Raw genomic sequence first — 57,671 nt, forward strand, 5'->3', positions numbered from 1 at the left:
TCGAAATCAAAAAATTCTCCTACTTGCCTACCTCCAAGCATAGCGATTGGTGTTTCATTTTTCGAAGATGTATTTTTAGATACTAGATTTCCAAAGAAAAAGGGAATTAAAGTCACCATATTATTTTCCCAGCTAGGAGCTGAATCTACTTTTAATGTAAAAAATGCACTTGTCTCATCAAATACACCTTTTAGCTGAATTAAAGAGTCCCCCCACCAATTCGTATTAGTTCGATAATTCAACTTCCCTATGGAGGCAACTAGATCACCTGTATCTCCTTTTAATTGCATGGTAATAATCGGTGATTGTTTCATACTTTCATAGTATTCATCCTCACCGTAGTACTCTATATCCATGCTATCCCTAAATATATCCAAACCATGATTTTCACTCATGATAGTAACTGGAGCAAGTTCACCACTAGGTGATACATAATGCGTATATCCAGCATATGTGTCTAGTGTGTATGAATAAACAGTTGTATAGTCTACAGATTTTCTATAAAAATTAGAAATCCATTCTAAGAAACCTTCTTTTTCTCTAGGAATATCTTTAGTGTTAATTTTTACAGCCCCTGTTGACTGTGCGAATGCTAAATACTCATTATCCCACCTACGCATAATCATATGCCGAGTGATGCATAACATACCTTCTCGAGATTCAAAAGGGGGTAGATATCCCTTTTCTCCTTTTATAAATAACCCTTTTTCAAAAGTAATTTTATATAGATTTACTTTTGGAACTTGATTGTTAAAATTCTGCCACCAGTAATTACCTGATTTATCTTTAAATCTTCTAAATACTTTATCAAACATATCATCTAAAAAATTATCGTGTCTTAATGTTTCCTCTACCCAAGGCATTTATATCCACCTCTCTTATTTGTTGGGATTATCCCTTAAACATTGAAAGTTTATCCAAACATATTTCGATTGCCCACCTTTATTATCAAAGCGGAATGTAATTGGGGTACCTGCTTTTACTGTTTTCACAGCCATTAAATAAGCACCTTCTGGTAAATCCTTCGTATAAATTTCATCAAATACGTAGTTATTTTTATGATCATCTCCAATAAACAAACTCCAATTATCAAAGGAATGATATCTAGATGCTCCTACAGCTACGGAGACCAGCTCAATATCAAAATCAGGAATAAATTGAATATCAAAGTGCCCTAAAGTACCTAGTACCTCTAAAATTTTCCCCTTTATATAAGGCACTGTTTTGGTAGGCATAAATGGATAATCTAAACGTCCACCACCCAATCTACCTACTCTATCTATTTCCCCTCCAACTACTACATTTGCTCCAAAACTCATGTAGGACCTCCTCTCTAAATTTCATCTGTTATCTTTGGTCCGAGTTCCACATTAACATCTACAGGAGACGATGGATTATATCCATCAGACCAACCATCTGGAGAGATTTCAATTTCTTCATTAGATGCATATCCTATTTCTGCATAGTCTACATAATCCTCTACTATCACTTCTTCATAATTACTATATTTACCGTTATAAAAATCAGATGGATTTTCATATTTAGACGGCATAGAATCTTCTTCGATTTCGTCCTCACTCCAGCCCCATTCCGAGTCAAAATACGTGAGTTTAACCTTTTTAAAATTACCGTAATCATTTTCCCTTATAATCTTTGCAATAACTTCTTGGGATTTACCAAACCACTCTGTTTTTATAGAAACTTCTGTAATCATAATATTGTTGATGTACTCATAATCTTGAATTTCATCAGAAACAGATGGATTGAGCCCACGGACTAAAGAAATTTTATCTAATGCACCATTTCGATAAATAATTCGAATCTCTTTAATTACATGATTAGCTATTGAATTTTCTGTTTCCCTTATGACTTCAAATGACTCTATTTGCCATTGAGAAGAATTCAATGTTGTTACACCATTGTCGTTATCATCATTGAATAGCGGACTAGTAAAATGGTGTCTTGTTCCCTTTCCTTGATTAACTTTTCTATTGATCATATCAAGTATTGGATATACATCATTTACGTTCATATGACTCTTTTGCGCCATTTTCCCACCTCGCTTTCCATAGCATTATAAGAAAAAACAAGGAGATTCCTAACGTTCTGTAGGAATCTCCTTGTTTTTTTAGCTATAATAATTCTCTTTGTCATGCCAAGTAAATTCTAGGAAATTTAACATACCTTCCTTATTTCCAACAAGTCGGTTCCCTTTTATGACATAATACCCTGCATTAGAAGTATTACTATCATAAACATAACAACCATCTAATAACTCTATCATTGGATTTCCTTTAACAACGGCATTAAAAGTACGGGCTTGTCTTTTCATATCAAAAAATAATTTGTTCGAGATATCCTCTTTGGTTCCTCTTGCATTTGAACCAAATCGCTCATCAATCCAATCAGCAACAATCTTAGCCGTTCTCATATTACCCTTTGTAGATATAAGAAGATCTTTATCTACAAAATGCTCAATTTGCCCACCATTACCAACAATAATAAGATGATTACGTATACGAGAATGGTCAATAGAAGTGGAAAGAGAATATAAATTCTCACCATCTATAAATGACCATTTTGCCTCACTTGCATTAATTTTACGGATATTTTCCAATCTAAATGTTCCATAACGATCACAGTAAGAGCGATACATAATATCTCCAATCACTTCATGAACCGCATCAGATGCTCTTGTACCTTCTAAAAAATCTATCGCCTGTACATAAGGATTTTTATAACCTTGTGCATCTTGTACAGTTGCTATATCTTTTTCGACATATTGTTGACTTTTAGTATCCCAGACGACTGCCTTTTTTCCACCTCTATCGATATCAATATAATACGTTTCTTCAATAATCGCATCAGCATATCTCAAATCATCTTCATGGATTCTCCATCCAATCATTCCTGCCTCATTTACGATATTATGAATAATAGATGATTTAACCCACATGGTTACTGGTTGTTTTTCATCACCATGTATCTCGTCTCTTCGAGGAAAAGTTAGAACCCTATCAAAAACATGTTCTTCTAACATATCGTACATATCTACACAATTAATAGTAATTGTTTTTTCATCAGAATTTTGCTCAATCTCTCCTCTTATACGTCCTGTAAAAACCCTTACTAGGTTTTCACCATAGCCTGCATAAATACGTACTGGGGTAGCTTCACTTAACACATGTCTGATTGCACCATTCTCATAATATGACATCTCTGCTTCTCTTAAATTCTCAGGGAAGATATTGGCTCGTTCATATGTAGGAGAATAAATACCATGTTTATTGTCTAAAGTAATTCTTGCAGTTGCGACTCTGGCGTCAAAATGGCTATTTATCTCCCACTGTAATACATCTTGGTCTACTGTAAAGGTTTTATCGTATACAAATGCCCCTGTATCAACCCATACATCACGTTTACGAGCCTTAATTCTTTCATCAACATATTGTGCACCGTATTGAGTTTCAATTTCCACTACCTTAAAGCATTTTAATCCAAATACAGCCTCACCACTTACATTATTTAAGGAGAAATCTAATATATGTGAATTGGTCCCTTGTATATCACTTGCAACCCATTTTGCATAAACTGGAGGTTCATATGTAGGTTGTGTTGTATTGTTCTCTTTTGTATATCGTTTTACAATCATTCCGTCATATGTAACCGTTACGGAATCTCCTTCTTTAAGATCTGCATAGAAAGCATATTCATAAAATCCGTCTGAAGAGAAGTTATGTTTATATCCAAAATCTTCAACTGCTCCTTTGGCAATATTCTCATTAAAACCTAAATACTTTTCACCTGTTGACCAAGCTGTAAAATGGGTTATGTTCTCTTGTCCATGCCAATTCCCATCCAGATTTGCATCCTTATCAAAGCACTTATTAAACTTAATATTTTGGGTTATGGTCATTTGGGGTGGTGGTTGACTAACACCACTTCCATTTCCTGTACTATTATCATTTCCGCCCGTATTACCGCCTCCATTATTACCTTTACCGCTTGGTGCTACTCCTAATTTTTGAGCACCTGTTAAAACAGGATATGGATCAATATGATTATTTCCACCATAAATCCATTCACCTTTCCAAATTTCAAAGTGTAAATGGGCGCCATAAGATTGACCTGTATTTCCGACTTTCCCTAAACGTGTTCCTGGAGTAACTAAATCACCTTTTCGAACCTGTAAAGAATTATTTTGCATGTGGGCATAAACTGTCATATATCCATTATCATGTTGAATCATTACACAATTACCATAAGATGTACTTTTATAAGCCTTATGTACATGTCCAGCCCAAGCCGCTACTACCCACATACCATTAATTTTACCTTGGGATGTATGTATAATATCAGTACCCTTATGCCCTGAACGTGCACCCCCACCCTTATGTTTCATATGGTGTGAAGATACTTTCGCACCATTTCCAAATGAAATTCCTTCAACAGGAAAAGTAGCACCGGATAACGCACTAGAGCTTGCATTATGAACTTCTTTCCTTTGTTCCTCAATTGTATAAGTCTCAGCTTTCTCACAACCACAGTCTTCTTCCTTCTTGGAAACATTTAGATTTGTAGAATGCTTTGGAAACAGATTTTTATTAATAATAGAACCAGATTCTTTACAATGCCATTTTTTTTGACTAGATTCACCAATAATTCTATCAAAATAGCTTTTCACAAGTTTTTTCCAGTTAGGTCCATCTGCTGACCATTTCCACTTTTTATATCCTTTATCTCCACCTTCATGGAAATAATCAACATCACTAGCATCCATATATCCATTGGAAATTTTTGCGTATCTGCTCCTCATTGCTTCGGAAAAACGTTTTGCAGCATACTTCGCTTGGGTATCTATCCCTTTATATTGAGGATCGCATGAACCCGGGCAACCATATCCTACTATATAACTTCCTTTTTCAGGTTTCCCTTGTCCCAATGTTCCAAATCCTGTTTCATGCTTTGCTACAGCTAATAGAAAGAAATAAGCAACATTGGGACACTTATAATGTTTTACCCATTTATTTAAGGCACATTTAATATACTCAAATCTATCCCCTGATTCTCCACCTTTTGTAACAGAGCTTGGCTCAGCACCGGCTACTGGTGTTGTTAAAGTTGCCTCTGCTGCCTGATGCACAATAGATGCTTCTCGAATTCTGTCCCAAACTTCAAACTTATTTTTCATTCCTGGTACATAGGCCATTTTGTCAAATTCAATAATAACCCTAGGTTCATGACCTAAAGCATTAACTTTTCTCATTACGTCATTTAACAACTGAGGCGCAGGAGTTCTATGATCAAATACGTTCGGCATACCTTATTCCCCCCTATCTAAATCTTTCTAGTGCCCATTCTGTAAATCTATGTAAATATACAATTGCTTCAGCTCTAGTTACACATACCTCAGGTTGAAAGGAATCATCTGCGTAAAGTGGAAATACATAACAACCATCATTAAATTTTTCATCTAATATATTTAAGACTGATTCGGCATACCATTTTCCTACAATCTTATCTTTATCTTTAATGTATCTCTCCGTTTGCTGAATTGTATTATTCACATATCCTCTATCTGTATATCGATTATAAATATTCATTCTTAAACGTTGTAACAAAGTAAAAAACTCTCCTCTATATATCGTTATATCAGGAAAGAATCTGTCATTATAGAGTGCGCAACTTGACATAGGGACAACTTTTTCTCCCTGCCTATTTTTGATTTGAGCACCCTTTTGATAGTTGTAATTCACATAAATAGGAAACTGATTTAAATTATAAGATACATAAAGATATCCATTAATTATAGTAAAACAGTCTCGTTTAAATCCTAAGGTTCTTGTAAGTGCATCTTGTATGGATTCGTCTTCATTTACATCTACATGTATTCTCTTTAACTTCTTGTTCATGCAAACTGCTATTTCATTTAAAGAGTAAGTGATATCAAATACGTAATTATTTGCTTTTTCTAACTTTTTTGCCGGATATGCCAAAGAGCATCCGCTCATCAAAGGATAAATCTGACAGTTTTCAGGTGTATGATCTCCTTCATGCATTTCCACTACCCCAGATAAAAGAATACTAACTTCTCTTCCATTGGTTAACGGGTAACCAATATGTATAAAATTATCCTCAAGTTTAGATGGGAGTGTAGGCACCCCATCAATATAAACAAACACCATTTCCCTAGAATCAGGTTTATATCCGCTTACTTCAAACTTGGTTTGTCCCTCTGTTGAAGTAAAATTATGAACCTGACGTGACTTGCCACCAATAAATTGGTTATAGGTTTTTCCACTAAATAAGGTTTCTTCTTTTTTTGCATCAATAAACATATTATCTGTTTCTAATACTGCACGATAAAACCAATCCTTTGGACCCACATCTAACCATCTCTTTGGCATTTTTAATACCCCCTCAATATCTTTTCGATGTATTTAAAAGTCCTTGTCATATAGGATGCCGTTTGAGCCCTTGTAATCCAAACTTCAGGTTGAAAATATTGTACAGGTGTTCCATCACTAGCATAAGTAGTGATAAGGCCCCTTTTTTGCATTTCATCTATATACGTTTGCGCCCAATGATTTTCAATATCTATAAAAGGATATTGATGACGATATTCGAAATCTTGTTTTCGAATTAACATAAGGTTTACAGTAATGATATATTTCGTCTCAAATTCTGCTGTTTTAATATCTAAATCACCATTAACAATCCCTAAATAAATCGTGCCTTTTTCATCATAGTATTTGTGTTCTGCACCAATAAACTGCAGCCAATCTGCAAATTCCTCTTTGCTCGCAAATAAAAATTGAATGGTAGTAGAATAATGAGAAGTCCCTTTCCCTACCAATCCTGCAGAAGATTGAATGTTTTCGTTTATATGGGATTTTAATACTGGCGTTGGTGGCTTATAATCGCCAGTCATACGCCCCCTTACTTGTACAAAACGAATCCCGTTATCATAAAATAATTTACGTTTAAATACATCATCATTAGATTTACTTGGTTTTTGTTGTGCCATTTAATCACCCCTTAGTATTATAAGAAACCCCACCTAATAATTAGATGGGGTTTTGTAATTAGAATGTTGGATATCCCCAAGGGGCTGAATTTAACTGATTTCGTAGTGGTGTTGTTCTACCTTGTGCTAACCCTTTTCCTAAATTCATTCCAAGATTCGCTAACTGTTGACTAGAAGTTTGTCCGGTTACATTAGGTAACGTAATATTGACATACATATCTCCTGATTGAACACTAAAGTTTGAATGTGTACCTTTACTTGTTAGATAATCATACTGAGACATAACCTGTACGCCTTCAGGAAGATTAAATGTTCCACCCATTTGTGCTCTTAACTCTTGGTGGATACCAATCTGTGCCTGTAAAGATTGCTTTGTCAATTCTCGAATATCTTTCATGATTTGTTCGTATTCAGATGAACCTTCTTCAAACTTACCACTATTTCGCTCTGCAATTCTTACCGCTAAGGTCTTATCTATAAGTGATTTACGATCTTGTAATTCTCTTACTCTTAAATCACGTGCTAAGAAACTATCATCTCCTATACTTGGTCCAAAGTTTACACGTTCCTGCATGTACTTAATTTCCAAATCATCCATATTATTACCGAAATCATGTCTCCAAGCTGTAAGCCTTTGTATCCTTAAATTTTTAACTTCTAATTCAGCACTTGCGATTTGTTGACTCAATCCTTGAATAGTATCTTGTAACTGACCATCTGGATCTGCTAACTGTTGGGATTGCAGATTTGCCAGTTTACTTTTCATTTCTCCAATCATAGATTGGCTTGAAACAATCTGTGAATCAATATAAGTAGGACTCTCTGTGTTCATGCTAATAGCATTTAATGTATCCTTATACTGTTTCTTAGCCTGTGCTCTAGAAAATCCTTTCTGAGTGTCGTTAATATAAAATTCTGTTTTAATACGTTGTGCTTCAATTTGTTTTTTCTTATCTTCTAATTCAAATTCTTTTCTTAATTTATCTTCTTTATCCTTGTTACTTTCCACAGATTCTTTAACCTTTTGATATCCGAGTGTTTCAATTTTTTCACCAGTTTCAGGATCAGTGGTATAACGTTTTCCCGACTTATCCAATTGCTCCAATTCTTTCTCTCGTTCTCGGATAAATTTATGAAGCTCTTCCATTTCATTTTTATATGCTTCGCGCTCTTGTTTAATACCCTGTATACGAAGTTGCATATAATTTAACGAATCTGTTTTACCACCATTTTGAAGAAAATCATTTAACTTTAACTCATTTTTGCTACTAACGGATTTCTGTCCATCCTGAATTCTATTTTTTATATCTTCAAAAGCAAAATAGTCATATTGACCATCTGCTATCATTTTATTTTCCCATGCTTTACGTGCTTTTTCAGCTGCCGCCCTACGCATGTTTTCTTCTGATTCTGATATAGCATCATTTTTATACCTTTCAATGAATTCTTCTTTTTGTGCTTTCTGTACTTTTGCATACTCACCTGATTCATCAAGATATTTTCTAGTCAATCCTTTTTTATCTATTTTTTCATATATCCCATTATAACCTTTATCTTTTGCTTCTTTTTCACGTTTTTTATTCTCGACCGTAACAGCTTTATCAAGGTCTCGAGTACCATATTCTTTTTCCATCCAAGCTTTAAAATTCGTTCGGAAATTCTCTCTATCTCCCAGCCCTACAGCAGCACTTTCTCCAAAGATAGTTTGCTTTAAACTTCCATAACCTATTTTCGTACTATCAATCAGGAAGGGAATATCCTCCAATAACCCCCCTGTAGGCTTTGTATTAATGCTTTCTAAATATGCATCTGCAGATCCAGTTGTCTTATTTTCCATTTCTTGTAATTTTAATTGTTTTTCAGATAACATACTTTGATTAGAATAAGTTGTTAACAAGTCGCCAATCATTAATGAAGCTCCCAATTGTTTTGCAAAACTTAAAATATTTTTCCCAAGTCCCATTATTGCTCCACCAGCACCTCTTGCACGCTGAGGAATAGTATCGATAAGATCGAGAAACCCTTTCATTCTATTCTTAGATGTTCCTTCAGCTTCATCAGTTACCTTTTTTACGGCGCTTGATAAATCCCTGTACGCAGTGGTACTTTGTCTTGTTTGTATAGTAGCCTTTCGGTTACTAGCCTCGTATTCATCGAGTGCCTTATTAAGTCCATCCATATTATTTATTGATTTGCCTACACTTTGATAGTTTTGATCTAGATAGGTCTCAAATCCAATACGTTTTTGATCATCCATTTGAGCCAAACGACCAGCCGTTGATTTTTGATTCTCATTCATACTGTCAAAGTTAGTCCTATTTGATAAGGTATTTACTAAATGCTCTGAGAAATTTGTGGTAAAAACGTCTGTTAATAATTTACTTTGGGTAAGATTGCGAGCATTATAGGCTGAACGAGTATGTAATTCATCAGCTGTTAATTCTTTCTTTTCACCTTTATAATAGCCTTTAGATTCATCCATGATGCTAAGAAAATCGGTCATATTTTCAGCTTTTCCACCATGATCTTTTACATATTCTTTTATCTCATTCTTTCTATCCTCTTTTAAATCCGCTAATTCTTCAAAATAACTTTTTAACGTATCATTTTTCATAGCCGCACGGTAGAATTTTTTGTTACTTACTTGATTACGTAAATCTTGGCTCTCTCCCAAAACATGATCATTTAAAAAACCTACCGCTCCGTCCACTTTACGATTTGTTAAAGATGTACCACCAAAGAATTTATTTTCCATGGTGGCTTTCTTGTAATGCTCTTCATAATTACCCAATTGACCTAATCGTTTTACTCCATGAATAGCACCAAAACCTACCAAGGCATTACCTAAAATCGTAATTAACTGTGCAAATAGCCCTGCATGTTTCTCCATTCCCTGTGCTAAGTTTGTAATAATTTTTGCTAAAGTTTGAATCTCTGGATTTAGCGCATCTAATACTGACACTAATGCATTATTAACAGATACCCCAGCTCTTTCCATTGTCACTGAAGGTGATTTCATCGTTACCGCAATCATTTCTTGAAGGCGTGCAGGATCTTTTTTAAATTCATTAATTTCTTGCTTAATCTTCCAATACGATAAATCTTTACTGTTATTTATCCCCGCTTTATGCATGGTCTCTAAAAAGGACATCAGTTTTGGTGGCTGGTTTGCCCCACCTTCTCCATACAGAATGGATTTTACTTTATCTTCTCCAATATATTTATTTTTGCTTGCTTTCGCAGTGTCTGATAGGATATCAATGAAATTCCGACGTACTTTCATACCACTCTCATTTTTTTCAAATACCTTTACACCATAATTTTCTAATTGTTTAGAAACAGATGGTAAAGTAATACGCTCTGCAATCGTTTTTAAGGCTGCACCTGCATTCTCCCCTGTTTCTCCTGAAGTTTGAATAGCTAATGCATTTAAAGTCACTGCATCTTCTGCATTCACTCCCACTGAATGGAGTGCTGTACCCGATTTTGACATTGCCTTCATAATATCTTCACTGTTCGCTTTAGTTTGACTCGTAGCAACAGCAAAAGAGTTAACTACTCCATCCAACTCCCAGACAGATAATTTAAACTGTGCCATAATTGTCTGTAATCCTGGAGCAATTGTTTCAACTAAGTCTGATTTGTTATCTAAGCGATAAACCTTAGAAGCTTGATCAACAAATTGTCGTGCAGATTGTTTATCTCCTGTTACATTTGATGCTATACCAGCTACCTTAGACATTCTTTCGTAATCAATGCCGTAAAGTGTAGATAAATCACGTACATTATTCATTAGATTTCCAGTATCATTATCTAATTTTAGCCAATCTGTATTTCCATTTTTGTTTTTATATTCTGGTTTCAAAGAGAAGTTTTGTGTAATCTTTAACTGTTCTAACTGAGAAATTTTAAAGGTTTCCATTGCTTTAGTTATCGCAGCCATTGGATCTAGCATTGAGCCCGAAGCAAGACTCCTAACTTTCTTGGTAACCGCTCCAGCCATTCCAAACCCATCAAAAGGATTGTCTTGTTTTGTGGATTTACTTGTACTAGAATCGCTATTATTTTTATTTGTATTACTATGATTTGATCCACTTGAGTTATTTAAAGTATTAGCACTATTTCCTGCAATAAAGCTTAACTGTCTATTACTATTCGCCTTTTGAGGGTTAGTATTAATTTCTAGAATTTCATTCCTTATATGTGCAAACTGCTTATCAACGGACTCCTTGATTTTTTTAATAATTTGCTTATTCAGCTTGTTAATTTCACTAGTTAAATATTGCGTAATATTAGAATGAGGTTCAAAGTCCACAGCTCTTACTGATTGTTTCATTGACATCATTATTTTATTTGTTCCTGCAGTTAACTTTTTATTAATTGTATTTTCCATACCTTCAAACTGCCTTTTTAAAGCATATCCTCTTAGAGATCCTCGATCCACAGAATGAAAAGTATGAGCTAACTCGGCTGGAGAAACACCTAAATCATTTGCAATATACCTTTGAAGTTGTTTAGATATATTTTTCATAGGTACTTCTACAGATTTGAGATCAATCTTTTGCAGCCCTCCTCGTATGTCTTTTATATAATTTTCTATTAAACTATCAATACGTTTAGCTGTTTTTATAATCTCGCTATCAATGCTATTCTCTTCGCTAATAACACCCTCGAAATCAAATTTTATAGAATCTTTTATTTTCCCTCTTACTTTTTTCGTTAATTCAGATAAATCTTTCGATGAAATTGTTAATGTCTGTCCTTCAATAGCAACCTCAGGGTTCAGTAAAATAGGTTTTAATTGATTTTTAATACTTACTAAAATTTGCTTAACCGTTCCCTTAGAAATATCTAATTTAAGTCCACTCAAGTTATCTGCATTTACTAAATCCCCCCCATTTTCGCGAATGGAATTTACTAATTGTTTAATTTGATTACTAATTAACTTAGAGATTTCTTTATTAATTTTATTAAATTCATCTTTTCCAACTGGTACTACGCTATTATTCATAGCAGAATCCATATTAATGTTTATATTTTTGATCATCTTTACAATCGTTTTATTTAACTCTTTATCTACTTTAGACATCAATTGTTGAACGGTTTCTTGTTTAATACTTAATGGTGCTGCCCCAACTGAAGATAAAGTAATACCATTTGCTTGGACGATATTATTTAATTCTTGCTCAAGTTTTGCTCTAAGGTTGCTTCCCGCTGCCTTAGATGTCTGAGCCGATAACGAAGATAAAGAGTTTTTCATAGCATCTATACGTTTTTCTATACTACCAAAACGATGATCTAGCTGTTCCAACTGTACTCCAAACTCTTTCATATTTTTTATTGACTTATCAAACTCTAGTGCAATAGTAGCACCAATATTTTGATTATTGACTGTCACTTATTTCACCTTCCTTTTACATAATAAAATCCCGCCCTATCCTCAAATAAAAAGGAAGGGCAGGATTATTTATTAGAGAATACCTGCTAACCACTCCATGTCATCAGCATTTGCAACCTCATATCCGTCAATTACTTCTTTTCCATCACTATGTTTTAGATTATTCTGTTCGGCAGCTTGAGCTGAACCGCCCCCAAATAACCCAGTGAAGGACATTGAATGTACCTTAACTGTAAACTCTATATGCTTATGGCATTTCTTTAAGTAATAGTTTAACTGAGGTAATGTCAAATCCCATATATCCTGTTTTTTCATCCCCAGGTAGTGACCTAAGTTAAAGAAAATCTCTGCCCAATCAACGTAGGCATTTTCGTCATATTCTTTTTCTTCTTCCTCAGAGTCTATAAAGACTTTTTTAAGCCATTAAGTCCAATCATAATATCTATAATTTCTTTAGCTGTTACAATATCAATATAATCCCCTAAATAATGAGCTGAAATTTCTTTATAATACGGTTTAAAGCCCATCAATAGGACCTCTAATAGTTCATCATAACTATCATTACCTGTTTCATCTGCAATTAAATTAGCAATAATGACACCTGTATCAATTGTATTCAACTTTTTCATTAGGTTTTTAGCATCTTTTAATCCTAAAGGAGGGATAGCATAGGTTTTTCCATCACGTAACGTTACCTTTTCATCCTCTTCGAAGAATACTTTTTCAATAAACTCTGATTCCTGCTTAGTTAACTTTACTTCCTCTTGTTTATTAGGTTCTTGCTGTTCAACCTTCTCCTCTGCTTCCTCTACAAGAGTAGGTTCCTCAATAGCTTCTTCTCTACTTGGAATTGCTAAATTACGTTCACTCATTTAATCTCCCCCTATATTACTCTATTACCCCTTATTAAATTTAAAGAGGACGCAAGGAAGGGGATCACCTAAACGACCTCGTAACTAATATAAGAATTTATGTGTTAAATGTAACAACCTTACGAAAAAAGGTTTAAGCGATAGATGTTTTTATAATCCATTCTCACCCTTATCTAAAATGTTTAAAAATGAATTAATAAAAAAAGAGGATACATAAGTATCCTCTTCTCTAATTAACAAACATCGCCACTTTTTTCGATTTGATAACGCTTAATAGAACCTAAACGACTGTCTGTACGTTCCCCATCAATAACTGTAAGTGTAATACTGTGAGTCGCTGCTGTTTGTCGTGCTGTGTCTAATGTAAAGTTAGATTTCACTCGGCAAGAATATAGTTCAACTTGGTAACCTTGAATGCTACCATCCATTTGTTCAAAATGTCCATCATGAACAACAGATACTGTAAGAGGAAAATCGCGAGAACCAATTGCCATTACATCTACAACCTCTGGGCGCTTGTAGTTCACATAAATTTGCTCTCCTTCAAGATAATCATTAAACTTAATCTCCCCTGTAGAAGGATCAATTGTATACTCACCTTTTGCAGGATTAGTTGTTACTTTTTTAAGTAATTTATTCTCTTTTACTAATCTTACAGATACATGCTCTGTCTTAGAAGAAGCTGAACCTAAAGATCCACCAAATAGAGGATTCTTAAGAGTCACTAGTCCACCTTTAACATCATGACGTTCTTCTAATACCCATACGAAACCATCAGGATCGATAGATGATGATGCTACAGGATAATAAACTACTACAGTATCACCTTCAACCGCACCACCTTTTAGTGTTACAGCTGATCCATTTACTGTAATTGCTGATTCTGGTACAAATGAACCTGCAACTTGGTTGAAAATCTGTACTTTAGGTGCTCCGCTACCTGTTAATACTGGACTAGATAATTTAATAGAAACAGGTTCAGTATCGCCAGCAATTGTTACTGTTTCATTTTTCAATTCATAGGCTAAGCCGCTAACTCCTTCTCGAAGTTTTGCTCCTAACACAAGACGTACCATGTTTAAATCAAATTTTGCATCCTCTGCAGTAATATCAATTACCTTTTTACGTAGTAGTGTATCAATAGGTGCTGAAGAGTCTCCCCCTTCAATATCAACCATATCCAACTGCACATCAAGACGCATATTCGCCATGTGACCTAGTGTAATTAATTCATCACACCCTGGAATTTTAGCCATAAATTTACCTGCACCTTTAATAATCATTTTCTTATTCTTACTGTTAAACTTGTCAAATTGTGACATTAACTACACCCCTCAATTTCAAAAATAAATTCAAATCTAGTGAAATACTTATAAGAGTGTTCTATTTCACTTGCAACCTCTGCAGATCCTACATACTGACCCTTGAAAAATACTCCTTTAAATAACTGCAGAGATTGATTATCGAATAATTGATTTATTCTATCTGCAAGGTCTAATGCCAATTCCACATCATCATTTGTGTAGATATCGAAGTCAAATGTTATCACATGAATATTATTATTTCGTTCCTTTTGAACAAATGACTTGTAAAATGCAATTAAAGGAATTTGGTTATTTAGTGCCTCTTTAGGAGACATACGCTTTTGTATGTGCATTTCATTTTCCATATCTACTGTAATATTATTAAGACCCATACATTTACGTATTACACTATCTTCTCTCAATGTCTTATGTATGCAAGCATAAACATCAGTGATACGTGGAAAGAACAACTCATCACACCCTCTTGTAAGTATTTGCAGTAACAATATAAGAAAATCACAATGAAAATTTAACATCACTTAGAATAAATTTAGTCAAACTCTATCTCACTCCATAATTACTCTTAACAAAATTAATTTTTTACACTTAGCTTCTATTAAGCTCTCACGTACATTCTTAACTATTGAATTGACGTGATCAAAGATTTTCTTATTTATTCTTCAATTAACAAATTAGCAATTCTATTAAAGAAGTATTTGTCATTTAACATAAAACATGTAAACGATTTATTTCTCTGAATTTGTTTATAAATTACACTAAATAATTAAATCCACTTTGAAATTGATGGAATTCAATATAAAAATAATGGTTTTAAATATTTTTAGTTTCTAAAATGAGATAGTATTGAATCTATTTTTATAACAAATAATCATTATTAAATAATAGATAATAATTTATTAATAATATTATTTAGCTTTAATATGATGGATTCAGCTTTTACCTTTAAATTAAATGCTGCAATTTATACATTGTGATTCAGCAACAACCTTTAAACTAATAAGTCTCTTTACAATTCACTTGCAACTATAGTTACTTAAATTTCGATAACTATAGAGAGGTGATATCTTGAATTTACATAAAGATAGAAAGTTAAACACTACTGATATAAAAAAATATTTTTCATTTTTATACAATGATAAACAGATAAGAGCTGTCCTTACTACAAGTAATCAACTCTTATTTGTTGGATACGATATTGGGAAAAATGCAATTGGAATAAAAAATCCTTATAGCTTAATCGAAAATATGGACAAACGCTCTAAATGCAGTGCTGTAATTACCTTTAATCAGGATATTAACCCTCAACGCTATATTTTAGTTGATTTAGAGGGACTCCACCATATGGTCTATAGAGCCAGAAAAGTTAAAGTTAATAGATTAGATTTTATTCATTGGGCCATATCTTTAGAAAAAAATATACTTTAATTCATTTCATTATGTTAGCTTTTACTGGGGTAACTATCTTTCAAATGATTTATTAAATATCCCAGCTAAATATTAATTATTTTGTAAACCTCAACTTTCTAACAACTTATTACGACTTTTAAATAGGAATTGGAGGTGAGATAATGAATTTTGATATAAGTATAAGCCTGTTGCTATTTATATCCTTAGGGGTACGCGCATTTTTATTTGAAATAAAATTTCAGTACACACGTGAAAAATTACGTAGTATTCATGAATTGTTTGAAATTTTTTTAGACTGTTCTTTTTGTAATGGCTTTTGGACTGGTTTTTTTGGTTATGTAATTGTAAATGGTATTGATATTATTCTAATACCATTTGCTATTTTAGTTGGTTCTTCCTCATACTATTTAACGCTATTTGTTAAGAGTCTTACACAAAGAAATTAAGAAACACAGTTTATGTCCTTTATTTCTTAAATTATCCATTCTACATCTTTATCTACTTAACCCTACTAAACTTTAGTAGGGTTTTATTCACTATTCTTATTATTTCTATCTCTATACAAATTCCCAAACAAAAAAATTGTTCAAAATAGCAAAGTACATTTTGTACTGTACCTTGTTTACGCAACTAAAACAATAAATAAGACGACTATTAAAATATCTATCACCTTTAGAAATGGAGTGAACAATATGATTTTCTTTTCAAGTAAGCACCGAATTAAAGATCTTTCTTTCCTAAATAAACTTTGGATGACACCCGTAGCTTATGGACTAAAATATCTTGCCGGAACTGTAATATACATTGCAGATAAATTTGATGAAAAGGTAAGATTTGAAATCCTAAAAAGACATATCTAAAACGGAGAAAATGAGAAAATAAAAAGAGGATTTATTCACTTTAAGAAAGGTTATAACGAATTGATAAAGGCCACTTTAAATTCCTGCCATCATGCAATGAATTAAAAAACATTTATAAATCCTTTCTTGAAAACTTTAGTCAGGGAGATATTATTCCTATAAACTATACAGGATAGTATTAGGTATCGCGGTGATTTCAAGTATAATTACGGACTTAAAAAGTTTAAAATTGCGTTAGTAAGAAAGAATCACTCTAAGGATATTTTTACTAACGCAATCTTACTTATTTTTGAAAAAATATTTTAACAATCTATAAATAGATTTTCTACCTAAAACATCGTATTATCATTAGCTGCTTCATTTGGAATCTCTTGAATTACATCCCAGTGTTCGACAATCTTTCCATCCTTTATACGGAAAATATCCACTATAGCAACTCCCTTATCTTGAGAGTTAGTACGAGAATGTACATGAAGAGCAACTGTATCTCCTTCAGCTACTACACGTTTAATTTCTGCAGAAGAATTAGGGTTCTTAACAAAATCCTCCTTAAAGAAATCCATGAAAGCTTTTCGTCCATCAGCTACAAAAGGATTATGTTGCTTGTAATCCTCACTTACATATTTAGGGATAATATCGATATTATGTTTATTAAAAACTTCATTATAGAAATCAACTACCATCTTTTTATTCTTTTCTTTTTCTGACACATCATCTTTCGATACTGATGCAGTATTCTCGCTCTTTATTGTGTGAGCTTTGGTTTTACCAGTTGAAGCTTGAAATATCAAAGTCGACACAATTCCTAAAATAAACATAGAAATAATTATTATTATTAAATTTTTCTCTAATTTCATATATACCTACCTCTTCTAATTTTATAATTCATCTTCGATAACACGCTTGATAAAGGAAGAATCTTTCCCAGAATCTGATGTAAGAAATATTGTTAGAAAAATAAAATCCATCTTTCCTAACAATACTCCTTATGCGAGGGGATGTTAGAAACTAGTAACCCTAACTTAATACCTCATTAACAGTTGCACTGTCCACAATTTGAATAAACTTCTTAATCTTATCGTTCTCATCAAACTCATAAAGATGACAAAAATCTGCCACAAATGATTTCCCTGTTGTTTTATATGTTCCACTATATTTTCCATACACGATAACAGTATTGTTATTAAAAGCATAAATCTCATCTTTAGCGCTATAGTTATCCCATTCAGTTCCAAGACGTTCATGTACATTTTTCACTACTTCATCAGGACCTATATAAGTGCCTGCATATGGAAACCCAGCAGCTTCTGTCCAAGATACATTTTCACTTAAATACGTTTTGAAAGCATCCATTTTTCCCTCGCCTGTTAACACATACGTTTCATGTAATAGGTTTTGATATTTATTCATAGTATTAACCCCAAGGCATTTCTTTTGTTACAACTTTTGCACTTAATTCTAATACACCTTTATTTACATAGCCTGGATATGCTGCTTCAAGTATTGCTACAAAATCTTTTGAAGTTTTACTTTCCTCAGAAGCTTGAATTGCTGTTCTTAGATAATCCATGGTTGCATTAATTGCTTGATTATCTAATGATTTTTCTATTGATCCATGACTTGGTACAATTATGTCAGCATGTAACGCCTGTAATACTTTTAAGTTCTTAATCCATGCCTCCATTGCTACTTTTGAGCTAGTATCTGCTAAGAATAGATGGATTTCGTTAAATACATCTATACCTCCAATTAATAATTTCAGTTCTCTGTTAAATAAGCTAGTTCTGTATTGATCTAAACCTACTAGTTCAAATGTTAGTCCCTGAAAATCAATCGATTTTTCCTTAAACACTTGAGGTAATACCACATTACTTGGTGCGTTTTCTCCAAGTGCATCTTTCCAAACTTTCAATTTCCCTAATACAGAATGAACAATATGTTCAACCGTAGACTCTGTAGCATACGCTATGGCACCTGGATAAGCAGCTTTCATACTTTCTAACCCAAAATAGTAATCAGGATCCCCATGGATAATAAAGATTTTATCTAGAGATAAGTTATTATTTTTCAAATAATCCACAATTTCTTTTGAATCAGATTGAGTAAATTTCGAGTTTATTAAAAATGCATGTCCTGCTTTCTCAACTAAGGTTGCAGTGACCATAAAACTTTTTTCGTTCGAACTAAACACCGTTAATTTCACATCTTTGTGATTTGTATCGATTGTTTTAAACATAGATGTTATTCTCCTTTTGTTATAGTGATTGAATAGATAACACACTTTTATTTTGTTCCGACAGAAGACTCCTCTTCAATTCTCTTAAAAGGTTCATTGCACCAGCAAATAGATGGGAGGTGTATGTCGGCTGGCGTAAGCTAAAATATTTGCTACTATAGCCTAAATTTTCTTAGTATAAATTTTTAAAACGTGCTTCAATTTTATCTGGCGTCATTACCCCACCACCAATAGGAATAATTTGATTATCTTTTTGTAAAAGTACTGAAGGATAGCTATTAACCCCAAGCTGTCGAACCTTATTGAAATCATTTTGGACATCTACAATTGTTTCTTGCGCATTTAAACGCTCTATTACTTGTTCAGGATCCAAACTATGCTCAATCGCAATCTTACGATATGTCTCAGGATCACTTAGGCTTTGTCCATCATAATAAAATGCTTTTTGCATAGCAGACGTAAATTCTAACAAACGGTCTGGCGCCAATGAACGTAAAGCTGAAAATCCAATTGCAGCATCTTTCGAATTCATTTTAAAAGTACCTTCTTCCACCAATTTTTGATAGGAAGGACCAAATTCTGCACCTGTAAGTTGATTAATTCTTTTATTTCCCTCTTCTATATATGAGAAATTTTTTATTGGTAAATCATCTAAAAATAATCCACCACATAAAACTGTTAATGGCATTTCAGTGTGTTCTTTGTAAAATCCTTTAATGCTTTCTGAAAAACCATAGCACCATCCACAATATGCGTCCCATACGTATATAAGGTTATCTTGTTTTTTCTCCATTTAAATCTCCTACCTTTATTTTTATTAGCTAGTCCAGCTATCACTTGAAAATTCTTAGCTAGCTTTTGGGTTTGTAAAAGTGCATCTTTTTTTAGCAACCTTATTATTTTCCCCAAAAACTCATCCTTCAAAAAAATATCAACTAAAATTATTCATAAAAGATAACACTGCACATTATTGCTCTAAAGCAGAAAATACTACCATTTAGAATATGCATAGTTGTTAATATAATAGTAATTTTCTGCATTAGACGATAATCTATAGATTGCTACCTTTAATTAAATATATAAATATTTTTCTTAAAACAGGAAGTTGTTGTAACTAAACAAGTTACAACTTATGTAATCATATTAGTTACAACTAAATTAAAAGTCAATTATTTTTTACAAAAAACATTAAATTTCTACTTTAACGTTTCCACAACTATGGAATTAAAGTAAATTCACTTTACTATAAATGTCTATTTTTCAAAGCAATGAATTCTAAAAAACAGCTTCTCATTTTTCATTCACAGTTATAATGAAAAATGAGAAGCTGTTTTCATATTCCTTTAATATGTTTTCTTTTAGTTCTATCCTAATTTTCGTTTTATATTTTCCTAAGGTAAATAAATCAAATATTTTGAGATAGAAATGTGTAAATTTTTTATACAACGCAAAAGAAATTTATCTTTTAACCTTAGAAACTACAGGGATAGCATAATCAATTAGAATCCACGAAGTTTCCGTACTTAGAAATCTCCCACTTAACGACCTTACAGCCTATAAGAATTGAAAGTAGTTTAATTCTCTAACATGGATTGTGGAACAACTTTCTTTCCCACTACTTTAAATTCAATTTCCCCTTTTTCTCCATATATTAGTTCTATAATTGGAATAGTTACCATTAATTTTTCCTTCTTTTTTCTTTCTGTCTCTAAATCAATTATTTTCATGTCACAATCCCCTTTATTTATTATAAACAAGGAGAAAGCACTCATTCGAGTGCTTTCTCCTTGTTTATAAGTGGACCTTGTAGGACTCGAACCTACGACCGAACGGTTATGAGCCGTTTGCTCTAACCAGCTGAGCTAAAGGTCCAAAGCATAAAATTTACTTCATAAGGCATATTCACATATATCATTTTACCATATAATGTATCAATTCACTTTACTTTTTATTTAATATGCATATTTACATCGTGTTAAAAGTGTTTATATTCTGCACTTCTAATATTTTGTAATTAGTACTATCTTTTAATACCTTTACAGAGGTCTGATTAACAGTAAATAAAATATATATCAATCATATTAAAAATGATATAGCTACAACATTTAATTACTTATATTGTCAAATACTCTTATGCAATATTGTTTAATATCAGAAATAGCAACTAAATTATATGCCTGTTTCATTGTATTAAAACAATTATCTATCTCCTCTTTTTCCATGATAGGTTTACCAGAATTATTATCTTCTAATTCTAGATCAGCTACTGTCCATGGTAAGTCAAATAGAATCATTTTTTCTAAACTCTTCCCACTATAACAACCTAAAGTATTGATTACACAGTCTAATATTTCCTTTTCTATTTGAGTTAATTGATTTGTACTAACATAATTAACTTCAAGATTGTCGTACTGATATCCTTTATATTTATCAAAAACAACTCGATATACCGGGCCATGACTTCCTACTTCACAATCATCTTCAAATAAATATGTTCCAGTAAACACCTTACAAAATCCTTGCGCATAGTATAACAGCTTTTGAAGAGCTAAAGGAGTAATATCATCATTTTTATATAGCAAATAGTTAGCAACTTCCTCGATTTTCGTAGTCTGCGTAGAAGGAATATCATCATTTTCCTGTAGCTTTGCGATTGCTTCTTTAGAGACTCTATATGCTTTTTGAGTAATTAAATCTTTATTTCTTTCTAAAATATCTAGCATAAAAGATTGATCTCTACCTAATCTTTTCAATATATCCGAGTACTGCTTTGTCGGAATATCTCCATTTACATACCTTGTTAGGGTAACCTCTCCCCAACCTAAAAGTAAAGACAATGGACGTTTTCCAATCTTATATTTTTCTAACACCTCTCTTATTTCAGAAATAGTAACTAACTGTTCCTGTTGTCTATAGGCATGATCTAATTGTTCTAAATTATAATCATGAATGTTAGGAACAAATATTTCAGATTTACACTCCTCGCAATTTGCTTCTTTACCTACATAATGATATTGCTTCCCTCTAATGACTGTCACTTTTGAAACATCTTTAGTAGAATACTTTACCATATCTCGACAAAACTCACATAAAACCAACATAAAAATCCTCCCTCATTCTAAAACCATTAGTCACTTATCTTTACCTAAAAAGATAAGTGACTGGTTTATTCCTTTTATGAAAAGAAACAACAATCATGTATTTGTTCCTGTCCTTATTTTCAATTAGATTCATCTTAATATATATGTCTACCGACTTCTTTTGTCCCCAATTATCTAACTCATATTGTGGACAAAAGATATACAATTTTTCATGAGCAAAATTTGGATTTTTATTATCAACTGCATAACAAAAATCACGTACTCCTATATTAAGAAGAATCTCTTTCACTTTACTAGCGTTAATCTTATTAGCCTCTAAAAATTCACTATTCTCTTTCCTTTTTTCATTTCAAGAAACCGTAAATCGATTATTTTTAATTAATTTTTTAAACTCTAATATGTACTGCTCAATCTCCCCGATTGTAAAATTAGTGTGCTTTTTTGTCTCCCTATTTTGAAAGCTAATATGCATTAAAATTCTTTCCCCTTTCAAATCGTACCTCATATTTACTAGAATTACAACAAAAACGTATCAATTGATACGTTTTTTTAAAATTCACAGTAAAATTCTATTCATCCTTCTTATAATGAGTACGTTTATGTCGTCTACAAAACTTCTATATAATTATTTTTGCTGCAATTCGTAAATCTATTATGTATCTATTTTAAAATCACAGTTTCATGTATCCGTGTATACATTTAACGTTAAAAAACTACATATCCCTCCAAATTCCCTGATAAACAAATCAATTACTCATATGTATTCTCCCCCTATATAAACTTCCTTTCTTAATCTGTTGTTTTATACAGAAATATATATTTATACCTGTTTAAACCCAAACAAAAAAGGCCTCCTCAAGTCGATTAATTGTGCATAGCAAAATAAGCTAAATACACTAATCGGCTCAAAGAAGCCCTTTCAAAATTAAAGTAAGAACAAAACTTACTTCTACAACTCAACCACAACACATAAGGTGTGGGAATAAACGGAATCAAATAAACTAACAATATACCTATATATTACAAAATACATAGGTTTATATCAAGATATTTTAAAATATTTCCAAATGCTGATTTTCATTCTTTATTTTCTTCTAAATGAAAAAGCATATAAATACTTTACTCTTTCCAAAACTGTTCCAATAAAATGACAATCACGGTACCCACGAGTAATCCATTCCATAAATTATAAAAGGACAGCTATCCTTAGATAACTGTCCTTTTATTAAATAAGCAATAAATAAATTATTCTTATCGTATATTAATTATTCAAACTTAATGTTTATTAAAATGGTAAATATGGTTTTGGATCTACTTGTCCACCTATATACTGATTCTTAATTTCGAAGTGCAAATGGTTCCCAGTAGAATCGCCTGTACTACCTACTTTCCCTATTACTTGACCTTGTTGTACATGTGCCCCTACAGTAGTTAAAATTGAGTCCATATGACCGTATAATGTCCAAAGTCCGTCTTCATGCCTAATAACCACTGCATTTCCATATCCACCAAATCCTTGACCTCTTACACCAAAACCAGCAAATTCTACAGTTCCTGATTTAGATGCCATTATTGGTGTACCCTTTGCCGCTGAGAAATCAATACCTTTATGCACTGTCCCCCAACGACTTCCATACCATGAGCTAACATTTGGATTTTTGATAGGCATTTGATATTTAGAAGAACCCGAATCTGTTTCATGCGGATTCATCCACTTGTCGCCTTCCCATGTTTTAATCTTCAACCAACCACTAGTTGTCCCATCTATTATTCTAAAATTCTGTGGATTATATACTGCTCCAGCGTTTGCTTTACCTGAACTAAATGAAGGCTCGTTATACGCATAGAATGATTTGTTTATGAATCTTTCTTCTCCATCTAGATTCAGCCATTTCTCGCCTTCCCATGTTTTAACCTTCAACCATCCACTAGGTGTCCCATCCACAACTCTAAAATTCTGTGGACTATATAATGCTCCAGCGTTTGCTTTTGCTGCATTAAATGAAGCTTCGTTATACGCATAGAATGATTTGTTTATGAATCTTTCTTCTCCATCTGGATTGATCCACTTATAACCTTCATAAGTACCTACCTTCATCCAGCCATTTTCTTTTTTTTCTACTACTCCCCAATTTTGTGGGTTAAAAGGTTCTCCATAATTTGCTTTCTTTGCATTAAATGAAGGCTCATTATACGCATAGATTGTTTTGTTGACAGTAATTTGTTCAGCCGTAGGATTCATCCACTTGTCGCCTTCCCACGTCTTAAATTTCAGCCAACCATCTGTTGTTCCATCTACTATTCTAAATGTTTGTCTTCCGTACTTCGCTCCGGCATTCGCAACCTTTGATGAGAAAGAAGGTTCATCATATGCATAGAAATCTCCCATGACACGTTCTTCCCCAGTCAAGTTAATCCAAACTGGACCTTCCCATGTTTCAATCTTCCACCAGCCATTATCTCTTTTTTCTACGACTCCTACATTTTGGGCACCGTACTCTGATCCACCATTTGTTTTAGCTGAAGTAAATGACGGTTCTTTATACCCATAGAATGATTGATTCACGTATTCTGAACTATTAGCAGCGTGAGTTACCATACTAAATGTCGAGATAGATAGAATAAAGAATAATAACATTACACCCCTTTTTAACATATACTCTCTTCACTCCTTTTCGAATAATCTTATATTGCGCTTATTACATTAACATATTTTTCTTTATTTTTCTATATTTTTACTATTTAAAACCTATTTGATATTCCTATCTCATTCCTATCTCATTCCTATAATTAAGAAAATAGTTTTTACTCTAATATAAATATTTACAGTTTAATAAAAACAAAAAAAACCTGCTTTAATACAGGAGATTTTGATGTTATTTCCAATCTACATATTTAAAACTCTGGCGATTTGACGGGCTTTGAAATTCTCAATATAATAATGCATTTCTAATCCTTTTCTTTCTGCACGAAGTACGGTGCCTCTCAATTTTGATAAATGTTGTGAGGCCGTAGATTGCGGAAGATTTAAAATCTCTATTAACTGTGTAACATTACATGTCTTATGGTACATTAACTCATTTACAATTTGTAGCCGTACTGGATGTACCTTCGCCTTTAATACCTCTACATCTTCTTCCAAGATTTCTTTTCTCTCTTGCTTTTCTTTTAACTCTAATATTTCAAATTCCCCGTTATTATTTATTTCTATTTTCCTATTATCGCTATACATAATTACTTAGGTATGGTTCCCTTTTCGCCTGTTAAGAAAATATATTTTGATCAAATCTTCAAATCAAAAAAAGGTTATTTTTACAGAAATTACAATAATACATACTACTTGAATCTCAATAAATATAAATTAATAGAATATTCCGTCTCATATTGATAAATGCTATTAAATAGATTTTGATAGAGGAAATTTCTGATATGATACTAATTGCTGAATAATATCTTTGGAGAGGATGAAATTGAACAATGAATGTTCATATACAGGGGAACGAGCAAATAACTCATTTATTAAATGAATGGTATCAAGAAATTAGAGCTAGGCATGTAGACGCCGCTCAATTACTTAAACAAGAAATCGAAAACAAAATCCATAACATAGAGGAAAATCAAACGATATTATTATACTACTCACTACTAGATTTTAGACATCAATATTTAATTGATAGTTTAAGTATTTCTAAAGATAGCTTTAAACAAAGTGATGCTTATAAAACTCCTACAGACGATTTCCTTTCATACTATTATCACTTCTTTAAAGCCATTCATTCCAATGTTACTGGCAATCATAGCCTTGCAAAAATACATTACGATAAAGCTGAATACCTATTAGAAACAATTCCTGATGAGATTGAACATGCTGAATTCCATTATGAGTTAGCCATTTTTTATTGTCATACACATAGATTAATTTTATGTATTAATCATGTAATGAAGGCTAAAGATATATTTTCAAAGCATCCTGGATATGAATTAAAAGTTGCCTTCTGTAATAACTTATATGGATTAGCATGCACTCACTTAAAGGAATGGGAATTAGCTGAGGAACACTTTATCTCTGCTATGGATACATTCCAAAAAGAAAATTTAGAATACAATATTTTAATTGTCCGTCACAATCTAGGGTTTATGTACGCTACTCAGAATCTATCTGAAGTAGCATTACGTTATTTATCTGAAGTTAATCAGAAGCTACCTAGCGATTATAAAGCTGTATTCATTGAAGCTAGAGAGCATTATAAATTAGGAGAACATGAAATTGCTCAAGAATTAATAAAAAAGGGCATTCAACTCTCTACTCAATTGGGAATTGAAGGTTATATTCATCACTTTAATATTTTAGAAAAAATAAATCTACATAGCTGTGCTAACGATTTAGAAAAAGCTGTTTTAGAAGGAATTTCTTATTTTGAACGAGAAGAACTATATGAGTATATAAATGAATATACCGAAAAGTTGGCAGTCCAATTTTACAAAGAAGATAATCATCTAAAAGCTAGCTATTACTTTTATGAAGCTAGTAAAGCCAATGAAAAAAACTTTAAAAAAGGAGCATTAAAATGAAAAAATTAGCGGTTAGCTTACTTGGTATCTTAATTGTCGTTACAGTTACTTTTGGATCAAGTTCTTCAACAGGCACTCAAAGTACTGTAAATATTATTAAATATTCGCATGGACATACTGGATAATGAAAGGAAGGATTACACCTTCCTTTTTTATATTTTAGAATGATGAACGTATCCCCTACATATCTATCTATAAAAATTTAAGAAATAAATAATTCAAAAGGTAAAATAAAAATACTACAATTAAAAACTTCCATTTGTTTCTTTTTGTTGGTTTTCCAGCATGTTGTATATAAAAAAATAAGGAAATACCTGCCATAGTAATTAAAAACATTTGATAGTAATCAATCATCTGTAATACCCCCTCCATACAAAAAATAAGAAGTCTCTTTTTAAGAGACTTCTTATTTTTAATACAAACGACATACATAGGCTAAACACATACAATAAAGTCAGGATGATGTACTTTATTGCCTTTTTATCATAACATATAATTTATCATTTTTGTTTAATAATTCCATATAATAAAACTTTATCAACCTCAAAATGTTTTATAATAAAAAACAAATACAAATAAAATTAATAATATATTCACTTGATGCGGACGGAATATGCTCAAAAGATATATAGTTCGGTTACAATATCATTCATGATTTTTTAATTTTTTCCTTCCCTTCTGTTAAGAATACTCCAAATCTTGACTGATTACCTTATGTTAATACTTTATATATGCAAAATTACATACAAACCCTCATTGAAAATAATTCTCATTGTAACTATAATGGTTTCAGGGGTTGGAATTTTCACTTTCGTTTCAAATCTCACAATATATTAAAGGAGGAAATACTATTATGAAAAAATTGATTTTAGCAGGGGCACTAGGAATTGCAGTATTTTCAGGTATGAATTTACCAGGGGCTGAGGCATCAAAAGCGAGTGCAGCTACTACGAATTTAGAAATTCAAGAAGTCACAAAATACTACTCTATGAGTTCCTATGAAGTGTCTCAAAAAGAATCATTTAATCTTAAAAAAGGGGAAGAACTTACAGTCTTTGTACAAAATTCAGGGTTCCCAATTTCTTATACGGTCTTTGATGCGGATAATCAAGTAATTGGCACATTCAATGCTAATTCCCCATATGGTCGCGTATTTAAAGCGCAAAAAGACGGTAATATTTCTGTACAATTTCAAGCAGGTGTAAATTCTACGTACATGAAGAAGATGAATTTTACAGCTAAATTTGCTGTTTCTAAACTTAACCAATAATAAAAAATGTAACGATCCTCTTTAAAAACAAATTAAAAAGGTATATCCCTTCAATGGGATATACCTTTAGTTTTAGTGAATTTTATATTGACCAGATAACTGCTCTTGCGCCATACGAACTAAACGTTTCGTAATCTCTCCACCTACTGAACCATTTGCTCGTGCAGTTGAATCCGGTCCAAGTGTAACACCAAACTCCTGAGCGATTTCATATTTCATTTGTTCAATTGCACTTGCTGCAGCTGCTATTAAGATTTCGTTTGAATTATTATTTTCGCGAATTTGCATTTTTTAAACACCTCCGTTGAATTTGGTAATATCATGCTCTATTTCCAACAAAATATGCAAAAAAATTATTCGTTTAGCTATTTTACATATATACCTAAGCTTTCATCCCTTATGTGGGAATAAATAAAGGTATAGGTCATACCCTATACCTATACCTATACCTTCTTCTATCCTACTTACTTTTAAATTCCCCTATTAACCCCTGTAACTCTTGCGAGAGCCAATTTAAAGAATTTGCCAACTCTGCAATATCTTGTACATATAGTTCTTGCTCTTTCATACTTGTCTCCACATTACTACTGCTATTCACATATGTATTTGCAATGTGTGATAATTCATTTATAAACTGAACAATAGTTTGATTATTTTTTAGAATGTCACTTGAATGATTCGAAGTCGCTTTAATTTGATTTGTAACAGATTGTGCAGATTCTGAAATCTTTTCAAAGAATGCACCACTACTTTGAACAAGTGTTATTCCTAATTCTACTTCCTTTGAACTCTTCTGCATGGATCTTACAGCTCTCTCTGCTTCAGCCTGAGTTTCACCAATTAATTTAGCTATATCCCTTGCAGATGCCTCGGTTCTTTCCGCTAATATACGTACCTCGTCCGCAGCACCTGAAAATTCTTCCCCCATCTCTCCAGCACATGAGGATTCAGTAGAAGCATTTAAAGCTAATGAATTTGTTTGATTTGAAATGGTTGTAATTACAGTAAGAATTTCATGAATTTCCTTAGATCGTGCTTCGAATGCATAAATACTAGAAGGCACATCCTGAACTGTATCTTGAATTCTTTTCATTTGATTCACGATTTGCTTAATCAAATCTTTTCCCTCTACAGAATGCTGTTCCATGTCTTCCAAAGCATTGCCAACTTGTTTTGCAGCTGCTTTAATTTCTTTCATCTTACTTTCCATTTCTTGAACAATCCCTAAACATTTTTGCACTACATATTCATGAGAATGTGCTCCTAAATTTAATCCTGTAATAGCACTTGCAATTTCTTTAAAAGCTATGCTATTTTCTTTTGTACTTACCGACAATTCCTGTGAAGATGTCGAAACCTGTTCAGCAGTCTGCCTTACTTTATCTATAATCCTATTAAACTTTTTAATAGTGTTATTAAAATAGATATTGGTTATCCCTATATCATCAGATCTTTCATTCAATTTAATACTTAAATCCCCTTCACCAACTTTACGTAACCCTTCTTGTAAATCCTTTAAAGGCGATAGAGAGTTTCGTGAGATAAATATTTGAATTGTAATTGCGATAGTTAATGAAATTATAATAAATAGTAAACCTTGTATCATAAAGTTTTTCTTTGTAAGAGGAATAATAGAAGCTTCCAAATCCGCTGCAACAATTGCAATTATATTTTTATTTTCATCTGTAACTGGCTCTAAAATTGTTACCCAGAACCCTAATTCATCTTCATACACTTCTGTCATTTGTGCCTGTTTTGTTTGTATTACTTTATCGTATGTTTTCATCCAATAAGTAGGCTGCTCATAGTATTCACCTGGCTTTACAGAAACAGTATTTGCTAATTCTGTACCCAAAGCTACTATTTGTAATTCAGCTTTATCATTTAGCTTGGCTCCTGTAACATATGTTTGCCCAACACTTTTCATATCTTTTATAGATTTATCCAATTGCTCTGTCAATTTTTCTTTCTTCACTCTTTGAGCTGTGGGGTCTTTTGCTACATCTCTTACTATTTCTAGATCTAATTGATTTAACACCGCATCACCTGTTTCAAAAGACTGCCTCTCAAATATAGACATCATACTATTTTGAAACATATTAAAACTTAACGCTCCCATACTTCCAACAAGGGTCAGAATTACTAATACCGTTAGTAATACATTTTTTTGAAGCAACGATAGCTTATGCCAATATTTTTTCATTGATTTCACCTTTCTTATTTTCAACAATACAAAAACAAAGTAGTAACATATTAAGAGGTTCTCTTTTTGTTATTAATTTAAACTTTAAAATAGCATACTAATCGTTCAACCAAACGTTCCAATTTTTTTCATTTACAATTGCATCTTTTATATGTCCAGCTGCTCCTGGAAATCTATTAAAAGGAAGACGTAATACTTCTACCACTTCATCTTTTCTATTTGTACTGATTTCTTCTAAATCGATGATATTAAAGGATTTGCCTATAATAATTGCTATAATGTTTAATAGACGACTAAGAATATTTAAAATTCCATATTTATATCCTAAAGATTTTCAAATTAGATTTGTTGCAGTACCTTCAGCGAGGATTTTTTATAATATCGTTAGTTTTAACTAAAGATAAGAATTTTTAAGATCCTCATCTTTAGTTATTTTTATCTTGCAGAACAATAAAATCTGAAAGTTTAATTCAATCTCCTATTTTATAACTTTTTTCCTTATTTTTCTATAACATTATAATATTAACCTGTACAATCTGAACTCGTACTCTTTTGGCCTTTACCCTTCAATTGTCTTAAATTCATATGAGGTAGCGCAGAAAGTAAATTTTTAACAAAAAAATTTTGTATTAAAAAATGCAAAAATACATACTCCTCCAAAACTATATGCACTTAAATATTCATATAGTAAAATAAGCAGTACAAGCGTGTCCTATACAGCATATTTCCTTAACGGGCTTGATATTATATTCATCATAAAATTGGTGTGACCTTAATATCTCACTTAACTCTTTAATATTTTAATATTCACAATATAGTGTTAATATATCCCTACTTTATCGCTACACCTACATATAAACCAAGAATTGAATTACAGAACGGTTTTCATCAATAGTAGACAAAAACATGTCAAACAAAAAGAGACTCAATTATTTATTACTTTTCGTATAGATGTACTAAAAGATTATAGGAGAAATATATATGCTCAAAAAAATAAATAGATTTATGTTTGCTTTGCCTACCATTTCTTTTATTTTTCTTATTTTATTAGGATCATTTTTATTTGTAATACCATTAGATCTATTCTTACCTGAAATACAAAAAAACCCAATAACAGAAGCACCTCTTATTCTTCAAGTTTTATTAGGGGTATTAGCGGCACCTATATATGAAACAGTAGTTTTTCAAGTATTTTTATTTTGGCTATTAAGTTGGATTCCTTACATTAAAAATCGCGATTACCTTATCATTTTAATAGCTTCAATTATATTTGGATTAAATCATCAATATGGAATCACTTATATAGTTGGTACAACGATAATTGGTCTTTTATATAACTATGCTTATTGGGTATATAAAAAAAAGAATGAAAAATATCAGGTTACCATGTCTGCTTTTGGGGTTGTTTTTTTGATTCACTTATTACATAATTCTATTGCTTTTATAGCATCAAATTTATAAATGTTTTAAAGGTAATATAGATTAATGAATTATGTTTGTACTTGTTAAAGCTAAGAGACACGAAATAAAAATTAAAGAGTGGCTAATTCACTAATACTTCTAAATAGTCTTGTTTCAGTTTGTTTATTTGAAGAATAAAAAGAGAGGGACCTGTCAGGTAGACAGTATTTTCAAAACACAGCTAAGCCACCTGAGTCTATATTTGTATGGACTCAGGTTATTTAATTTCTCTTGAAATCTTTGAGGATTATAACATTGTATATATTTGCGGACTTAAGATAGATGAAGAAGTCTTTTTTATGTACATTATCCTAAAAGTTTTACTTTCGCAACATACTTTCCTTCATTTTTCTAACATCCCATCCTCTTCTTCCAATCGTTTAGTCTTAGTACCCGAACCTTTAGGTTTCATTCTACCTAAACATAACCCTTTTACTTTCCCACGTTCTTCTTCTAGTTCTTTAGTACCTAAAGTTTCGAATCATTTCATTTAACGTCTTACAATTGGATAATAAATGTCTATTTCTTTCTTAACAGTTTTATATCTTCTTTTAAGTATAAACCCATTTCCTTTTCCTTTCATTTTGCATAGCAAGTAATTCTAATTTACCCCATAGAAAAATCCCCTCCATAATAAATAGGTTAATGTGTTTTCTTTTTCCTATCTACTATGAGGGGAGAATAGCATACTAAAGATAGCTTCTTTTTTGTAAAAGAACTAAGATTCTAGTGTCGTAATTAATTGCTGACGTTCTTTATCTCTAAAAATTTTAATTAATTTGAAGTTCCCTTGAAGTTTGACCTAAATACTGCCATGGAGAATATAGGGATTGCACATGAACATTTGGAGTTTCTTTAAACTGTGATGGAGAATGTATTATAGCAGCAAATGTAAGTTTACTTACTCCTATTGTTGTGCCTAAAGCAATAGCACCAATAGTAAGTTTTTTAATCATTTTTTCAGCCCTATTATTCTGTTCTTTTGCCTAAAATTCCAATATCCCCATTACTTCTTTTGTAAATAGTTTAAAATCAGTTAAATGTTTTTCAATAATTTGACGAACAATATCTAAATTTACACTTTGATAATCATGAACAGCAATATTACGAAATCCAACCATTGCCTTTAACTTATTTGCTAGATCAGCGCTAAGTAATCCTGCTGTAACCAATAAATCAAAGGCCTCTCGACTAGATTGGGGTAGTCCTAATTTTTTCCCTGCCACAATATGCATCGCTAAATCAATACTCGCTTCACAAGCTCTTTGTATATTCAATATTATTGAATCTTGTTTTGTAAAGTCCTCTAAATTTTCAGGGTCATTTCCATACACATCTTGGATTCTTTTTATACAACGCTCTATTGTAGAAATTTTATTTAAAATAACCTCATTCTTCATATATAGAACCTCTTTTCTTTATATCATCAAATACTATCTGTCGTTCTTCATTCAATTTTGAATACATTTTTAAGGTTTTCATTTCAAAAATAACCTTACGTTTTTCATCCGAACAAAATATTGTCTTTCCTGTATGTATAATCTGAGCTTGAAAAACTGTAGAAGCTTCGGATAAATCAACTAAATCAACATCTCTATGAACAATGTTAGCTAACTCCTGTGCTAATAAAAAACGTTCATAGTTCCCTAATGTTGTGTCACTTACATAAGCTATATCAATATCACTATCTTCTCGTTCTCTGTTCTCAGCCGTTGATCCAAACACAATTATCCAATAGGGATTCACCGTCTCTTGTAATTTTTCTATAATAGCTGTTATCATGCTTTGAAAAATCATCTAATTAATCCCCCTTATTATACTTGAATTTTATTATATCATAACCATTACGAAATCCATTAAGCTACAACAAATACATAAACAAATTTAAAGCTTCTTAGTACTTAAAACACCTCAAAATTGCTTTTGAAAATCTAAAAAATAGGGGCTATATTTCTCTAATAACGGTGTCTTTTATATGTTAATTCACCTTTAATTTTTCTTTTACTTTTGTAGGGAGTTCGTCTTTTTTAACTTCTTCCCAAGATTTCACACCTTTTTCCTCAGTGTAATATATAAGTAAAAATGCTTCTTTACGAAGATTTTTTAATGCTGTAAACTCCATTTCCTTTTCCTTACCGTCCTTATCAAATCCAGACAATTTATATTGGTAAGTCGTATCACCATTAACATTTTTCTCTTTTAATTGTTCGCCATCCTTAGTAATTTGAACATAATATTTATCTGTACCAAGTCGGTTTAAGTTACACCCCGATAAAAACACAGTAAATATCACAAAAACACTAAACATAAGCATTATTCGTTTCATATTATTCACCTCATATTTCTTCTCAAAAAAAATTATATCCCAATCTTCTTACTGCCAAAATCCATTAACATTACGCTAACATTACATTTTTGTAAGATAGTCACTATCTATTCAAACTAAGCACCCGATTGACTTCAAACCTTAGGATAAACTGTATATTTTCAGATAACAACTATACTATGTAACATGATCGACTACATATATAATAATATGAAAGCATCATTTAATTTTTGCAGCATGAGGGAAGCAAGGAACTCATGATTTACTATATATTTATCATTTTGGAATAAACATATTTAGCAGCAAATGATACAAAAAATTTCAAGTTTCAGAGGCCCACAATCCTCCAATTGCTGGTGGGGGTCCTTTACTTAATGTTGCAATTGAAAGTACAGATGTTTTCCCTGAATTACATGCTGCAGCTACAAAAGGATATGATAATACAGTAGTACTAACGGAATCTCTTATTAAAGAAGGAATCGAAAAAAAGAAATTAAAGATGATATAGATGCTATGTCACTTGCTTCTTCCCTTTCCTCTTCCATTGAAGGAGCTATTATGGCTAGTCGAGTATCAAAAAATAATATACATCATCATTATTTTATAAAACAAGTAAGATATCTCCTTAATTCATATGCCAATTAAACCTTCTTAAAACACGGCTTGTATATAAAAACAAAAAGACACTTTGAGGTGTCTTTTTTCAATATGTCCATTGTAATAATTGATTTGTTAAAGCAAATAAAATATCCGATAACAAAGAATAAAGACCTTGGAGCCGTCTTTATTATAAAAGTTTCCTTCTTGATTAATGTAATGATTCCTTCTAATCCTCATTCTCTTCTTCAATTAGTAACTCGATATATGAGGAGGTATCATCGCTCATTAGACCGTTAACCGGTCCGTGTCTACAAGCTTTTTTTCCGATGGAGCAAGAAGATGAACAATAAATTTAGCAGACTCTGCTGTAATCCTTAACAAGAAAACATTTTCTAAAATAAGCAGTTTCCCTACTTGTATGGTCAACTAACAGTAGAAAATTATTTTGTCCTGACAATTTATATGTGAGAATTAATCTTGGAATTTTTTGTTTAAATATCCAAATATTAGTTACAGATTGTTGTACTTCTGAGTTAAATCTTTTTATTTGTACAATATGCTCAAATAATTAATAAAATTTATCTATTAAACTAGCAAAATATCCTCATATCCAAATCTCATTCGAAGAAAAAAGAGTGCTCCCTCATGATTCTATCTCAAAAACAAATTTCATTTTCTGATTGCTCGACAAGAATTACATACTTAGAAACCATAACAGGATGTAATAAAGTTTCATCCCTATTCATCCCTATTCATTCTTAATCTTCCCAGTATACAATACGCTAATTCCATTCTATGAATATATATAAAAATACCATTCATCAAAGTTTATTATGGCTATAAAAATAAGATTATTTATCAGTTCAAATTAGCAGACTGTCTAAAATCTCTCACTTAAACACAGGATCAACTACTATTTTAAGGGCTAATAACCCCTTAATAACTTCTCACTATAGAGATATTTGAACCCTAGTAAAATTCCGCATCATTAAAAATAAATTACCACTTTGTCTATTTCGATTAGTAATTTTCAACATATCCTATCTTGAGAAGTAGCAAAGAGGTATTTTTTTAACCCCTTTCTACTTTTTAATTTATTTGAGGAGGAAGATATAAATGCCAGAACGTCATGAAGATGAAATCCGTGAATTGTTACACGCATTTCAATTAGTAGGTGCAAGAGTAGTATTATTTTTACCATCGTTTCATGTAGAAGGTCTTATCACTCGAATTGGAGAAAACTTTGTTACTCTTCGTCGTGGTAACGGCGAAGGTGTCGAAGTAGAAAGTAATGCTAATGGTGGAGACCTTGAGAATCCAAACCAAATTAGTGTTAAAATTAGTTCAATTTTATCAGTTAGTGATGACCAAGGCGAATAATTAATACAGCCAAAAATGCAATGGGGTTATAAATACCCATTGCATTTTTTAAATTTCATTTTACAGAACCTTAATTGGTATGAATTCCCCTGAAATATTACTTATATGGAAAGTAATTTTGATTTCTTTATTATTCTTTTTATTATTCTTTTTATTATCACTCCTTCATACAATCTGTTTATTTTATAATACAACTCTTTTTAGAGAGTATTTAGATATGTCAGTTTTGTTTAAATCAAAAAATATTAAACAGCCTAAAATGAATCCAAAACAAGATTATTTACCATTTAAAATTAGCAGAATGTCTATAATCTCTCATTTAAACACAAGATCAACTACTATTTTAAGGGCTAATAACCTCTTAATAACTTCTCACTATAGAGATATTTGAACCCTAGTAAAATTCCACATTATTAAAAATAAATTACCACTTTGTCTATTTCGATTAGTAATTTTCAACATATCCTATCTTGAGAAGTAGCAAAGAGGTATTTTTTTAACCCTTTTCTACTTTTTTAATTTATTTGAGGAGGAAGATATAAATGCCAGAACGTCATGAAGATGAAATCCGTGAATTGTTACACGCATTTCAATTAGTAGGTGCAAGAGTGGTATTATTTTTACCATCGTTTCATGTAGAAGGTCTTATCACTCGAATTGGAGAAAACTTTGTTACTCTTCGTCGTGGTAACGGCGAAGGTGTCGAAGTAGAAAGTAATGCTACTGGTGGAGACCTTGAAAATCCAAACCAAATTAGTGTTAAAATTAGTTCAATTTTATCAGTTAGTGATGACCAAGGGGAATAATCAATAAAACCCAAAAATGCAATGGGTTGTAAATACCCATTGCATTTTTTAAAATTTCATTTTACAAAACCTTAATTGATATAAATTAGCCTAAAATATCACTTATATAGAAAATAATTTTGGCTTGTTTATTATTTTTTTATTAGCACTCTTTTACATAATCTGTTTACTATATAGTACAACTCTTTTTAGGAGGTGTTTAGATGTGTCAGTTTTGTTCAAATCAAAAAAATATTAAACAACCTAAGTTTAAATTGTTTAATATAGATCCTATCCCTTTTTATACTCCACCACGCTCACAAAAAAATACTTCAGTTTCATCAGAACCAACGGATACTCCACCACGTTCACAACAAAATACTTCAGTTTCATCAGAACCAACAGATACTCCACCACGTTCACAACAAAATTCTACGGTTTCATCAGAACCAACAGATACTCCACCACGTTCACAACAAAATTCTACGGTTTCATCAGAACCAACCGTTACTTCACCACGTTTACAACAAAATTCTACGGTTTCATCAGAACCAACAGATACTTCACCACGTTTACAACAAAATACTTCAGTTTCATCAGAACCAACGAATACTCCACCACGTTCACAACAAAATTCTACGGTTTCATCCCAACCTACAAATGCTCCATCACGTTCACAACAAAGTCCTACTATTTCATCCCAACCTACAAATGCTCCATCACGTTCACAACAAAGTCCTACTGTTTCATCCCAACCTACAAATACTCCATCACGTTCACAACAAAGTCCTACTGTTTCATCCCAACCTACAAATACTCCATCACGTTCACAAAAAAATTCTACGATTTCATCAAAACCTACAAATACTTCATCACGTTCACAAAAAATCTCCATAGTTTTATTAAATTTACCATCCCCATCTGTTTCTCAAGGAGAATCAAAAAGATTCAAGATCAAACAAAATAACTCACAATCGATTTCTAAATATCAAATCAACGCGTCTAAAAATATTAAAGATATTACAAATGAAATCCAAAAACTTTTACGTGATTATCAATTAATTCATTTACCCATCATAATATTTTTAGAACAAATTCATATTAAAGGTTTTATAATGAGTATTGGTAAAGAATCAATCGCTGTTACTGGGCCAAATCTACAGATAAAAGATAATTCAACTAATCAGATTATACAATCTCCAAATAAAATCACTATTAAAATTAAATCAATTCAAGCAATTAGTAATACGAAAAACTTCCTTATAAAAAATAATGCAGATCAAATAAATGAAAATTAAAAAACATAAATGGCGGAAGTTTACAAAATTATACATTCCATGAAAATATAACATTTTAAACTAGCTTCTCCATTCCTTTGTTGCCTAATTTATTTTAAAATAAGGGATTGTACCGCATCAATCCGCCATTAACTTAACAAATAAAAATACCCACAAGTACGAATTCACTATGTCCATTTTAACGCCTGGTTTGTTAAGTAAGGTAAATATCTAAAGAAGTACTTTCCCTCTTATATAGTTAAAAGTACAACAGACAAGCTCTTATGCTATTACACATAAGAGCCTATCTCACCATTATTATACTCAACTAGTTATATAAAATTCTCTTATATTAAATAGAAGATATCCCTACAATTATTCTGGGAAAATAAAGCTAGAGTCCCCTTCACTATTAGCGGAATCTTCTTTTGGGAACGTAATAGTAGATCCTTCATTTCCCTTATTCCCTTTATTTATTTCTTGTTCCTCAGGAAATACAATGGAAGAATCATTACTTAAGTTTGGTGAAAAACCAAGTTTAGATAAAATGGCTTTTAAGTCAGGTAAAACACCAATTCTATCAGAAGTTGGATCATTAGATTTCGTTCCAGTGCTAGAATCACTTAAAATATCCCTAAGCTGTCTTGGTGTATATACTCTCCCCTGATTATTTTTTGCAATTCCTTGAATTGATGCTGCAGCGCCAGCAATAATAGGCGATGCACTAGATGTTCCAGCAAAACTAGATGTATATAGATTTGTTATAAATTCACTTGGTTTAGCATCTGTAGTATCTACTGCATTCCCCCATCCATACACATCCACTCTACTACCGTAATTAGAGAAATATGAACGCTTATGAGGAACCCTTGCAGAAGCTGCCCCAACCATAATTGCCCCTGAATCTTTAAAATCAGGACTATTACGATTTAAAACTTGTTTACCATTACGGTCTCTAAATTGATCCAAGTCATTTCCGCCGTTTGCACCTGCTTCAATAATAATAATTCCCTTATTTGTTCCCATACGAATTGCATCAAATATGTCTGGTTTTACTTCCACAGGAAAATAGTTCTTATCTCCATATCCATCGTAAGTTGCTTGTGCCTCTAGTAAAAGAATATCTCCAGCTTGCATATTGTTAACCGCACTTAAAATAGCATCAGCTGTATTATAATTTCCGTTATCCCTAATCTGGGATACAACCTTTACCTTAGCTTTCGGTGCGATTCCAATTCCACCTATGTTATTATCCTCTGCCGAAACAATTCCTAAGACTGAGGTACCATGGTCATGATGCTCACTTTTATTCTGTCCAGATATCAATTCAATTTTTTGATTCACTAAATCCTCATGATTAAATAACCACCCATACTCCATATCTACGAAAGTAGTTCCTTTTCCATCTCCACCTTTTATGCTCCAGGCATAAGGTGCATTAATTCCTAATGGTGCTGGTTCAAGGTAACCTTGTCTTGTAAGTCTAGGCTCATCATATGGATTAACAGATAAATTGGGCAAACGCTCTGCTGGTGGCGCCTCTTCTTCCTGTAAATACGCCGTTTCAACAAGAGATGATTTTTCAATTTTTGTAAGTAATGCTTGTACATCAATATCATCTTGTGTTTCTACAATATAATAGTTTAGCAAATTAGAAGAAATATGATCGGAATCTTTTATTTCTTTACCAAGATTTTTAATTTCTTTAGGATTTAAGGAATTAAAAAGTCGATTTATAGTTACGTTTGGATATTCAGCTAAAATTCCAATTAATTCAGGATCTTGTTTTTCTTCTTTAATGAATTTTTCTATTCCATCCTGATATGGTAAATTCGCTTCATTTTTAAATTTCAAAATTAATTGTTTCGTAACTTGCTTATGTACAGTAGAATTCAATTGCTTATTTGAATAATTGTAAGTAGCTGCATAGGCAACTTCTGATTTTCCACTTGGAAATAGTCCGCCTACCCCATTGAATGCTGTTAATGCAATTGAAGAAACTAGAATTCCCTTAAAAATTTTCAAAACGTGCACCTCTTTTTATTAATATATAATTATAAAAAAATGTATATTACCTAATTTCTTTTTATACAAACGTTTTATATGTAGGACTATATTTTCAACTCCATTCATTCTTTAATATTTGTTTATACATTATTAATACAACCAATTCATACCAACAATTTTATTAATTCAGTTGTATAACTGTAACCATTATAGTTACACCATTGCGAAATAGTCAACCTTAAATGCAATTTTGCATTTAAAATCATACATACTTCTATCAACTTACTCCCAATTATTTCAAGATAAGTTGAACTTCTATCATTTTGAGTAATTGCATATATATAATATAGAACATATAAGGGGGGTTAAAACGTGGTAATCTCAAGACAAGATTCCTGGACTGATGATAACGATTTACTTCTCGCATCAACAGTACTCCAGAATATTCGTAACGGTGGAACACAGTTAGCTGCATTCAAAGAAGTAGCAAAACTACTAGCTAGAACACCCGCAGCTTGTGGATTTCGTTGGAATTCATATGTGAGAAAACAATACCAAGAAGAAATACAACAAGCAAAACAAGACCGAAAAATGGGAAACAACATTCCCCTCTCCCCATCAGAAAAAGAAAAAGACTCTTTGTCTCTTACATTAGATGATATTATTCTCTTTCTACAAAATTATAAAAATGTGAATGAATTGACAAAGTTACAAAATCAAATTGAAGATTTAGAAACAGAGAATCAATCTCTTCTACAACGTATAACTATGTATGAAGAAGAGTATCGTATGTTACTGAATCATATTGATAAGACAAGAAATTTAATTGCAGTGGATTAAACAGCATAACTATAATGTCTTTCCAGTAGGATTTTCGCCCGCCAAAACCACCATAATTAAAGAAAATTCAGACTGTTATTAGTAATAATAAGTAAAATACACATACATAATGTATGTGTATTTTACTTTGACTATTATTAAAAGAAATATTTAGTCTATGTTACATCTTTTCTAATATTTCTTGTCTTTCACACCATTTTGTTAGCTTTTCTAATGCTTTTTTAGATAAACGTTTTGTTTTATAATTACAAAACCTAGATAATGTAGACGGAGAAATACTAATTTCATCTGCTATTTCACGAATGCTTACCTTCTTTTCATTGTGTACTTTCAGTATTTGGTCACGGATCTTTTTCTCTATTTGTTCGACTGATTCTACAGTCTTCTTTATTTCTTTAACAACTTTTACTTCCGGTAATTGCTCTTGTGGTTCCTCTATACTCTTCTTTCCTATTACCCTATCCATTGACTGTAGCATTTCTTCAGGTGGTAAAATCGTTATTCCTAAGTTGGTGTAATAATTTTTAAACCAATTACGTTTCCCAATTTGTTGTTCATCCAGTGGATCACTATACTCCCAATGAGAGATTACTTTTTCATTTTCTAAATCCATTAGAACATTTTCTAACTGTTCTCTAATACGATTAGGCTTCCAATCTTTTGGGATATCCATTACTGCTAGCAGTCCTTTGTCCCCACCTATAGAATATGGCTTTTTCAATGATGAATACATTTGTCTAATTCTCCATTGCCATGTTAAGTATCGAATTAACCTTTTATGATATTTGTGTCTATAACTATTGTATTCAAGTGCTTTTTTAGATAATAGGGCTGTTGTATTATTTGATCCATACAAATAATTAGTTAAAAAGCTACCCGGCTTAATACGACAAGATTCAATACCCATGTATTCGTTAGTAACACTATGTCTCCATAAAACAACTGAATCTAATACAAATAATCTTTTGATAACTTCACGCTTTAATTCTAAACGTTCCCCATCATCATCACGGTCATTTAATACAACGACTTCATTCTCATCATTTAAATAGATAAAAATGCTTGCTAAAGCTGCAATTCTCTTTGCTATCTTAATTTTATCTTCCGCTCTATAGTATTCTTTATTTTTAACAACTGTTTTTGGAATGTTGCACATTTCTAAAACTTGTTCATAAGAAAAGTCAATAAAATCATCTGGAGATTTTGCTTCATTGATCCACTGTATTGTGATTGCATCTAAGCAATCTGCCGTTAAATCATCCATATTACTCATTACGTCATCTACAAGGGTATTCCATCGAGCTGCTTCTTCTATATTAGTAAGTCTTAAATCTTCATCTTTGTGTGAAGAAAGCTGAGCTACACCAGTAGAAGATTTTGTTTCAATAGGATATTGTAAAACCTTACTCAATTCGTCCTCTTCAAATTGATTTTTTGCAATCCCATCTCTTAGCTTATAATAAACAGCAGAGTTATTTACCTCATAATAATCCTCATGGTTTACTATGCTTGTCTCTTCTATATTTTGATCATTTTCTACTATTATGGAACTTGAAGATGCTACATTTTGAAATTCTTTGTCTATAAATCCTTCAATTTCTTTATATATTTCTTCCTTATAGGAATCAATTTTGGCATAAATTTGTACTAATGTAGTACCGGATTCTTGTTTTTTTTCTAGCCAAGACACTAATGCAGTAAATGATGGAGAAGCATGGGGTGATGTGAGTACCTTATTATTATTGTTTTCAACATCTTTAAAGTATGCATTCCACTTATTCCATACTAGCTCGTTAGTTTTATAAATTGGCTCAGAGATTAACAAGGCATCTCGAAACATTTGTAATAAGTTATCCACTTTCTTTTCCTCCCTAAACCATGGATCACAATAAAATAATTCTCAGTATAAAAATCTTAACTACTATTATATTTAATTTATTGTAACAGATATTTACAAATTTTTGTTTCTTTCTTTCCCTATTCTTCTTTTCTTGCATTTCTTTTGCTCTTTACTTTCCTTAACTCCTCAACTTGCAACAGTTTGCTCTTCCTCTTACCTATTTCTCCTTACTTACATTCCTTTTGCGCTTTGTTTGCCTTATATTTCTCAACTTGCAACATGCTGCTCTTTCTTTTCCCTATTTCTACTTACTACATTTCTTTTGCGCCTTGCTTGCCTTAATTTTTCAACTTGCAACATGTTGCTCTTTCTCTTACCTATCTCCCCTTACTTATATTCCTTTGCGCTTTATTTGCCTTAACTCTTTAACTTGCAACATGCTGCTCTTTCTTTTCCCTATTTCTACTTACTTGCATTTCTTTTGCGCCTTTCTTTCCTTAACTCTTCAACTTGCAACATGTTGCTCTTTCTCTTACCTATCTCCCCTTACTTACATTCCTTTGCGCTTTATTTGCCTTAACTCTTTAACTTGCAACATGCTGCTCTTTCTTTTCCCTATTTCTACTTACTTGCATTTCTTTTGCGCCTTTCTTTCCTTAACTCTTCAACTTGCAACATGCTGCTCTTTCTTTTCCCTATTTCTACTTACTTACATTCCTTTGCGCTTTATTTGCCTTAACTCTTTAACTTGCAACAGTTGCTCTTTCTCTTACCTATTTCTTTTAACTTGCACACTTTTTGCGCTTTGCTTTCCTTATATTTCTCAACTTGCAGCAGTTTGCTCTTTCTCTTACCTATTTCTTTCAACTTGCACACTTTTTGTGCTCTGCTTTCCTTATATTTCTCAACTTGCAACAGTTTGCTCTTCCTCTTACCTATTTCCCCTTACTTACATTCCCTTTGCGCTTTGCTTTCCTTAACTCTTCTACTTGCAACAGTTGCTCTTTCTCTTACCTATTTCTTTCAACTTGCACACTTTTTGCGCTTTGCTTTCCTTATATTTCTCAACTTGCAACAGTTGCCCTTTCTCTTACCTATTTTTAATCAACTTGCAACATGTTTGCGGTATCCTTTCCCTATTTCTTTCAACTTGCAACAGTATAATTTATTTCTCAACCAAGTAATTTAAAAAAAAATCATATCATTTTAAAGTTTTTAAGCTATTTATCTCATATTTTTAATAAGTTACATACATAATATGCAACATGTTTGCGGTATCCTTTCCCTAACTTCTTTACCATTTTCAATGTAATCCCTTATATACCAAGGGTTTAGGTACTTTTCTATTTACTTTTATACATATTAACCAACTTGCAACACGTTTGCGGTATGCATGCCCTTATTTTTCTCACAAGATGCAACACTGTTTGCGGTATCCTTTCCCTACGTTCATTCTATAAATGCCAACAATTCCTTTTATATCAATGCTAATTATTACAATTTATTTTTAATGATTGCATTCACTAACTTGCAACATGTTTGCGGTATCCTTTCCCTAACTTCCCTGCCACTTTCACTCTAATCCTTTATATACCAAGGGTTTAGGTGCCTTTTCACTTACTTTTATACATACCACACAACTTGCAACACGTTTGCGGTATCCTTAACACAAAAAAAAATCATGAAATTCTCTTATCCCTTGATACCACTAGCTTCATAAGCTGTTGCAAGTTGCTATTTTTCTTCTTAAAGGAGCACCTTTCATCATTTTTCGATTTGCTATAATCAAAATTGGTATATTTTATAGTATTTTGGCATATATTTCTGAATTTGTAGAACGGAGGTGAAAAAGATGGGGAAATCATTTGTGATACGTAATCAACGTAGCTTAAATGGGGAAACAACAAACGCAGTTTTAGTAACACTCAAATCTTGGCAAAAATTTGTGGAAACATTTGAGGAGAAATACTACAGCTATAAAGATACATATTTGGAAGATATTCTGCAGCACATGACATACGAAGATCGCATTGCTGACGTAGAAGGCTTTGTCGAAAAAGCTAAACCATCTTTTTCACGTCGCGCAATGTCTACACTTGCAGAAAAAGCGGGAAGAAAGCATAAATTATACGGCATTACAAATGCTGATCTAGAAGTGTTCTTATATCTACATAAGAAATGCTTTACTAATGGTGTTATTCCAAATGTAACAATACATATGATGTGGGAAGATTACAAGCAATATAAAGAAGAGCTTGCATACATTCAGCACTCTCAATTCTATATTGCATTAAAGAAATTAAACTTACATAACATAATCTCTATTGAAAATGGCTTAGATGGCCGATATACAATCAAACTGACTCATTTTCTGAATGAGGAAACAGAAAAAGCAAATCCGTACGTATATATTAGTCCTGTTGTATTTACAAAGGCTTTCTTTAAACTATCTGTAGCAGCAAAGAAATTATTCTTAGACATTGCGATGCAACAACATACGGAAACAACATTAAAGCGTTCTTTGGACAAGCAGGACGAAAGAGGAAACAAAACTCACTTCGGTGGGATGTATCGTTTCTTACATAAAAAATATCCGCATCAGATTCGTGCGGTTATCGAGGAATTAACAACTGCATTACCATGTACGGGGAATCCCCTATTCAAAATTTGCAAAATGCAAAAAGGTGTAAAGCATACAAAACGATATACAACATTATATCTGTCTATCCATTCAGACTTCTTATGTTCGAAAGAAGCTGGAGAAGAACAACATAGGGATCCATTTACACCAAAAGCTACCTATGCTCGAAAAGCGAAATTTATCGAAGCAGTCCTACAAGAGATGAATATCGGTGAACTGTCCGCAGACATGAATAAATTCATTCATGTATTAAAGCATACTTGTCACCGTCAAATTCGCAGTGTAATTCGCGGACTACGTGACATGGTTGATCGAAAAGAAGGATATCCAACGAAAATTGTATATACATTGAAGAAACTATTGCATCAAACATCTCAATATCAAATTCTCGATACAGCAGCAAAGGAAGGGATCTACCCTCTTATTGCGCAACATATACCAAAAGAGAGAAATAGTGACCGTGAGCAAGCTATCTTTAATTTTGGTCTACATTATTCTATGTACTCTCTTCATAACATTAAGAAGATGTTTAAAAATGTGCATGCATTACTGAAGCAGAAGTTTGCGGTACCAGTGACGGAAGAGTCTTATCACCGTAATTATCTAAAATACCAGGAAGAAACGTTATTTAGGAAATATGCATATGATCAAGGAGTGAATCTCCATGCATATATCGCTTTAGAAATTAAAATGCGTGAAAAGCTAAAAGTTCGTGGCCATAAAGAACGCATAATTCCAAGTGATGTACGTGAGTGGTTTATCGAATCCATTGATAAACTACCACAAGAGCAGCTGCGTGTGATTGAGCTACCAAAACAGTTTAATTTACTAGAGTTTATGCGTACCTTCGAGCGTTTAGTACGTGCTGGTGTAACAATAACAGCTCCAGATCAGGTGCTAAACGAAATGGAAATAAAATAATAGTAATGAGCTCTCTATTTTGAAAAAATCGAAAGTAGAGGGCTATTCGTGTTTGTATGATTAGTAATCCATTTCTGCTACTCTACTTAAAATACCAAATCGGAAGGACTTCATGTAAAATGGAGTCTTTTTTTATGCACTTCTATACAAATTCAATTCTAGCAATATATAACTCTCCACATAACACTAGGGAGTATTCTTCTAATGTATTAAAACCTATCTCATAATACCTACAAAAAATCAAAAGGAAAATTATAAAGATAGTGGATATGCGGACAAATAAGATTCAATGTGAATATAATCTTTCACAAATCATTGTAATTACTAATGTTGTTGTATTTATCTAATAAAAATCATCAATAATAATGTGAGTTATGTGTAAATACTGAGTAATGTTAACAAATAATAGCCTAATCTGGATAAAATGTGGGTAATTGAACGTTAGATACTGCTTATTTACCAAAATAAAGAAAATAAAGCCTATTTCCATAGTTGGATAAATATAAAGTGTTTTGTATCAATTTCTTTCCGATTTCATGTAGAAATATATAATTCTCTTTATGCTTTTTTGTAGAATTGATAGTCTAATAATCATTGAATTTCCGTATACATTTTCTACTATTTATGATTTTTTACGTTCTAATATCAAATTTTCGCTTGTGGGAGTAGATCTTTCCCCTATTTTTAATACCTATAATAGTTTTATCTTTATTTCTTTTTAATATATAAGATATATATTTATAATAGATTTTTAATATAGCTAGTATGATTGTTAATAAGATGTCTGACCTAATTGAAAATATTTGTAAAATCCGTTATAATAATGGAAAATAAACATATCATTACCCACATACTAAAGGACAAACCTACGTATCCCTACCAGGGCGAGGTTTGTCCGTTTGCGTTTTGGAGATGCCAGCAACCGTGCGTAGCAAAGGGCGGTAGCAGGTCTTCCACTTATTTTCTGTTATAATATATCCTAAGAAATTAGGTGATTATAATGAGTGAAAACATTAATTTAGAAGAAACTTTAGCAGCCTTTTCTGCTTATTTAACAGAAAAAGAACGGAAACAATCCACGATTGAACGTTATGCTTACGATATTAAAGATTTTTATAAGTGGCTAAGAGCAAATGAGAAACTTATACATATCAAATCATGGAGTCAACTTTCTGAATCGGTCTATCAGACGTATTTCTCTGAGTTAGAAGACAAGCGTAAATATTCTCAGAAAACAAGACACAGAATATGGGTGGTTTTAAAGAAGTTACACATGTTTTTAGGTATAGTTAGTCCATTGGATGGTATTAATCTCTCTTTAATTCCGGATCAATCACTAAATGAAAATGATTTTATTACCGAAATGGAAGAAAAGCTTTTAAAACAAACTGTTCTATCAACGAAGGGATTAACGGAAAGACAAGCTAAATATCGCCCTCTTATTATGGATAGAAACGTTTGTATTATAAATTTAGTAGTAAACTATGGGTTATCCTTGCAAGAGCTTGTATCGCTTAATATGAGCCATATAAAGTTTGCTAGAAATATCTTAATGGTACCTGGGGAAAATGGTGCAACTAGGTCTGTCTCTTTAACTTTGGAAGATACACAGCAGCTTTACAAGTATTATAAGACTATTCCGGAACCCGTAAGGCCTCGACAACACACAGATAATCCTCTATTTGTGGCATTTGATTTTAATCGAGGTACGTATCGATGGGTGTACGAAAATGATGCACCAAAGGCTTTGTCTGAAGTTGCTATACAAAAGATGATACGACTTGAAGTGAAACGTGCGGAATTAAATAGGCGTAGCTCTGCACAGCAGATGAGAAACACTTTTATTCTCCGTCTTATTAAGCAAAGATTAACTGAAGATGAGTTGGTAAGTAGGATGGGGTTCAAAACTAAAATATCTTTAAAAAGATATTATCAATATTTACAGTTGTAGCTTTGAAATAAAGTTTGATCAAAAATACCTCGCAATCCAAAGTTTTACGATAAATAAAAAGAATCCATTTTGAAAAAGATTGATCAAAATGGATTCTTCCCCAGCAGATTTAAGTTTGGTTTTTATAAAAAAGTTTGATCATTTCTACCTATGTTGTTCAACAATCGCGCCCGTTTGTGAAATTGGCAAAGGCAGTCTAATTATCGAATAGCCCTCTTCCTCTCAGATTTGCGGAAACAGGCTCCTTTCCTATTTCACGTGCCCATATAGATAACTGGCCAATATGGTGGATTTCGTGGACAATGACATGACGTATGATCTCTCCGTGTGTACATTCAATGACTCGGCGCCTGATTGGTGCGTCTCTAGAGCTAATCGGTTCTTCATTGAAATCAGTTTCTGAAAGTTTCCGAGAATCCATTTCATTTGTCCAAGATGTCACAAATGGCTTCACTTTCTCATGGTATTGAGCTGAAAGATTTTCCGCTTTTTGTAAGTTGGCATAATCCTCAAACAATGGCTCCTCAGGCACTGGTTCACCTCGCAAACCTAAGATCCACATATATTCCACATCTACAATGTGAAATAGGGTATGTAGTATACTGCCGAACCCACCGACCCGTTTCTTTAATAGTTCTTCATCTGGTATGTCTTCGCACAATGTAAACCAATCATCACGGACTTGCCAGTTATATTGAAACAGTTTCAACATCACAACAAACTCTATCTTTTATAGATTTAATATTTAATTTTCACCAAAAGACTTCAAAATCCTTTTTTAAATAATAACTCTAAAAAACCTGTTAAAATCCTCCACAAACTGGCCCTTTAGTTGAGTAACTTTATTGCTACTCAACGGTTCCTTAATCCGCCTTTCAGCTCAGATCTTCTTTTCACTATAAAAACACCCCTTTAGATAAACAGATCCAAAGGGGCAAAACATCGCAACTTTTTTATAAACGTCGCGACTTTATTCAAAACATCGCGCCTTTTTTATAAACAGTTAATCTTTATTTCAAATCAATAACAGTGACTTATATTAACCATACATTAATAAGAACACGTCTTCTTATTAATATATTTTTCTTTGATTACTTCTTACTTTTCCGCATCTATCTTTTTAATTGCAGCTTCGTTCTGACTAATTATATCTTGAAAATGCTCTTGCTTATTTTCTTCTACAAACTGTATAAGTTCTTCGAATTCCATTATTATCACCTTATTTCATTAACTTTGATTACTTGTTCTAATTCGAATACAGAAAGTACCTGGATGTGTAAAAATGTCTTTAGGGCATTCCAAACCTCTCTGTGGTCATCTGACGATACCTGGAGAGCACTTTTCCAAACATCCATCCCAACCTCGTTATATTCAGGGCTTCCTTTTATAAGGCATTCTTTATGTATAGTAAACGAAATCGAATCAGTTTTTATATCTTGATATAGTACAAGTGTAGGAACCCAATCAATTGGAGTATATAAGTGCATAAGATTCTCCAAACATTTCTTTAGAACGCTATTGTCTCCTATGCAATGTATTTCACCACTTATTGTATCCATTATGATTTTTTCACTCGGATGTATCTCTCTAACGTAAAATGGTACTTGTTCTTCATAATGTTTATATATCCTTTTAAATGCTTCTATGGCCTTTTCTATTGATGTTGCATTAATAAAACTGATTTTATGTTCTGTAGTAATTTCTAATATGTATAGGCGCATAATTCATCCCCCTATATTCTCTATATATTAATTAATACATTGTATCATCTTACTATTAATTTAAAGAAAGTACCTACGTTACTGGTAGTCACTTTAAATATAGCTTCTATTTGCATGTTAAGCTATTAAAAAAGCCTCGTTTCCTAATTCCTTTAGTATTTTTGCAAAGAAATGGTTTGTCTCTTCGGATAGTATTTCCTCTGCTTCTATTAATCTAGAAAGTCTATTTATAAACTCTGCAGCATACAAAAGCTTCGTACTAGCTTTTTCATCATATTCTCTTATATTTTAGCCCAATCCTTCATTATTCCATGTAAAGATACTGAGTATTCTCACTGAGCAAAAGATTAAAGCGTTTGAAGATAACTGAGAGTGATAGAGCTTTGATTACTATTTTAGAATTAATAATCACCCTAAAGGAAATATATGTATTTAAAAGATGATTTAGGAAATACTGTTTATTGAATAATAAGGAGGTGTTGAAATGTCTAACCAACATGAGGATATTTTAAAGGCTCTAGTAAAAAAAGAAATGCTAAATTTAGATCAAGAAAAATTAGCTAATTTTTCAAAAGAATTATCTGAAATGGGTCTTTCTGCTAAAAGTGGGTTTGTGGCTTGTAACGGCAATTACTGCATTGTTGTAAAGGAGTAGCATTATTTTTGTAATAAAAAGAGTGTTCATCGTAGGATTAAAGACTATAACTTAATTACGAGGTAAAGGAAGTCTTTAATCCTGCCTCTTAAGAATAGGAGATATAAATTTGAGTAAAATAGAGCCTCAGAATAATTCACTGTCAGATGATTTTAACAGAGAATTACGAGCCTGTGTTACCCGTGGTTTGAATTGGACTATAGAGAATTTGCCAATGTTTGTACCTGAAAATGTAGCAAACCCTGAAAATATGAAAGAGATTACAGAACTGGCACTTATGTATAGTTTTATAAATCAATGGAATGATTCTAGACTGAAGCTGCAGACAATTCCTATTGAAGAATTCTTGTTGGACTTCTTTGATGATCCATTAATTGTACAGTGTGCACGTAAAATGCCCAATCATTTTGATCACTATTTCATAGCGTATATGACGTTACGGATGGCAGGTCATCGATTGGAAAAATATGAGAAAGCATTGGAAAGTATACAAAAATACAATTATCCAAACTGTTCAGAAAAAACTCCATATCGTACCTTGGAATTACAATATATGCAATGGAAGGCAGGTTTAATGGAGGAACCACCAGATTGGCAATCCATTTACAGCTCTACAACTCTTGGTCTTTGTCCAAACCCAGTTTTTCTATCTGAATGGGAAGTTTATTCTATCACTCACACATTATTTTATTTGACTGATTTCTGTGGATTAACGATGCACTTACCAAGAGATGAAAATCAAGATGTAATAAAAGTTTTAGAATCTTTGTTGATATATTATTGGAAGAAGGCAGATTGGGATATTACAGGTGAACTATTAATTAACATGGTTGCATTAGGGAGAAGTAATACTTCTTTGTTTAAAACTGCTGCTCTAGAATTTTTACGGGCTTGGAGACTGGATGGTGCTTTACCGGGACCACATTTTTCTCTTTCTAATGAGGTTCCAGATCAAAAGAATTTATTTGAGAATTGTTATCATACGACTTTAATAGGAATTCTTTTCTGCGGATCTTATATACGTCGTAATATTTATACTAATTAATAGGAGATATATAATGATAAATTCTAAAGCTGTTTTAAAAGCACAAAATTGGTTAATTCGGTTAGATATAAATCCACAAGATACAGTACGTCAACTTCAGCGCTTATTAGGTATATGGGCAACACAGATGGTTAATGGTCAATTGGAAAATCAAGTCCTTTTTAACTTAAATCAGATTGTGGAAAAAATTGCACCTTTTGATTACCGGACATATTCCGGTGACCCGATTTTAGCAGTAGAAGTACATAAATTTCTACAAGAACAAGAGATTATTCATCCCTGCTTATTTGATTTGTCACTTGAATATGCTAAGGTTTTGCAGGATTTTGATCCACTGCCAAACGAGTTAAATCTTCTCTATAATCTTCTCCAACATAGTGGCTTTAAGGTTAAGTTACAAAAGCAAAAAAGTAGTTTGTATACTTGGCCAACAATAGGAGAATTGGTTAATATGAACCGTCAACAAACATTAAAATTTTGCCAGAATTTATCAAATGCTACTACATATGGCCGTCATCTCATTGATTGTGGTTCTTTAACCACAATTTTACCAAATTTGGCTGTCTCTTATGCCCGGTATTGGGATATAGAAGTAGTTAGTGTTCTGTTACGTACCTGTGCTTACCTCAATTTACAACAAGATATTGCTTGTAAATGGTCATTAGAATGGCTACTTGATCAACAACAGGAGGATGGTTCTTTTGGCTTGCTGAAACCAGAAGCAAGACGTGCTGGCTTGAACGATGAAGATTGGCAATTGTATTTTTTTCCGACTGTAGCAGTTTTATTGACTTTAGCTGACTGGCAACAACCTGGTTTTATACTTGCACCTACAATTTCTTCCAACGTATTAATCGACGAATCTAAAATAGAGCAATTACTGAATAATAGTAGCAATAAAAAGAGTTCATAATATGATTATCAAAGTAGTTTTAAGTTAGAGTATAAGTCCTTTAATAAAGTGGAGTATAGAGAAGGACGCAAGTTGAAAGATTAGAAAAAATCACCAAATGGATAGCGTGTTTAAATATCAGTCTAGAGCTATAAAATTAATAATCTTCAACTATCGGACCAGATTGCTTAAGATTATTAAAAAATGTTATCGTTATTTGTTTTTATATTAAGGAGAAATAATTGATAACGGTCACTTGTGAGGCACAAAATGTAAAAAACAAATGAAATAACAAGAAAAAGCATGGGTATCCGCATAGGAATTAACTATGCTTTTTGTTTTGGTCTGAAGAACCTGAACAGCTTTACATAGCAGATTTGACCAAACATTATTCCAAAGCTACATTAATAAAACATACGGCAAGCTTATGGGTTAATAATTAGCTCAGTGCAAGTTTATGCTTCCAACTGTGACAAACTTATGGGTAGAGTTACAAGGTGGAAGACATCTCTACTTAGTAGTTAATACCAATATGAATCTTTCATTAATGATCGCACACTATGTACTATAAACGGAAGGTTTTGCTTATCCGTACTCTTTAGAATTTTCTTTAATGTACGTGAGATATATACAACCATAACAGGTGTTTCTACCCAAACCTCGGAAGTTAATATATGAATCGGTTTTGTACGATCTTCTAGCGACAGTTCGGAAATCGCATCCCATAGCAATGCCAACATAGCAGAACTATTTTTCCTCCCACTGTAACCTACAAAACAACAATCGCGAGATAAATAGACTTGTTTCATTTCCTCTTTAATTTTTATATATATATCCATCATTTTATTTTGTTATGTATAGGGCGCTCCTTCTCTTTTTAAATAGAAAAAGAGAGTCCCTTATCATAGGCACTCTCTTTTATGTATTCCCTCTATTTTTAATCGATTACGATTTCATTTATATTTAGCTTGTTTAAGATCTCTTTATAAAAACGCATTACTTTTTGAGCATGTTGTATAGCTATTAACCCATCTTGAACAGTAAGGGCTTCAAAATACGGATAACGAATGTCTGTAGCATAACCATTCAGCTGCACGCATTGTTCTAAAATCAATGAGAACTCCTCATCTAATCTACAACAAGATTTGTGCAGCATTAAAAGGTTATGAGTTTTAGGGACTGGTCTACCGTTTAGTGCAAGAAATCCTTTTAGGAGTTTCTCCACACATTGTTGACTATGATAACAAATAATTGCAGTGGGGAAAGGTTTCATATCAGATAAGTAAATAGCAGAATCTAAATCGGATTTTGCAATGAATACCCACTTTTTTAGATCCTCAATATTTCTCATATAGGACCTTCCCTTCTAGTGCAATCTTATGTTCCATAGTTACATTACGGCTAGCACGTTCTTGAAACTCTTCTGGCCCATACACTAAAATATCAACTGGTGTTTCCATTACATCGTAAATCCCCCAATTGATACGATTAATGACTTCCCTTTTTCTTTCTCCTACACCTTCCACAACAATACAGAGATCAAAATCACTGTCTTCATTTGGTGTGCCATATGCATGAGAGCCAAAAAGGATGATTTTTTGGACAGAAGATACAGTTTCACGAATCTTTTGCACTAATAGGTCCAATTCCCTTTGTACCTCTTCGTTAATCCGAATCACCCCTCGGATAATGTAATTAAATTGACGTTTAAGTATATTATACATGCGTTTCTCTTCTCCCTGCTATTATATATTTTTTTTCTTGTTTTCCAACGTTTTGCAATGCTTGATAACATTCGTATACCTATTTGAATTCTTATAAGGGTCTACCGTTTGCACTACTATTCCCTCTTTTATTTATTAAAACAATATATGGTACAAGCCTTTTTCCTTTTGCAATATTGATAATAATGCTGATTGTAGATATCCCCCTAGTTTTATTTTGAAAGTGTATTCCTTAAGTTTCTTAGATATGAAATTGATAAATTTGTAATCCTATGTACGGTGTACAAGTCAAATGAGTGCATCAATAGTATCGATGCAGCAAGGATAACTCCTTCCTCCTGCACAATGGAAATAACATATTGAAGTAAATTCGCCTGCTTAATAAGTGTATGTATATATACTGGATGGGCATTTGAATCTATATAAGTATCATTCCTCTGGCCTTCAAATGCTTGATATATTTGATTTATCTTTAAATTGCACATACATTGAAATAGCTTATAGTCATGATGTGGTTCCTCTAATATTGGCTCAATCTTTGTAAGTAGAAACATGTAATGCTTAATATTTGTAAACATTGCGAATTGGATAGTTTTAAATGTCCTTATAATAAAAGAAGGAGACAAAAAAATATGCCTCCTTTACGCCCCCTTGTATATTTATTCTAGAAACCTAAACCCGCTTAGGTTATAATCTTCGCTAACTCCTTTTATTGAATACTCACCTGTAAATATGAACTTAAGATGAATATAGTAAAAGTTACTTACCGTATTTCTATTTTTTCTATCTCTGTAAATTTATTCAAAAAAGACATTGAACTAGGTCGTTCAATGCCTTCTCTCTTCTTACATATTTGTGTACTCGAAGTACAATTTTTCCGGTTCTCCATACTTATTAATTTCATTCTGATATACAGCAGCTAATTGCTGTGACATTTCAATGCTCTCCATATAGGATAATGAAGTAACTGCTTCTATTTTTTCTTTAATTTTATTAGGAAGAACTGAATAAGATAAGCTATTCATCTTACTCCCTAATTTAGTTTCTGTAGCAGCTTCATAATAAATCTCAGTAATTAGAACTTCATTATCATCTGGATTGTACATATACCCTCGGTTAACTGTAATCATATTATATGACTCCTCTCTGGTTTACAAATCCTAATCTCTAGTGTTTTTAGTATTGCAACAAGTACTTTACATATTTAAATTCCCTTGTTCTTCCCTTCCGAATGCTATTATGAATTAATACTTATTATCTTACTTCATCGTCAAATTTTGAAGTTTTCAATAATATAAAGAGGCGATAAAGGTTTGATTTTATAGATAGTAAGTTCATAACTTTTAACGTATTTATTAATTTTTTTCTTTTGAAAGGTTTAAATGATACCCCCTATTGATAATGTTGGCATATCTAAAGTAATTGCATGTTCATATTTCATCATAAATATCCTCTTTTCTAAATAAAAAGCACGAAATATGTGCGTTTATCCATATTTTTTTATGCTATGCTCTGTAAAAATTCATATAATCTCTCCTCTAAATTAAACAAAAAGCACAAAATATGTGTTTTCTCATTTAGCATACTTTTAGTCCTAAAAGTTTATGTATAAGTGATTCCTAACTCGAAGACAACACAAAAAGGACTTCTTCAAGTCGATTAAAATGTGCGTAGCAAAATAAGCTATATATACACTAATCGGCTCAAAGAAGCCCTTTCATAATCGAAACAAGAATACAACTTGTTTCTAAAACTCAACCACAACACATAGGGTGTGGGAATAAACGGAATCAATTAAACAATAAATATAGATTTATATTAAACTATTTTTATATTATATTCAATTGTTTTCAATAGAACAGGGATAAGAAGGAAGTTTATATGTAGATCCCACATGTATTGTATAATAATGCCCCTGAATCCCCTGCTATAAATCCCCTCTTATATTCAGTCCCTGAAGTTACTTCATGTACTGTATTTCAAAATATAGCTTTTCTGGCTTTTGATTTTGAACTAAATAACAAAGTATTTCCTTTATATATTTTTTTTCTACTTCAACACTTTCCATATAGGTCATACTTTCGTTTTCCTGGACCTTTTGAAAAATAGCAACAGGTACTTTAACCGCATCAAATACACCCATTTTACTGCCTAACTTTTTTTCTGATGTACCATCATAGAAAATTTCATTTACTATTACCTCATTATCATCAGGATCGTACATGTACCCTCTTTGTATACGTAGCAATATAGTACTCCTTTCTTGTATATTCCTCCAATGAAATAACTATATTTGTATATAATGTTATTTTATTAACAGGTGTCAAAGAATATTATTTCGCAAAATCCGTGCTTTGTATAGAGGTAGATACAGGATTATTAATTTTGTTAAGTTTTTTTGAATACTTCAAGCTAATTATAAAATAAACAAGCCACCCTTAAAGCGAAAGCTTGTATGGTGGCTTAGTTTTCTATAAATAGCTTTGTATCTAATTGTTTGATCTCCCCTTCTGCAAGAGGTTGATAAAAAGCGTGTTGTAATCCTTGAAAATGTAAAGATTCCCCTATGCATAACAATACTTTACCAGGAATTAAATCAAGTAATAGTTCATTATTAATTTGCTTTGCTTGTTTTTTAGTAGAAACATAAATAACTAAGATTGTAGGGTTATTCCCTAAGTCCTGCATAATAACATCTTTTCCTGACTCTACAAAAGTCTTCCATCTAGCAATTATTCGTTTTAATCGATCCTTTTGATCAGATAATAAGGTGGAGTATACAACAAAATTAAATTTACGTTCTTTTCCTCCATTTACTATAAAACTTAAAGAAGGAGTAAAAACCCCTTTACTAATAGATGGATGTATAATATGCCCTAAAAATGAAGGAGCGTAGCGTAAATGGCAAAGTAGGTCTATATCATGCCAATAACGCAGGTGAATATATTTACCATGATTGTCAAGACGCTCTGGGGCAAAGAAGAACATATTGCCTTGCCAGTATTTTAGTAGTTTAAATCCATTGTTGGATAAGGTATATGTTTCTTCAAAGATTTCCATATCAAAAATTTCTACTTGCCATTTTTCGATAAATTGATAGTAAAGTAATCCTTGAAGTGCATTATAAATTTTCTTCCGCGAAAATTTATTCTTGAATAGATATAATAAATGATTAAACCGAACGGATGTATGAACACCAATAAAATTGAGTATAGCATATTGTTCCTCTGTTAAAAGTTGCTTAAACTTAACTAATTCGTCATAAGAGTGGAATACATAGGTTTTATCCAAATCATGTATTCGATATATTTGAAGTCCTTGTGCATCCTCACTT

General features: G+C 32.1%; 52 protein-coding genes, 1 tRNA gene and 6 pseudogenes (2 of these 59 only partly in view). 16 read left to right on the forward strand and 43 right to left on the reverse strand.

Going from position 1 to position 57,671, the window contains the following annotated elements; translation table 11 throughout:
• The 11 genes from ACZDYH_RS18365 to ACZDYH_RS18415 all read right to left on the reverse strand — a co-directional run.
• Positions 1-863 carry the beginning of a hypothetical protein gene (locus ACZDYH_RS18365; protein ID WP_474886879.1) on the reverse strand. The gene continues 1,717 nt to the left of window position 1, outside the view, so the window shows 863 of its 2,580 coding nt (coding positions 1-863); its start codon is at positions 861-863; its stop codon lies beyond the left edge, outside the window.
• 15 nt (positions 864-878) lie between these two features.
• Positions 879-1,319 (reverse strand): hypothetical protein, encoded by a 441-nt coding sequence (locus tag ACZDYH_RS18370; RefSeq protein WP_000007798.1) that lies wholly within the window; start codon positions 1,317-1,319, stop codon positions 879-881.
• 14 nt (positions 1,320-1,333) lie between these two features.
• Positions 1,334-2,050 carry a hypothetical protein gene (locus tag ACZDYH_RS18375; RefSeq protein WP_474886881.1) on the reverse strand — a complete coding sequence of 239 codons (717 nt, stop codon included), beginning with the start codon at positions 2,048-2,050 and terminating at the stop codon, positions 1,334-1,336.
• Between the two features lie 78 nt (positions 2,051-2,128).
• Positions 2,129-5,320, reverse strand: coding sequence for a M23 family metallopeptidase (locus ACZDYH_RS18380; protein WP_046392574.1), 3,192 nt, complete (start codon positions 5,318-5,320; stop codon positions 2,129-2,131).
• Positions 5,321-5,333: 13 nt separating this feature from the next.
• On the reverse strand, positions 5,334-6,407 hold the full coding sequence (locus ACZDYH_RS18385; protein ID WP_046392573.1) for a hypothetical protein: 1,074 nt from the start codon (positions 6,405-6,407) through the stop codon (positions 5,334-5,336).
• Positions 6,408-6,409: 2 nt separating this feature from the next.
• Positions 6,410-7,027 (reverse strand): S-layer homology domain-containing protein, encoded by a 618-nt coding sequence (locus ACZDYH_RS18390; protein ID WP_000068593.1) that lies wholly within the window; start codon positions 7,025-7,027, stop codon positions 6,410-6,412.
• A 58-nt stretch (positions 7,028-7,085) separates the two neighbouring features.
• Complete coding sequence (locus ACZDYH_RS18395; protein WP_474886884.1) at positions 7,086-12,425, reverse strand: phage tail tape measure protein; 5,340 nt, start codon at positions 12,423-12,425, stop codon at positions 7,086-7,088.
• 72 nt (positions 12,426-12,497) lie between these two features.
• Positions 12,498-12,716, reverse strand: a complete 219-nt coding sequence (locus ACZDYH_RS18400) for a hypothetical protein (protein WP_226799801.1) — start codon at positions 12,714-12,716, stop codon at positions 12,498-12,500.
• A 110-nt stretch (positions 12,717-12,826) separates the two neighbouring features.
• The gene (locus tag ACZDYH_RS18405) at positions 12,827-13,297 is read right to left on the reverse strand and encodes a DNA polymerase III subunit gamma/tau (protein ID WP_084064877.1); all 471 of its coding nucleotides are present in this window, start codon (positions 13,295-13,297) and stop codon (positions 12,827-12,829) included.
• A 233-nt stretch (positions 13,298-13,530) separates the two neighbouring features.
• On the reverse strand, positions 13,531-14,619 hold the full coding sequence (locus ACZDYH_RS18410; protein WP_000077128.1) for a hypothetical protein: 1,089 nt from the start codon (positions 14,617-14,619) through the stop codon (positions 13,531-13,533).
• Positions 14,619-15,071, reverse strand: coding sequence for a hypothetical protein (locus tag ACZDYH_RS18415; RefSeq protein WP_000465972.1), 453 nt, complete (start codon positions 15,069-15,071; stop codon positions 14,619-14,621). The genes ACZDYH_RS18410 and ACZDYH_RS18415 overlap by 1 nt, the downstream gene beginning before the upstream one ends.
• Before the next feature lie 616 nt (positions 15,072-15,687).
• Here ACZDYH_RS18415 and ACZDYH_RS18420 point away from each other — a divergent pair.
• Together ACZDYH_RS18420 and ACZDYH_RS18425 are read left to right on the forward strand one after the other, a co-directional pair.
• A complete protein-coding gene (locus tag ACZDYH_RS18420) occupies positions 15,688-16,047 on the forward strand; it encodes a BRO-N domain-containing protein (RefSeq protein WP_001048703.1) in 360 nt (119 codons plus the stop codon).
• A 143-nt stretch (positions 16,048-16,190) separates the two neighbouring features.
• The gene (locus ACZDYH_RS18425) at positions 16,191-16,475 is read left to right on the forward strand and encodes a hypothetical protein (RefSeq protein WP_001008317.1); all 285 of its coding nucleotides are present in this window, start codon (positions 16,191-16,193) and stop codon (positions 16,473-16,475) included.
• 743 nt (positions 16,476-17,218) lie between these two features.
• Here ACZDYH_RS18425 and ACZDYH_RS18430 read toward each other — a convergent pair.
• From ACZDYH_RS18430 to ACZDYH_RS18475, 10 genes and pseudogenes are all read right to left on the reverse strand, one after another.
• On the reverse strand, positions 17,219-17,746 hold the full coding sequence (locus tag ACZDYH_RS18430) for a nuclear transport factor 2 family protein (RefSeq protein ID WP_102956653.1): 528 nt from the start codon (positions 17,744-17,746) through the stop codon (positions 17,219-17,221).
• Positions 17,747-17,906: 160 nt separating this feature from the next.
• Positions 17,907-18,299, reverse strand: a complete 393-nt coding sequence (locus tag ACZDYH_RS18435) for a nuclear transport factor 2 family protein (RefSeq protein ID WP_102956654.1) — start codon at positions 18,297-18,299, stop codon at positions 17,907-17,909.
• A gap of 4 nt (positions 18,300-18,303) precedes the next feature.
• Positions 18,304-19,125 (reverse strand): MBL fold metallo-hydrolase, encoded by an 822-nt coding sequence (locus ACZDYH_RS18440; RefSeq protein ID WP_474886888.1) that lies wholly within the window; start codon positions 19,123-19,125, stop codon positions 18,304-18,306.
• 172 nt (positions 19,126-19,297) lie between these two features.
• Positions 19,298-19,918, reverse strand: coding sequence for a DsbA family protein (locus tag ACZDYH_RS18445; protein ID WP_102956656.1), 621 nt, complete (start codon positions 19,916-19,918; stop codon positions 19,298-19,300).
• Between the two features lie 781 nt (positions 19,919-20,699).
• Positions 20,700-20,852 (reverse strand): hypothetical protein, encoded by a 153-nt coding sequence (locus tag ACZDYH_RS18450; RefSeq protein WP_000691088.1) that lies wholly within the window; start codon positions 20,850-20,852, stop codon positions 20,700-20,702.
• A gap of 71 nt (positions 20,853-20,923) precedes the next feature.
• Positions 20,924-20,997, reverse strand: a tRNA-Ile gene (locus ACZDYH_RS18455).
• A gap of 233 nt (positions 20,998-21,230) precedes the next feature.
• Positions 21,231-22,226, reverse strand: a complete 996-nt coding sequence (locus ACZDYH_RS18460; protein ID WP_102956657.1) for a type II toxin-antitoxin system antitoxin SocA domain-containing protein — start codon at positions 22,224-22,226, stop codon at positions 21,231-21,233.
• 40 nt (positions 22,227-22,266) lie between these two features.
• Positions 22,267-22,698: pseudogene (locus ACZDYH_RS18465) on the reverse strand (hypothetical protein).
• A gap of 813 nt (positions 22,699-23,511) precedes the next feature.
• The gene (locus ACZDYH_RS18470) at positions 23,512-24,882 is read right to left on the reverse strand and encodes a M23 family metallopeptidase (RefSeq protein ID WP_434714684.1); all 1,371 of its coding nucleotides are present in this window, start codon (positions 24,880-24,882) and stop codon (positions 23,512-23,514) included.
• A gap of 231 nt (positions 24,883-25,113) precedes the next feature.
• On the reverse strand, positions 25,114-25,458 hold the full coding sequence (locus ACZDYH_RS18475; protein WP_258009816.1) for an ArsR/SmtB family transcription factor: 345 nt from the start codon (positions 25,456-25,458) through the stop codon (positions 25,114-25,116).
• Between the two features lie 245 nt (positions 25,459-25,703).
• Between ACZDYH_RS18475 and ACZDYH_RS18480 the strand changes: the two genes are divergently transcribed.
• Positions 25,704-26,798, forward strand: coding sequence for a Rap family tetratricopeptide repeat protein (locus ACZDYH_RS18480; RefSeq protein ID WP_102957124.1), 1,095 nt, complete (start codon positions 25,704-25,706; stop codon positions 26,796-26,798).
• Positions 26,795-26,923 carry a hypothetical protein gene (locus ACZDYH_RS18485; RefSeq protein WP_000732005.1) on the forward strand — a complete coding sequence of 43 codons (129 nt, stop codon included), beginning with the start codon at positions 26,795-26,797 and terminating at the stop codon, positions 26,921-26,923. Before ACZDYH_RS18480 ends, ACZDYH_RS18485 begins: the two co-directional genes overlap by 4 nt.
• Positions 26,924-26,990: 67 nt before the next feature.
• Here the strand turns inward: ACZDYH_RS18485 and ACZDYH_RS18490 are convergent, their stop codons facing one another.
• Positions 26,991-27,152, reverse strand: coding sequence for a hypothetical protein (locus ACZDYH_RS18490; protein ID WP_180985083.1), 162 nt, complete (start codon positions 27,150-27,152; stop codon positions 26,991-26,993).
• Between the two features lie 499 nt (positions 27,153-27,651).
• Here ACZDYH_RS18490 and ACZDYH_RS18495 point away from each other — a divergent pair, with 499 nt between their 5' ends.
• A complete protein-coding gene (locus tag ACZDYH_RS18495) occupies positions 27,652-28,068 on the forward strand; it encodes a hypothetical protein (RefSeq protein ID WP_000733523.1) in 417 nt (138 codons plus the stop codon).
• A 72-nt stretch (positions 28,069-28,140) separates the two neighbouring features.
• Here the strand turns inward: ACZDYH_RS18495 and ACZDYH_RS18500 are convergent, their stop codons facing one another.
• Positions 28,141-28,356 (reverse strand): alpha/beta-type small acid-soluble spore protein, encoded by a 216-nt coding sequence (locus tag ACZDYH_RS18500; protein ID WP_001167047.1) that lies wholly within the window; start codon positions 28,354-28,356, stop codon positions 28,141-28,143.
• A gap of 172 nt (positions 28,357-28,528) precedes the next feature.
• Positions 28,529-30,271, reverse strand: a complete 1,743-nt coding sequence (locus tag ACZDYH_RS18505) for a methyl-accepting chemotaxis protein (protein ID WP_102957125.1) — start codon at positions 30,269-30,271, stop codon at positions 28,529-28,531.
• 981 nt (positions 30,272-31,252) lie between these two features.
• Between ACZDYH_RS18505 and ACZDYH_RS18510 the strand changes: the two genes are divergently transcribed.
• Positions 31,253-31,732, forward strand: a complete 480-nt coding sequence (locus ACZDYH_RS18510) for a CPBP family intramembrane glutamic endopeptidase (RefSeq protein ID WP_078984864.1) — start codon at positions 31,253-31,255, stop codon at positions 31,730-31,732.
• Positions 31,733-31,885: 153 nt separating this feature from the next.
• Here the strand turns inward: ACZDYH_RS18510 and ACZDYH_RS18515 are convergent.
• The 5 genes and pseudogenes from ACZDYH_RS18515 to ACZDYH_RS18535 form a co-directional block, all read right to left on the reverse strand.
• Positions 31,886-31,996: pseudogene (locus tag ACZDYH_RS18515) on the reverse strand (hypothetical protein); the annotation flags it as partial.
• Between the two features lie 512 nt (positions 31,997-32,508).
• A pseudogene (locus ACZDYH_RS18520) lies at positions 32,509-32,688 on the reverse strand (hypothetical protein); the annotation flags it as partial.
• A gap of 30 nt (positions 32,689-32,718) precedes the next feature.
• Entirely contained in the window at positions 32,719-33,132 is a 414-nt protein-coding gene (gene hepT / locus ACZDYH_RS18525; protein WP_000787540.1) for a type VII toxin-antitoxin system HepT family RNase toxin, read from the reverse strand.
• Entirely contained in the window at positions 33,122-33,529 is a 408-nt protein-coding gene (gene mntA, locus ACZDYH_RS18530) for a type VII toxin-antitoxin system MntA family adenylyltransferase antitoxin (protein ID WP_065705218.1), read from the reverse strand. The genes hepT and mntA overlap by 11 nt, the downstream gene beginning before the upstream one ends.
• Positions 33,530-33,710: 181 nt before the next feature.
• Positions 33,711-34,058: a YxeA family protein gene (locus tag ACZDYH_RS18535; protein ID WP_097818937.1), complete on the reverse strand. Its 348-nt coding sequence runs from the start codon at positions 34,056-34,058 to the stop codon at positions 33,711-33,713.
• Positions 34,059-34,392: 334 nt separating this feature from the next.
• On the opposite strand from ACZDYH_RS18535, the pseudogene ACZDYH_RS18540 reads away from it, so the two are divergent.
• Positions 34,393-34,703: pseudogene (locus ACZDYH_RS18540) on the forward strand (TetR family transcriptional regulator C-terminal domain-containing protein); the annotation flags it as partial.
• Between the two features lie 252 nt (positions 34,704-34,955).
• On the opposite strand, the pseudogene ACZDYH_RS18545 reads toward ACZDYH_RS18540, so the two are convergent.
• Positions 34,956-35,305 (reverse strand): annotated as a pseudogene (locus ACZDYH_RS18545) (DUF2935 domain-containing protein); the annotation flags it as partial.
• A gap of 469 nt (positions 35,306-35,774) precedes the next feature.
• On the opposite strand from ACZDYH_RS18545, the gene ACZDYH_RS18550 reads away from it, so the two are divergent.
• Positions 35,775-36,038 (forward strand): hypothetical protein, encoded by a 264-nt coding sequence (locus ACZDYH_RS18550; RefSeq protein ID WP_001115161.1) that lies wholly within the window; start codon positions 35,775-35,777, stop codon positions 36,036-36,038.
• Positions 36,039-36,580: 542 nt separating this feature from the next.
• Complete coding sequence (locus tag ACZDYH_RS18555; protein WP_065705211.1) at positions 36,581-36,844, forward strand: hypothetical protein; 264 nt, start codon at positions 36,581-36,583, stop codon at positions 36,842-36,844.
• Between the two features lie 280 nt (positions 36,845-37,124).
• On the opposite strand, the gene ACZDYH_RS18560 is transcribed toward ACZDYH_RS18555, so the two are convergent.
• Positions 37,125-37,718 carry a hypothetical protein gene (locus ACZDYH_RS18560; protein WP_474886897.1) on the reverse strand — a complete coding sequence of 198 codons (594 nt, stop codon included), beginning with the start codon at positions 37,716-37,718 and terminating at the stop codon, positions 37,125-37,127.
• A 220-nt stretch (positions 37,719-37,938) separates the two neighbouring features.
• Here ACZDYH_RS18560 and ACZDYH_RS18565 point away from each other — a divergent pair, with 220 nt between their 5' ends.
• The gene (locus ACZDYH_RS18565) at positions 37,939-38,121 is read left to right on the forward strand and encodes a hypothetical protein (RefSeq protein ID WP_434714695.1); all 183 of its coding nucleotides are present in this window, start codon (positions 37,939-37,941) and stop codon (positions 38,119-38,121) included.
• A 354-nt stretch (positions 38,122-38,475) separates the two neighbouring features.
• Here the strand turns inward: ACZDYH_RS18565 and ACZDYH_RS18570 are convergent, their stop codons facing one another.
• Complete coding sequence (locus ACZDYH_RS18570) at positions 38,476-40,125, reverse strand: S8 family peptidase (protein ID WP_474886899.1); 1,650 nt, start codon at positions 40,123-40,125, stop codon at positions 38,476-38,478.
• Between the two features lie 354 nt (positions 40,126-40,479).
• Between ACZDYH_RS18570 and ACZDYH_RS18575 the strand changes: the two genes are divergently transcribed.
• Positions 40,480-40,947 carry an RsfA family transcriptional regulator gene (locus tag ACZDYH_RS18575; RefSeq protein WP_434714698.1) on the forward strand — a complete coding sequence of 156 codons (468 nt, stop codon included), beginning with the start codon at positions 40,480-40,482 and terminating at the stop codon, positions 40,945-40,947.
• Positions 40,948-41,107: 160 nt separating this feature from the next.
• Here the strand turns inward: ACZDYH_RS18575 and ACZDYH_RS18580 are convergent, their stop codons facing one another.
• Both ACZDYH_RS18580 and ACZDYH_RS18585 read right to left on the reverse strand, forming a co-directional pair.
• A complete protein-coding gene (locus ACZDYH_RS18580) occupies positions 41,108-42,805 on the reverse strand; it encodes a helix-turn-helix domain-containing protein (protein WP_434714700.1) in 1,698 nt (565 codons plus the stop codon).
• Positions 42,806-43,522: 717 nt separating this feature from the next.
• Entirely contained in the window at positions 43,523-43,702 is a 180-nt protein-coding gene (locus ACZDYH_RS18585) for a hypothetical protein (protein WP_434714702.1), read from the reverse strand.
• Between the two features lie 937 nt (positions 43,703-44,639).
• Here ACZDYH_RS18585 and ACZDYH_RS18590 point away from each other — a divergent pair.
• Entirely contained in the window at positions 44,640-46,349 is a 1,710-nt protein-coding gene (locus ACZDYH_RS18590; protein ID WP_474886902.1) for a hypothetical protein, read from the forward strand.
• A 1,000-nt stretch (positions 46,350-47,349) separates the two neighbouring features.
• Entirely contained in the window at positions 47,350-48,300 is a 951-nt protein-coding gene (locus ACZDYH_RS18595; RefSeq protein ID WP_474886904.1) for a tyrosine-type recombinase/integrase, read from the forward strand.
• Positions 48,301-48,496: 196 nt separating this feature from the next.
• Here the strand turns inward: ACZDYH_RS18595 and ACZDYH_RS18600 are convergent, their stop codons facing one another.
• Complete coding sequence (locus ACZDYH_RS18600) at positions 48,497-49,012, reverse strand: DinB family protein (protein WP_474886905.1); 516 nt, start codon at positions 49,010-49,012, stop codon at positions 48,497-48,499.
• A gap of 502 nt (positions 49,013-49,514) precedes the next feature.
• A complete protein-coding gene (locus ACZDYH_RS18605; protein WP_474886907.1) occupies positions 49,515-50,021 on the reverse strand; it encodes a hypothetical protein in 507 nt (168 codons plus the stop codon).
• A 484-nt stretch (positions 50,022-50,505) separates the two neighbouring features.
• Here ACZDYH_RS18605 and ACZDYH_RS18610 point away from each other — a divergent pair, with 484 nt between their 5' ends.
• The 3 genes from ACZDYH_RS18610 (at position 50,506) to ACZDYH_RS18620 (ending at position 52,634) form a co-directional block, all read left to right on the forward strand.
• A complete protein-coding gene (locus ACZDYH_RS18610; RefSeq protein ID WP_170951630.1) occupies positions 50,506-50,676 on the forward strand; it encodes a hypothetical protein in 171 nt (56 codons plus the stop codon).
• A 109-nt stretch (positions 50,677-50,785) separates the two neighbouring features.
• Positions 50,786-51,721, forward strand: a complete 936-nt coding sequence (locus ACZDYH_RS18615) for a DUF6895 family protein (RefSeq protein WP_474886909.1) — start codon at positions 50,786-50,788, stop codon at positions 51,719-51,721.
• Between the two features lie 13 nt (positions 51,722-51,734).
• Entirely contained in the window at positions 51,735-52,634 is a 900-nt protein-coding gene (locus ACZDYH_RS18620; protein WP_474886911.1) for a hypothetical protein, read from the forward strand.
• Positions 52,635-53,137: 503 nt separating this feature from the next.
• Here ACZDYH_RS18620 and ACZDYH_RS18625 read toward each other — a convergent pair.
• From ACZDYH_RS18625 to ACZDYH_RS18655, 7 genes and pseudogenes are all read right to left on the reverse strand, one after another.
• Positions 53,138-53,455, reverse strand: a pseudogene (locus ACZDYH_RS18625) (phosphoadenosine phosphosulfate reductase); the annotation flags it as partial.
• A gap of 95 nt (positions 53,456-53,550) precedes the next feature.
• Positions 53,551-53,964 (reverse strand): HEPN domain-containing protein, encoded by a 414-nt coding sequence (locus tag ACZDYH_RS18630; RefSeq protein ID WP_474886913.1) that lies wholly within the window; start codon positions 53,962-53,964, stop codon positions 53,551-53,553.
• A complete protein-coding gene (locus tag ACZDYH_RS18635; RefSeq protein WP_000282357.1) occupies positions 53,951-54,337 on the reverse strand; it encodes a nucleotidyltransferase domain-containing protein in 387 nt (128 codons plus the stop codon). The genes ACZDYH_RS18630 and ACZDYH_RS18635 overlap by 14 nt, the downstream gene beginning before the upstream one ends.
• Before the next feature lie 212 nt (positions 54,338-54,549).
• Positions 54,550-54,915, reverse strand: a complete 366-nt coding sequence (locus ACZDYH_RS18640) for a hypothetical protein (protein ID WP_474886966.1) — start codon at positions 54,913-54,915, stop codon at positions 54,550-54,552.
• Between the two features lie 267 nt (positions 54,916-55,182).
• Positions 55,183-55,467 carry a hypothetical protein gene (locus tag ACZDYH_RS18645; protein WP_474886915.1) on the reverse strand — a complete coding sequence of 95 codons (285 nt, stop codon included), beginning with the start codon at positions 55,465-55,467 and terminating at the stop codon, positions 55,183-55,185.
• Positions 55,468-56,297: 830 nt separating this feature from the next.
• Positions 56,298-56,585 (reverse strand): hypothetical protein, encoded by a 288-nt coding sequence (locus ACZDYH_RS18650; RefSeq protein ID WP_474886917.1) that lies wholly within the window; start codon positions 56,583-56,585, stop codon positions 56,298-56,300.
• A gap of 215 nt (positions 56,586-56,800) precedes the next feature.
• Positions 56,801-57,671, reverse strand: the 3' portion of a protein-coding gene (locus tag ACZDYH_RS18655; protein WP_474886968.1) for a hypothetical protein. The gene runs 56 nt beyond the window's last position; only the last 871 of its 927 coding nucleotides appear in the window; the start codon falls outside the window, past its right edge; it ends in the stop codon at positions 56,801-56,803.

It is taken from the genome of Bacillus sp. EB V-12 (assembly GCF_056158125.1).

Coding starts and splice junctions, on each gene's coding strand:
- ACZDYH_RS18370 (WP_000007798.1), bottom strand. CDS start 1,319: ATGAGTTTTGGAGCAAATGTAGTAGTTGGAGGGGAAATAGATAGAGTA.
- ACZDYH_RS18375 (WP_474886881.1), bottom strand. CDS start 2,050: ATGGCGCAAAAGAGTCATATGAACGTAAATGATGTATATCCAATACTT.
- ACZDYH_RS18380 (WP_046392574.1), bottom strand. CDS start 5,320: ATGCCGAACGTATTTGATCATAGAACTCCTGCGCCTCAGTTGTTAAAT.
- ACZDYH_RS18385 (WP_046392573.1), bottom strand. CDS start 6,407: ATGCCAAAGAGATGGTTAGATGTGGGTCCAAAGGATTGGTTTTATCGT.
- ACZDYH_RS18390 (WP_000068593.1), bottom strand. CDS start 7,027: ATGGCACAACAAAAACCAAGTAAATCTAATGATGATGTATTTAAACGT.
- ACZDYH_RS18405 (WP_084064877.1), bottom strand. CDS start 13,297: ATGAGTGAACGTAATTTAGCAATTCCAAGTAGAGAAGAAGCTATTGAG.
- ACZDYH_RS18410 (WP_000077128.1), bottom strand. CDS start 14,619: ATGTCACAATTTGACAAGTTTAACAGTAAGAATAAGAAAATGATTATT.
- ACZDYH_RS18425 (WP_001008317.1), top strand. CDS start 16,191: ATGAATTTTGATATAAGTATAAGCCTGTTGCTATTTATATCCTTAGGG.
- ACZDYH_RS18430 (WP_102956653.1), bottom strand. CDS start 17,746: ATGAAATTAGAGAAAAATTTAATAATAATAATTATTTCTATGTTTATT.
- ACZDYH_RS18435 (WP_102956654.1), bottom strand. CDS start 18,299: ATGAATAAATATCAAAACCTATTACATGAAACGTATGTGTTAACAGGC.
- ACZDYH_RS18440 (WP_474886888.1), bottom strand. CDS start 19,125: ATGTTTAAAACAATCGATACAAATCACAAAGATGTGAAATTAACGGTG.
- ACZDYH_RS18445 (WP_102956656.1), bottom strand. CDS start 19,918: ATGGAGAAAAAACAAGATAACCTTATATACGTATGGGACGCATATTGT.
- ACZDYH_RS18450 (WP_000691088.1), bottom strand. CDS start 20,852: ATGAAAATAATTGATTTAGAGACAGAAAGAAAAAAGAAGGAAAAATTA.
- ACZDYH_RS18460 (WP_102956657.1), bottom strand. CDS start 22,226: ATGTTGGTTTTATGTGAGTTTTGTCGAGATATGGTAAAGTATTCTACT.
- ACZDYH_RS18470 (WP_434714684.1), bottom strand. CDS start 24,882: ATGTTAAAAAGGGGTGTAATGTTATTATTCTTTATTCTATCTATCTCG.
- ACZDYH_RS18475 (WP_258009816.1), bottom strand. CDS start 25,458: ATGTATAGCGATAATAGGAAAATAGAAATAAATAATAACGGGGAATTT.
- ACZDYH_RS18480 (WP_102957124.1), top strand. CDS start 25,704: ATGAATGTTCATATACAGGGGAACGAGCAAATAACTCATTTATTAAAT.
- ACZDYH_RS18485 (WP_000732005.1), top strand. CDS start 26,795: ATGAAAAAATTAGCGGTTAGCTTACTTGGTATCTTAATTGTCGTTACA.
- ACZDYH_RS18490 (WP_180985083.1), bottom strand. CDS start 27,152: ATGATTGATTACTATCAAATGTTTTTAATTACTATGGCAGGTATTTCC.
- ACZDYH_RS18495 (WP_000733523.1), top strand. CDS start 27,652: ATGAAAAAATTGATTTTAGCAGGGGCACTAGGAATTGCAGTATTTTCA.
- ACZDYH_RS18500 (WP_001167047.1), bottom strand. CDS start 28,356: ATGCAAATTCGCGAAAATAATAATTCAAACGAAATCTTAATAGCAGCT.
- ACZDYH_RS18505 (WP_102957125.1), bottom strand. CDS start 30,271: ATGAAAAAATATTGGCATAAGCTATCGTTGCTTCAAAAAAATGTATTA.
- ACZDYH_RS18510 (WP_078984864.1), top strand. CDS start 31,253: ATGCTCAAAAAAATAAATAGATTTATGTTTGCTTTGCCTACCATTTCT.
- hepT (WP_000787540.1), bottom strand. CDS start 33,132: ATGAAGAATGAGGTTATTTTAAATAAAATTTCTACAATAGAGCGTTGT.
- mntA (WP_065705218.1), bottom strand. CDS start 33,529: ATGATTTTTCAAAGCATGATAACAGCTATTATAGAAAAATTACAAGAG.
- ACZDYH_RS18535 (WP_097818937.1), bottom strand. CDS start 34,058: ATGAAACGAATAATGCTTATGTTTAGTGTTTTTGTGATATTTACTGTG.
- ACZDYH_RS18550 (WP_001115161.1), top strand. CDS start 35,775: ATGCCAGAACGTCATGAAGATGAAATCCGTGAATTGTTACACGCATTT.
- ACZDYH_RS18555 (WP_065705211.1), top strand. CDS start 36,581: ATGCCAGAACGTCATGAAGATGAAATCCGTGAATTGTTACACGCATTT.
- ACZDYH_RS18560 (WP_474886897.1), bottom strand. CDS start 37,718: ATGGAGATTTTTTGTGAACGTGATGAAGTATTTGTAGGTTTTGATGAA.
- ACZDYH_RS18565 (WP_434714695.1), top strand. CDS start 37,939: ATGAGTATTGGTAAAGAATCAATCGCTGTTACTGGGCCAAATCTACAG.
- ACZDYH_RS18590 (WP_474886902.1), top strand. CDS start 44,640: ATGGGGAAATCATTTGTGATACGTAATCAACGTAGCTTAAATGGGGAA.
- ACZDYH_RS18595 (WP_474886904.1), top strand. CDS start 47,350: ATGAGTGAAAACATTAATTTAGAAGAAACTTTAGCAGCCTTTTCTGCT.
- ACZDYH_RS18600 (WP_474886905.1), bottom strand. CDS start 49,012: ATGTTGAAACTGTTTCAATATAACTGGCAAGTCCGTGATGATTGGTTT.
- ACZDYH_RS18605 (WP_474886907.1), bottom strand. CDS start 50,021: ATGCGCCTATACATATTAGAAATTACTACAGAACATAAAATCAGTTTT.
- ACZDYH_RS18610 (WP_170951630.1), top strand. CDS start 50,506: ATGTCTAACCAACATGAGGATATTTTAAAGGCTCTAGTAAAAAAAGAA.
- ACZDYH_RS18620 (WP_474886911.1), top strand. CDS start 51,735: ATGATAAATTCTAAAGCTGTTTTAAAAGCACAAAATTGGTTAATTCGG.
- ACZDYH_RS18630 (WP_474886913.1), bottom strand. CDS start 53,964: ATGAGAAATATTGAGGATCTAAAAAAGTGGGTATTCATTGCAAAATCC.
- ACZDYH_RS18635 (WP_000282357.1), bottom strand. CDS start 54,337: ATGTATAATATACTTAAACGTCAATTTAATTACATTATCCGAGGGGTG.
- ACZDYH_RS18640 (WP_474886966.1), bottom strand. CDS start 54,915: ATGTTTACAAATATTAAGCATTACATGTTTCTACTTACAAAGATTGAG.
- ACZDYH_RS18645 (WP_474886915.1), bottom strand. CDS start 55,467: ATGATTACAGTTAACCGAGGGTATATGTACAATCCAGATGATAATGAA.